The organism is Microbulbifer sp. ABF4_143, from assembly GCF_056160225.1.
Window position 1 is genome coordinate 56961 of sequence record NZ_JBSWWT010000004.1, and the last position, 56821, is coordinate 113781.

Below are 56821 nucleotides of genomic sequence, written 5' to 3' on the forward strand. Positions count from 1 at the left end.
TGATCGACCATCCCAGCTGGCCCGGTTACGTCAAGATCGGTCGTGCCTGCGATCCCAAGCAGCGGCTTAACGGCTACCAGACGGGCTGCCCCCGCCGCGCCTACCGGCTCCGCGAGTCGGTCTTTTTCCACGACTGCTATTTCGCCGAACACGAACTCCACTCACGCCTCAACGATTACCGCGTGAGTGGCGAGTGGTTCCGTGTGCCTGTCGACGAAGCCATCCGACAACTGCACTTACTACGGGAGATTATCTGATGATCGAGAAAGTCATCTCGTGGCTTACAGGCGCGCCGGTCGAGCAGATCGGTGACTACTTCAAAGAGAAGCAGCGTCTGAAACACGAACTGAAACTAGAAAAACTGCGCGGTAAGCAGGCCATCGCCCGCGCCAAGGCCGAGGCCGAGGCCGCAAAGATTCAGCAAACCGCCAACTGGGAGCTGGCAAGCATCCAAAACTCGGGCTTCAAGGACGAGTGGGTGCTGGGCCTGATCAGCTACCCGCTGGTTGCCTGCTTCATTCCCCTCCTGCAGGACGGAGTGTTGCAGGGGTTCAAGGTGTTGGGCCAAACGCCCATCTGGTATGTCGGCATCGTGGTCACCATCTTCCTCGCCGTGTACGGCATCCGTTGGAAGCACGCATCTGACATCAAGTTGCCGGAGAGCAAATGAAGCACACCGAGTACCAAGTTATTCAAACCGTGAAGCTGGCCGACAAGACTACCGCTGAGCACGTCCTCGACCGCGGCTATCAGGACTACGGGCGCAGTGCGATGGAGTTCCGCGTCCGTAAGCTGCGGGAGATGGGTATCGATGCGAAGCTGGTCGCGGTCACCACCGAGGAACTGGAGGTGAGCTGATGAATAAAGCTAATTGGAGGCTCCGTCTCTGGGTTCTCTTCCTGATGATCACTGGCCCCGTCAGTATCCCGATCGCCTTCCTCTGGTATGAGCGGAAGGAACTTTGCGGCGTCTTCACGCAGGTCTACCGGGACGGGCGCGCTGTCGTTCTAAGAGGGGAGTTCCGGTGAGTAAAGACCCAACCATCCTGGTCGACGCCGACATCGTTGCCTATCAGGTGGCGACGCGAAACCAGGAAGACTTCGACTGGGGCGACACCGGGAAGTCCCGGGTCGTCGACCCCGAGCGTGCCCGGAAGGACACCGATGAGGTGATCGCCGGGTTCTGCGAATCGCTGAACACCAACAAGGTGATCATCTGCCTGTCCGACCCTGATGTGAATTTCCGCAAGCAACTGGAGCCGACCTACAAGGCGAACCGCAGGAACGTCGAGAAGCCGGAGCTGCTGATGTGGGTGAAAGAGTACCTCGCCCGCGAATACCGCAGTTTCATCCGGCCCCGTCTCGAGGCCGACGACGTTATGGGCATCCTATCCACCAGCGGTGACCGGTTTATCCAAGGCCCCCGCGTCATCGTGTCCGAGGACAAGGATATGAAGACCGTGCCCGGATACCTGTTCAATCCGCGCAAGGACAAGGAGCCGCAGTTCATCGAGAAGCTGGACGCCTTTCGTTTCCTGATGACCCAGACCCTAACCGGCGATCCGGTCGACGGATACATCGGCTGCCGGGGCATCGGCCCCAAGTCGCCCTACGTCCAGGCCCTGCAGGATGCCCAGGCCCACGAGCTTTGGGACATCGTGGTCGACGGCTACGAGTCCAAGGGCCGCACGGAAGAGGACGCCCTACTTCAGGCCCGGCTCGCCCACATCCTCTGGGCCAGCTCGTACAACTTCAAGACTAAGAAGATCAGGCTCTGGAAGCCCTCCTGGCTGGTTAAGCACTGACCGGCCAGGAATAACCGGCACCCCTCGGTAGCACCTCTCGTACTTTGAGGGTTTTTTTGTTTACCGGAGACCCCATGAAGTCCCTACCGAACACCGTCACGGCTCTGGTTGAAGAACTGGACCAACTCTATCCGCCCCGCTGCATCGGCCCCGGCGAGCCGCTTGAATTGGCTCATCGGTATGCCGGCCGCCGCGAACTGATAGACGAGCTGAAAGACCGACTTCGGGCGACCGAAAAGCGAGCTTTGCGGGACGCCCTAACCCAGTAAGGAATCCCTATGTGCAAGGCCCCCAAGGTCAAGGCGCCGAAGCCGAACGGCTCGAAGAAGGAGAGGCCAGAATGGCTGCGGAACCCGTACCTAGACGGCGCCATCGGCCAGTCCTCTACCGTCAACCAGCTGCGTGCGGGCCGCTCGAGCCTGCGCATCGACCTGAACACTGGGCTGGGTATTCGCAATCCAGCCTCTCCCACCCCACCAACACCCTCCCCGCGTAACCCCACGCCGCGCCCTGTCCGGCCTATCAGCGCGCCCTACAGGGCTCCGGCTGTCCGCTCACCTCTGGACCTGCGGAGGGTGCAACTCTACTAGGAGGTCTGAATGGCGACCGCCAAAGAGCGTTGGGAAAAACTCAACGGCAAGCGTGACGCCATCCTCAAGCGCGCCCGCGACGCCGCTGATCTAACCATCCCAGCCCTCATGCCCCGCGAAGGGCACAATGAAAACTCTGAACTCCCCCAACCCTACCAGTCGCTGGGCGCGCGCGGCTTGAACAACCTCGCCTCCAAACTAGCCTTGGCCTTGATGCCCGCCGGCAACCCTTTCTTCCGCCTGCAGATCGGCGACGATGTGGCCGAGCTGGTTGAGGGCAAACAGGAGATTCAAGAGCAACTGCGCAAGATAGAGAATCGCGCCATGCGCCGCGTCGAGAACAGCAACCTGCGGGTTGTCCTGCACGCTACGTTGAAACAGCTTGCAGGGTGCGGAAATGCGCTGCTCTTTATGCCCGATTCCGGCGGTGCCCGGATGTTCCGGCTCCCCCAGTACTGCGTCGTGCGCGACGCAATGGGACATTGGCGTGAGATTGTTGTACAGGAGAAAGTCCACCCCACAACCCTGGAGGAAGATGTGGTCGAGGCCGTCGGCCTGACGGTCGACCCGACTGATGACCGAGATGTTGAGGTCTACACTCACGTCCTCCGCGAAGATGACAAGGTTGTGTGGCATCAAGAGATCAACGAGCGGAAGGTTCCCGGCTCCGAAGGCCGCACCAAATATCAGAACTCCCCCTATATTCCGCTGCGCTGGGCGGCCGTCGAGAACGAAGACTACGGGCGCGGCCATGTGGAAGAGTACATGGGCGATCTACGCTCGCTCGAAGGTCTCTCCAAGAGCATCGTCCAGTTCTCTGCGGCCGCCGCCAAGGTGATATTCCTCGAGCGCCCCAACAGTACCACCGACATCGAGGCCCTGAACGAGGCCGAATCAGGTGAGTTCGTGGAGGGGAACCCCGAGGACATCCACGCGCTTCAGATCGAGAAGTTCCCCGACTTCCAAGTGGCGAAAACCACAGTCGACGATCTGACACTGCGCCTGTCCCACGCCTTCCTATTGACTACCGGCACCATCCGCAACGCCGAACGGGTGACCGCAGAAGAGGTCCGCCTGCAAGCGCAGGAGCTGGAAGACGTGCTGGGAGGTGTCTACACCGTCCTCTCACAGGAACTGCAGCTGCCGATCGTGCGCCGCCTGATGGTACAGATGCGCAAGGCCGGGGAGCTGCCAGAGCTGCCGGAAGGTGCCCTGGAACCAGTGATCGTCACAGGGTTCGACGCGCTCGGCCGGGGCCATGAACTGAACAAGTACCGCCAATACTTCGCGGACGGTCGAGACCTGTTCGGCGAGGCGTTCATGGCCCAGTTCGACATTAACAAGGCTGCACAGCTGATGGCCACCCACCACAACGTGGACATCTCTGAGATAAAGAAATCCGAAGAGCAGCTTGAGCAAGACGCGATGCAGCAGCGTGCCGACATGATGATCGAGAAGGCCGCCGGCCCGGTGGCAGGCCAGATAGCCAGCGCAGCTGCACAACATTCCACCCCCTGAGTAATAGAGGAGAATCACCATGGCTGATGCCAAACCCAGCGGTCCGAACTACGCAGTACCGGTCGGCGCTGCTCGCCCTGAGCCCAACCACATCGAGTACGAGTTTCCGGTGAGGCTTGCGAACGGCGATGTCGTACTACGGCGCTACATGGCCAACGGCAACGTGCAGCAGACTCCGGTATTTGCCAAAGACTTCGAGAAAGACGCCCTCACAGAGGAACAAGTCGCGAAGAAAGTGGCCGCCTTGCAGAAGGGAGCTAAGTGATGGTCGACAGCGTCAATGTCGGCGGCCAGCCGAACCCTGACAGCGCCGCTAAGCAGGCGGAGCACGACGCCGCGATGGCCGCCAAGGCCGAGTCGGGCGTATCTTCCCTCAGTTCGGTAAACAAGCAGACCGGCGAGAACATTCACCTCAGCTCCCAGTCCGCCCCGCGTGAAAGCGATGACAAACCGAAGCGCCCGGATGACATCCCCGAAAAGTTCTGGGATGCGGAGAAGGGCGAGGTGAACGTCGCCGCCCTCCTGAAAGCTCAGCAAGATGCCGAGGCCGCCCTCCGCAAGGCCCAGCAGGAAAAACAGAAAGGAGGTCAGCAGGACTCCGAGGCAGCGGCCGAACCGCAGGAGCGCCAGGAGTCGGCCATTGAGCACGCAAACAAGGAGTTCGCGGAGAGGGGCGAGCTGAGCGACGAGACCTACGAGGCGCTCGAAAAGTCCGGCCTGCCCCGCGATGTGGTCGACTCCTACATCGCCGGTCAAAAGGCCATCGTTGCGCAGCTGCAGAACGCTGCCTACAGCGTGTTCGAGGGCGGACAGACGGACTACCAGAAAGCCGTCGAGTGGGCTGCGAATAACCTGACTGAGGAGGAGATCGCCGCTCTCGATGTGCAACTCACCTCCACCAACCCCGCCATCGTCGCCCAAGGCGCTAAAGCCCTGGCTGCCAGATACAAAGCCGAGGCAGACATTGAGCCGGCCCGCCACATTGCTGGCGACGCCTCGTCCTCGAATACCGGCAGCTACTTCAAGTCTTCCTACGAGATGACCAAAGCGATGGCCGACCCGCGCTACGCCAAAGACGAGGCGTACCGCCGGGAGGTTCAGCAGAAGATTGACCGCGCCGTTAAGGCGGGCGTAAACCTGTTCGGCTGATTTCCCCCAAGCTCACGCTCTCTCCTCCGTGAGTAAGTCCTCCTCGGTGCAATGCCGAGGGGGCGCCCCAATTTGGCTGCGTCGGCCTGATCACCCAGCGCGGCCCTACCGCCTCACCCTCGAAAGCGACGACTCGTCTGCGGACGACAATCTGAGCGAAGAGAAGAAGAAGGCAACCTCCCCTGATCCCCTACCTTCAACCAAAGGAGTTAGATGCAATGTCTGACGCAGTAGTCTCCCGTCTCGGTCAGGCCAACCTGTCCGGTGACGACAAGGCGCTCTTCCTGAAGGTGTTCTCAGGCGAAGTCCTCACCGCATTCGAGACCAACACCGTCCTGAAGGAGCGCACCCGCCAGCGGGTAATCAGCTCTGGCAAGAGTGCCCAGTTCCCCGCAACCTTCCGCGCAAGCTCCGGCTACCACACTCCCGGCCAGGAGATCGTAGGTAAGCAGATCGCGCACAATGAAGTGACCATCACCATCGACGATCTGCTGATCTCTGATGTATTCATCGCGTCCATCGACGAAGCGATGAACCACTACGATGTTCGCGCTCCTTATAGCCGCGAGATCGGCTTGGCTCTCGCCCGCGACTACGACAAGAACATCGCCCGCAACCTGATCCGCGCAGCTCGCGGCGGCGCGCTGTTCTCTGGCGACCAAGGCGGAAGCACCCTGGACGACGCCGACAGCAACACTTCCGCCACCTCCCTGGCTGGCTCCATCTGGGCCGGCAAGCAGGCGATGGAAGAGAAGGACGTGCCGGTCGACATGACCAAAGTGTACGCCGCCGTTAAGCCCGCTCAGTGGTACCTGCTGGCCCAGGAGCCGACCCTGATCCTGAACCGTGACGTGGACGGTGACGGCTCTTACAGCAAAGGCACCTTCTCCATGATCGGTGGCGTGGAAGTGGTCAAGTCCAACAACCTGCCGTGGGGCGTCGATGACTCCGCGAACACCGACATCCCGTCCGCCTACCGCGTGAACATGAACACCACCACCTGTGTTGTGTTCACCGAAGACGCTGCCGCTACCGTGCAACTGCTGGGCTTGGGCATGGAGTCCGAGTACGACATCCGTCGTCAGGGCACTCTGATGGTGGCCAAGTACGCCGTCGGCCACGGCCCGCTGCGCAACAAGTGCGCCTACGAGATTCGTACTGGCGCTCCTGCCTAATCGAATCTCTAAGCCGTCTATGCCCGGGGCTGGAAAATATCCGGCCTCGGGTTTTTCGTTATGCCGGCATAGCTCAGAAGGTAGAGCGCCTCTCTTGTGAAGAGGATGTCGCGGGTTCGATTCCTGCTGCCGGCTCCATGTCTCAACCTCCGAGGTCCTGATGACTACGCCAACTGCAGTCATGACCAAGCTCGATGCCGTCAACCAACTGCTGGCGAGCATCGGTCAATCCCCCGTCAATACCCTCACCGGCCCGATACCCAAGGACGCCTCCAAGGCGATCATAGCGCTCGATACAGTACTGCGAGAAGTGCTGACCAAAGGGTGGAGCTTCAACACCGACGAAGAGTACCCCCTAACGCCTGACGTCAATGGTCACATCCTGATCCCTGCGAATGCGCTATGGGTTGACCCCGAGCATCAATCGGACGACTTCGTGATGCGCTGGGACAACGGCGTTGCGAAATTCTACGACCGCAAAACGCGCTCCTTTGTTATCGACCAGACCGTCCAGTGCCGAATCATCTGGGCGTTCGAGTTCGAGGAAATCCCCCAGGCCGCTCGCCACTACATCACCATGCGCGCTGGTCGTATCTTCCAGTCTCAGATCGTCGGTTCCGACCTGCTCTTCAGATTCACCGAGCTGCACGAACGCGAAGCCTATGCCGCATTCAAGCGTTTGGAGAAGCGCAGCAAGCGCTACAACCTGATCGCCAACGACCCCGCCGCACACCGCCGCTACAACCCCCCGAGGTGATAACCGATGAGCCTAGTGTCCCGCCACATACCGGCGCTGTTTAACGGCGTGAGCCAGCAGCCCGCCACCCTGCGTCAGCCGGCCCAGGGCGAGGCGCAGGTGAACTGCTACGCAACCGTAGCCGAGGGCCTGAAGAAGCGTCCTCCGTTTGAACATGTCGCTCTGGTTACAAGTGAAGACCTGAGCACCGCCTTCGTGCATACCATCAACAGGGATGTTTCCGAGCGGTATGTGGTGGTCGTCACTGACGGCGATCTCAAAGTCTACGATGCGTCGACCGGCGAGGAGAAGCCGGTGAACTTTCCCGAGGGAAAGAGTTATCTGAACGTCGCCGGCAATGCCAACGCCTCTTTCTCGCTCGTTTCCATCGCCGATTACACCTTTGTGGTCAACAAAGAGGTCGTAGTTGCCACCAAGCCCACCCCAACCTCCACACCGCCCTCCTACAACAACTGGTACACGCCATCGATCTGGGGGCCGCGCATCCCCACACGCTATTACAGCCCCGACGGCGGCCGCGTCCTGCGCGGCACCGTGAACACCTTCAGCGATCTGCCGAAAGCCGACGACCCCGACCCGCCCAGCAACGGCGACCTCTACAAGGTGGTCGGGTACGACGAGAACAACTTCGGTGGCTATTATGTTGTGCGCAAGGGCGGCGTCTGGGAGGAGACCTACGGCCCCGGCGCGAACACATCGCTCGACGAAACCACAATGCCGTGGGCGCTTGTCCGTCAAGCCGATGGCTCCTTCGACTTCACTCCCTTCGCTTGGCAGCCGCGCCGTTTCGGCGACGACGAGACTAACCCGCCGCCCACCTTCGTGGGTCGGACCATCAATGACGTGTTCTACTGGAAGAACCGCCTGGGTTTCCTCACCGACGAGAATGTCGTGTTCTCCGGTGCCGGCGACTACGGCAACTTCTGGCGCAACACTGTCACCACCCTGCTCGACAGCGACGTGGTCGACGTGGCTGTGTCCACCACCAAGGTGTCCCTGCTCGAGTTCGCCGTGCCGTTCAACAACGGCTTGATGCTGTTCGCGGACCAGACCCAGTTCAGCCTTAATGTTACCGACCTGCTGACACCGACCTCCGTCTCCATCGACGAGGCGACAAGCTACGAGATGGACCGTGGCGTGCGGCCGGTGGGCATCGGCAGCGATGTGTACTTCGTCACCCGCTCCGGCCCTTACTCCAAGGTGCGCGAGTACTTCGTCTCCGAAGACTCGCTCACTACGGACGCCGCCGACATAACCGCACACGTTCCTCGGTATCTGCCGCGCAACATCTTCAAGCTCGCCGGCAATGGTAATGAGGACGTGCTGTTCGCCGTCAGCTCTGAGCCGGGCCACCAGAACCGCATCTACGTCTACAAGTTCTACTGGTCTGGCGACCAGAAACTGCAATCGGCATGGAGCTACTGGGAGCTGGACGCCAACGATACGGTCCTCTCGCTGGATGCAATCGAGAACAACCTCTACGCCCTGATCAAGCGGCCCGAGGGAACCTATCTCGAGCGCTGCAATCTGGACGACGGCGCCGTGGCGGCCGGTCTGGACTTCAACATCCTGCTGGACCGCCGCTACGAGGTGCAAGCGGGGGATATGAGCTATAACCCCGCCCTGGACGAAACCACCATCACCGTCCCGTGGAACACCTCGAACGCGGACCGCAGCAACATCCGCATCGTGTACGCCGCCGGCTCTGGAAACAGAGGCCGTCTGCAGCCGCCCAGCTCGTATAGCTACGCGGGCAACTTCCAGATTGTCATCCCGGGCGACGTGCGGAACTACCAGCCGGTCGTCGGTGTGAGCTACGAGTCGAGCTACCAGTTCTCCGAACAGTTCATCCTCGACAGCCGCGATCAGGCGATCACCACCGGCCGCCTGCAGCTACGCACCTTCACGCTGTACTACCAGGATGCCGGCTTCTTCCAGGTCGAGGTTAAACCCTACGGCGAGGCGTTCTCCGGCGCACTGGAGTCCGTGGTGCCCGCGGCTCTTGACCAGTTCACCGGTCGCACGCTCGGCGACGATGCGCTTGAGATCGGCGAGGCGAGCTTCCACACCGGGGCATACACCTTCTACGTCGACGGTAACAGCCACGACGTGGTCATCAAGCTGATCAACCCGTCACATCTGCAGGCGAAATTCAGCAGCTGTGAGTGGGAAGGTCTCTGGTTCAATCGATCACGGAGCATTGGATGAGTAAGTTCATGATTGTGCCGGCCACTGAGGTCGAGGCGCGCTACCTGGCTCCCCGGCTCCGAGCAGTTGATCGGCGAGAGGTTCTGGCAGCCAGCGGGCAGGAACCCCTGGCTGCCCTGCTCGAATCTCTCGAGGCGAGCGACCGCGACATGCGCTGGGCCGCGCTCCTCGATGGAGAGCCGACCGTGCTGTTCGGTGTCGCTCCCATTACCGAGAACATCGGGGGCATCTGGATGCTCGCCAGCAATGGCGTCTACCGGTGCCGAAAAGACTTCATGCGGAAGTGCTACCAGTACGTCGCACTGATGCACACGCGGTACGAATACCTGACCAATTTCATCGACGAGCGCAACGTGGTCACGCGACGCTGGCTCGATCGTCTTGGGTTTATCCGGGGCGAAGTTTTCGAGCGGTTCGGAGTGGGCCAGCAGCCGTTCGTCCAGTACACCTCCAAGAGGAAGTAAATCATGTGTGAGCCGACTACTGCCATGATGGCGATCGCCGCAGTGTCGGCAGGTGTGAATGCCTATTCGACACACCAGTCGGCGAAGGCGCAGGCCGAAGCAATGGAAATTCAGGCCGAGAACGAGCGCAGAGAAGTTAAAGAAGCAGCCGAAGAAGAGCTGGGCCAGCGCATCCGCGCCGCCCGTGAACAGCGCGCCCGCGCCCGGGTGGCTGCTGGGGAATCCGGCTCGATGGGTCAATCATTCGCAGCAATGCTTAATCAATCGCTGCAAGACCAGGATGGTGATGCCGCGCTGGCTGCAAAGAATGTCGCGCTCCAGCGGAGGGCAATCGATGACCGGCTTACCATTGGCAAATCCCAAATTCGAGACATCAGTGCCCTTGAGGCCGGCCTGCAGATCGCATCTGCGGGCGTACAGGGTTACAACACCGGGCTCTCCATAAGGGACGCCCGCGCAGGTCAAACCCGGTAATAGGAGAACCACATGGCACGTCCGGGTCAGCGACGCAAGACGAAGCGAGTGCAGGGCGAGGAGCGCTTCCGCCCCGTAAACCTGCAGCCCAGCCGTCGCTACTTTATAGCGGGCGGCTATGACAAGAATGTCCGAGCCGCCCGCGCCCTAGAGCGGGCCTTCCAGGTCGGCTCGGAGTTCGCTACAGATGAGATGTTCCGGCGCAATGCTGAGGGCCGCCGGCAAGCACTGCTGGAGCGCGGTTCAGGCGCAACCGAACGCGACGCCGCCAATGAGCAGGCCGGATACAACCGCGCATGGGACGAGTTGGACGCCGAGTTCGACTTCAACCTCGCGGTCAAGGAGTTGCCGGAGCAGTTGCGCGGCTTCGACTGGGAGAACCAGTCTGAGACTGATGTACAGCAGTTCGTGAGCGACTACATGGCTCGACAGTTCTCCGGCCTGGAGAACATGAAGGGCTCGGCGTATGCGGAATACCTGGCTCCCCGTCTGTTGAAACTTGAGACCGAGATCATCGCCCAGCACCGCGATATGCAGATCGCCAAGGTGCAGGAGGAACAGCGAACCAAGATATACGCAAACGCCGAAGCGCAGCTCGAAGCTGACGGTAAGCTCGACTATCAGAAACTCTTCGAGCGCACTGGTACTTTCTTCGACGGCGCCGCCAAGAAGGAAGTGTTTTGGGAAACCGTTTACGACTTGGCGATTAAGGCCGGTAACCCTGACTTGATCACCGATATGCCAGTTCAGATCAACGGCATCCCTACCGGCATCAAAGACCCGAAGCTGCAGGACGCCCATCGTCAGGCGATCGACGCAGCCACCCGCGCCGGACTTGCGAAGCAGGCAGCCGCCGAGAAGGAGCTGGAAGCCCGCAACGAGCAGCTGGTCTTCGACCTACAATCGCGGATCGCCGAAAAGGCGATGAAAGGCGAGAGCACTTTATCCGAGATCAACCAGCTCCGCGCGCTGGTCGGTCAGCCGGGCGGACCCTCGTGGTCCGACGTGCAGACCGCCACCACGTTCGGTCAGGGTCAGGCGGACGAGTTCGACTCCCGGTCGATGGACCTGAACAACGTGTCCCAGCTGTGGGCCGACATCTACGCCGGCAAGGCTTCGCTCTCCGACATCTTCCAGGCCCGCAACATTGGCCTGCTCGGTACCGGCCCGCAAGCCGTTGACACGATGGAAGAAATGATGTCCACCGTGAACATGGTGCGGCAGTCGGGCGACCGCGCCAGCGCCCCGTCGGTGAGCGCATTCCGCAATGAGATCACAGCCCGCTACAACCCGCAGACTCAGGGGATGTTCGCCCCGCTCGACCAGACCGTGCTGCACATCCGTAACTCCGCACTCGCCAAGTACAACCAGCTGGTACTGGTGGACGGCATAGACCCCGCCGAGGCGGCACAACAGGTGAAGGAGCAGTTCGACCCGTTGATCGATGCCAACGTCGATACCGCGAAATCACAGTCCGCCTTCGAGCGCGACGTGGGCGTGGTTTCAGCAGCGCAGATCAAGGCCGCCGCTGCGGGGCGGCTTGATGCCCGCCGCGTGTTCGCCGGCCAAACCCAGCCCGCCATTGAGGGCCGCCTGTTCGATCTGCTGGAATCCGGCGAGATCACTGACCAGGAGGCGGAACAGATCGTGGTTCAACTTTTCAATTGAGGCTGACGTATGGAACAGGAGCTTGAACAGCAGCTCTCCCCAGTAGATAAGCTGCGAATGCGCGTGCGGAGCCGGGACGAGGCTGTCGCAGACTTCCGGGCGCGACGCAAGCAGCTGGCCGCTGTGAAAGAAGCAGCTGCCGAGTCTCCCACCTTTTTGGGGGAAGCCGGGAAGGCGGTATGGGGTGCCGGTGTGGACCTAGTCGCTGAAGGCGGGCTGTTCGTCGCCGATGTAGTCCGCTCCTTGCCCATCGTTAAGAACGCAGTCGCTCTGTACACTGCGGAGAGCAACGACACCACATATTTTGAAGGCTTCGAGCTGGTCAACCAAGGCTGGGCTGAATACAAAGACGCCTACCGCGAACGCAAACGCGAGATCGCCCCGGAAAACGAGACGTTCGCTGGCAGCGCCGCTCGCGGTATCCTGCAGTTCATGGTGCCGTACCTGGGGATGTCCAAGAAGTTTGGCGCCGCCCAGACTTTCGCCCAAGCTACCGGGCGCGGCTTCGTGATCGACGCCGCCATGTTCGACCCAACCGAGGGCAACCTCTCCAAGCTCATCAAAGAGCTGAGCCCCGAAACCCAGAACGTGGTGCTGGACTTCCTCGCCACCGACCCTGATGACGACGACGCACTGAACCGTCTGCGCAATGGGTTGGAAGGCGCGTTCCTGGGCACCGCGCTCGAAGCCATCTTCAAGATGGCTCGCTTCGTCAAAGGCAAGAAACAGATCGAAGAGGCGCACGCGGCGGCTGACGCAACCTCCACGCCGATCACCGGCCTGTTCAGTGCCCGCGAGTCTGAGCTTGCACTGGCCGATGGTCCGGCTCCGGGCGCGCCCCGCGCCGAGGCTGTTTCTGCGGCCGATGAGGCGTCTCCAAGTTCGCCCCCAGCTGGCCCACAGCCCGAGGCTGGAACGTCCAATGCTGACGAGCTGCTACAGCCGCAGCGCGCCCTCGAAGACGACCTCCGCAACTCCCTGAAGATGACCGACGCGCAGCGCCAGCAGTTCAACAAAATGCTGCTGGAAGGTGACGACGACGGCGCCCGGGAGTTCCTGCAGAAGGACTTCAACCTGGAGACCGTCAACTGGGACAACATCGAGTCCGCCGACGACATCAAGAAACTGATCAACGTCACTTCCGAGGTGATTGCCGATCACATTGATAACGTGAAAGGCGGCGTGCAGTCCCATGTGCAAACCAAGCGCCTCGCCAATCTGGTTGGTGTTTCCGGTGAACAGGTGCATGAGCTGTTCAAGGACGTGCGCGGGGATAAAGGCATCGCGGCCCGCTTTCATGCCGCACAACGCACACTGCTCGCGTCCGTCAAGGAAGTGTTCCGGCTGCGCGATGTGGCAAGAGCAAACCCCGGCGACCTGAAAGCCAAGGCTGACTTCTTCCGGCAGGTGGAGCTGCACGCTGCCCTGCAGGCCGAGATCAAAGGCGCCCAGACAGAGGTCGCCAGGGCGTTGAACGGCATGGCCATCATTAAGAACGAGGCCGCCGAAGGCTTCAAAGAGTTCGACCAGTTGATGCGCTCGCTCGGCGGCAAAGGCCGCAGCGCCAAAGAGTTCGAGAAATTCATGGACGACCTGCTGGACGGCAGGTCTCTGGAAGACCTGAACGCGAAGATACGCGAGTACTCCCGCAGTGAGCGGATCAAAAACATGTTCGTAGAGTACGTCATCAACGCGATGCTGTCCTCGCCGAAGACTCACGTTATCAACTTCGTTTCCAACTCTCTGAACACCTTTCTGTACTCTGCCGACCGGCTGGCCGGCGGAGCGGTGCGTCGGCTCACCGCGGGTGATCAGGCCGCGTGGCGTGAAGCCAAGATCGACCTACTGCGCAAGGTCAGCTCACTGGACGAGGCGTTTAAGCTGGCCCGTCAGGCGTGGAAGGAAGGAGCGCCGATAACCGATAAGCGTCAGCGGTTGGAGTTCCAGACCCGCAAGGCGATCGCGATGGACGGTGACACTTGGCTGGCCAAGACTGTGAACGAACTCGGCGAAGTCGTCCGCATCCCTGGCCGCCTGCTAATCACTGGTGATGAGTTCTTCAAAACCATCAACCGTAATGCAGAGATGTCCGTGCTGGCCTACCGAGAGGCCGATCGCCTGGCTACAGAGCAGGGGATGAAGTATGGCACCGACGAGTACGAGCGCTTCGTCGATAAGACGATGAAGGCGCTGCTGGACACGGAGAACATGACGCCCCTCGCGCGGCAGGTCCGAACCGGGGCGATCGAGAAGGCACGAATGGTTTCCTTCCAAGAGTCTCCGCTCACCCCGGGCGGTACCAAGATGGAAGCCCTTATCAACCACAATGCGTTCGTGAAGCTGCTGATCGCGCCCTTCTTCCGCACACCGATGAACATCCTGCGACAGGGCATTATCGACCGCACGCCGCTGGGCTTGATCATCAAGGACCACCGCGAAGCTGTACTGCGCGGTAACCCCCGGCAGCAGGCGGAGGCAATCGCACGGATGACTTCCGGTGTGGCCGCCATCGCTGCCTTCCTGCCGTTCGTCGGTACGGATGTCGACTCGCCCATTCAGGTGATCGGCAAGGTGCCCTACGATAGCTCCGAGAAGGCGACCGGTGTGCTGGACTACAGCATCCGCATCGGTGACAAGTGGTACCAGTTCAACCGCCTGGACCCGCTCGGTATGTGGCTGGGCATGGTGGCCGATGCGAAGATGCACGCGGAGCACTCGGACGACGATGAGAAAACCTTTGCGCTCATGCAGGGCGCACTAGCAGGCTTCCTCAACAACGTGGTCAACAAGACCTGGGCGAAGTCTCTGTCCGATCTCTTCGAGCTGTTCACCGGCATGGCTGAGAACAAGCCCAGCTCGGTAGAGCGTGCGTGGGAGCGCTGGGCTGCACAGCAGACCGGTAAGCTGATCCCGCAGCTGGTGAAATCCACTGGTAAGGCTGTCTTCGACGGCGACGAGCAGGTGGCTCGCGAAGCGTGGACCTTCGCGGACGCGCTGAATGCGCAGCTGCCCATCTTCAACAAGGGTGTACCGGTGCGCCACGACGCGTTGGGCCGTCCGGTGACTTGGGAAAACTCCAAGTGGGCAATCGTGAACCCCTTCGCGATTTCCCCGGGTGCCGATTCGCCGCTGGAGAAGGAGCTGGCCCGCCTGGACTTCACTGTCCGGCCCATGCCGAAGACGCTCGGCGGCGGTCTCATTGAGTTGACTGCAGAGGAATACTCACAGATCACGGGCTTGGTTGGCAGCATCAAGCTGTCCCGCCACGGCAACCTTGCCGAGACCCTCGACGCGATCGTGCAGTCCGAGGATTACGCCGAGTGGACGGATGAGCGCCGAGTCTTCGTGATGAAGAAGTACATCGAAGCCGCACGTCGCGCCGCAAGGCTCACCTTCCTGGCCGACCCGGCCAACCGCAAACGGTTCAAAGACGCCCGTCTAGACGAACTGTCCGCCCTCTTCGACTCCGACTAACGCCAGCAAGGCCCCACGCCTCTCCTCGAAGCGCACCCCGGGGCCTCCCTCCCCATCCCGCATTCCTACCGGAGTATCCATGAACACTCTCGTCACTTACGAGGGCGACGGGATACAGAAGACTTTCACCTTTCCTTTCCCGTATCTCTCGCCCAGTCATGTCAAAGTGTTCGTCAACGGGGCACTCCAACTCCCGGCGATGAACTACACGTTGTCGGGCAACACCATTACATTCGACGATGCCCCCGGCCCGGGAGCCGCGATTGAGATTAAGCGGCAAACTTCACCGAACGACCTGCTCGTCGACTTCGAGAACGGCTCCACCCTACGGGCCGAAGACCTCGACCTCGCCTACCTGCATAACTTCTACCTCTCCCAGGAATACCGCGATCAGTTCAATAAGCTAATCAACGACGCGCTCATAGCGATAGCCGCCGGAGCCGGCTACACCGAAACCGAACCGGACGAAGTAATCGCGGTGATCGTGAATGAGATGTTGAGCAGCGCCGCCGCTGCCGCCCTTCAGCAACGCGTCAACGACATCGATGCCAATGCGGAAGCGATCGTCACGCTCGGCGAGAGCCTGCAGGCGCAGGTGAACACTCTGGCCCAGGGCACGGCCGCGATCGTGTTCGTACAGCCCGACGAGCCGGCGCCGGGCGTTGGTAATGTGCCCGACCCCATTCCTGACGGCGCGCGCTGGTATGACTCCGACGACAACAACAAGCCTTACATCTACGACGAAGATTCTCAGTCATGGGTGAGCATCGAAGACCCGCGCATAGGTCAAGCGGTTGCTGCCATCGACCTCTTGCAGACCAATGTCGCGGATAACTATGCTGCGATACTGGCGGAGCAGGCCGCTCGTTCCGACGCGGATTCGGCACTGGCCTCCACCCTCGACCTGCTCGGTGCGCAGAATGCAAGCCAGACGGCGTTCATCCTGAACAGCGATACAGTCAAGCTAGATTCCGATGCCGGTGATACCCTGGCGAATCGCTTCTCGCAACTGAACACCACTGACAGCAGCCTGCAAGCTCAGATAACTGCCGAAGAAACCGCTCGTATCGACGGTGACAACGTGCTGTCTTCCAGCATCTCGCTGGTAAGTGCCAAGGCGGACGATAACGAGGCGGCGATCTTGGCAGAGCAAACCACCCGCGCCAATGCCGACAGCGCTCTCGCGTCCGACATCTCGGCACTTCAAGTCCGTGCCGACGACAACGAGGCAGCAATCGTTGCCGAACAGACAGCTCGTGCGAATGCCGACAGCTCTCTCGCGTCCGACATCTCGTCTGTGAACGCTTCCGTTGGCAGCCTGACCTCCACGGTCAACACCCAGGCCACCGCGATCGCCAACCTGGAAAGCGGACAGGCCAACCTGTATGCGAAGTACGGAGTCACCCTGAACGTCAACGGTTACGTCACCGGCTACTCCCAGCACAATGACGGCGAATCCGGCGCTTTCGTCATCCTGGCCGACAAGTTCGCGGTGGTTGACCCGTCTGGCGATCCGGGCGAAACCGAGTATGTCCCCTTCGAGATTGTAAACGGCAAGATCAACCTGCGCGGTGACGTGCAGATTGACGGTGCCCTGGTCGTGAACGGCACGCTCAACGGCGCGAAGATCGTCAGCGGAGGCATAGGCTCCCTGCAGCTTGCGAATAGCGCAGTGACTACCGACAAGCTCGCCGCCAACGCCGTTACCGCATCCAAGATCGCCGCCAACGCAATCACTGCAGCGCACCTGGCGATCGACAGTGACACGGGCGTCACCCGCACCGTGTTCGACCCGGAAAGCAGCACGCCTCTGACAATTACCGACTCGGTAACAGGCGATTCCGTCTTTGAGATCAAACTCGAAGGCGGCAAGCCGAAAGCCACCGTAAACGGTACCGCCGGGGAGGGTTTCGTCAGTAACGCATACGCGATTTCTGATGCGGTCAAGAAGGCGATCAACCCGTACTATTCCGGCGCAGACGGCTCGGCCAGCGCGACGAGTGGCAGTTTGAGTTCCGGGGGCACGAAGAACTTCTCGATCGCGACCAATCTGTCCGGCAAGGTGAGCATATCCTTTGCCCTCAGCGCCTTCAATCACTACGCTGGCCCCACCAACCAAAACTACACGGCGCCTGACTGGACCGTGGAAATTCGGCGCGATTCGGCCTCCGGCCCGGTGCTGTTTAGTAAGCGCTACCAGGGCACTGCGTCGAACTACTACGACTGGGAGGTCAGCGGCGAGTGGTGGTGCAGCTACAACCTCAGCATCAATGACGGCTTCGTCGACGAGGCAGCGCCACTCAACGGCTCCGAGGTGTACTACCTCAAGGTCATCCGCCATTCCGGTACGCCGACGTCCCTAACCCTAACCACGTTCAAAGGTGAGTCCCCCGGGTTCATCGAGAACATGCTAATTACGGGAGGCAACGGCTACTGGAAGGACAAGGACACCGGACTGATCATCCAGTGGGGCAGCGCGCTCGCCCCTTCCAACGGCTACAGCGGGTATTTCTCGTTCCCGGTCGCTTTCCCTAACGCCGCCTGGCAGATCGTCGGCAGCCAACAGGTGGCCCACCCGGCGGATAACGACGGCGACGACGTTGGTGCGGATATTGTCAGTAAGTCCCAGTATCGCGTTTGGAGTAACGACAACAGCGCGACTGTGAGTTGGATTGCTATCGGCTACTGAGGAGTCCCATGCAACACTTCTACTCACCTTCAACAGGCGGCTTCTACAACAAGGAAGTCCACGGCGACAACCTCCCCGCAGATGCCGTCGAAATCACTGAGGAGGAATACCAGCACCTTCTCGCAGGCCAGGCCCGCAACTTAGTGATCGTCCCCCAAGGGTCCGGGGCGAAGCCTACCTTGGCCCCGCCGCCCGCCCCCACGCTGGGCGAAGCCAAAGCCCAGAAGCTGAAGGAGATTAACCGCAAAGCCCAGGCAGCATTAGATGCAGTCCTGGCCGCGTATCCAGACGGCGAGGTCGCTTCGTGGCCGAAGCAGGAAGAGGAAGCACGCAAGTGGCTCGCCGACAACTCAACACCGACACCAATGCTCTCCGCCATCGCCGCCCGGCGCGGCCTGACCCTGGAGGACTTGGCGTCGCGCGTCATCGCGAAGGCTGACGCATTCGCGACTTTCGGTGGTGGCATCTTAGGCAAGCGCCAAGCGCTCGAAGATGCGCTCGACCGCACCACAACCGCCGAGGAGGCTCTCGCCCTCCCGGTGACCTTCTAACCCCAACGAGGAGAGTCCTATGTCTGAAGCAGAGCTGAAGCAGCAACTCACTGCCCTGGCGCTGCAACGTGCAGCGCTGAAAGACCAACTGGAGCAGGTCGACAAGAACCTGCAGCAGGTCAGCTTCGCCTTGAAGGTGCTGGAAGCTGACGCCAAGGCCCGCGAGGAGGCCGCCAAAGCTGAAAGTCAGACTGAAAGCGCCGCTGAATAACGGGAGGCATCATGTCCTTCACTAACGCACAGCTCGCCCAGAAGATCGCGAAACTGGTCGAGTACTGGCAGGGCTTCAATCAAGAGTACTCCGACTGGCTCGGCGGCTCGGCAAGTGGAGGACCGAACTCTGACGGATCATATCCGCTGACGAACTGGCAGGGCCTGACGTATCTCGTTAAGTCCCCTGCCCGCCTTCAGGAGGATGTGGATAACATCGTTGCCGGCGCTCAAGGCTTCTCCCAGCAGGCCGCCGACAGCGCCACCACCGCAACTGAGCAGGCCGGCATTGCAACAACCCAAGCGGGCCTCTCAGAAGCTGCCCGCATTGCCGCCGAAACCGCCCGCACTGCCGCCCAGCAAGCAGAAAGCAGCGCGATTGACGCAAAGGTAACCGCCGTTGCCCAGGCGAACGTGGCGACCGCCAACGCGCAGCAGACCGCTGCCGATGTGGTGACCGTCACCGACGCCCGCGATGAGACACTGCAGGCTCGCAATGAGGCAGTGCAAGCTGCACTCGACGCTGCACAGTTCAACCCTGCACTCTTCGGCGCCCTGGCTGAGGCCGAAACGGTGACCGGGGTGTGGGACTTCAGCAACGGGCTCCAGGTCGGTGGCGCTGCGATCACAGCCGCCCTGGTGGCTCAGTGGGACGCGGCATATAGCTGGGGCAACCATGCCGACGCGGGCTACGCCTCGGCATCAGACTTGTCCGGCTACCTGCCGCTTTCGGGTGGCGCGCTGAGCGGCGACCTAACCGTGAAGAAGATTCTCTTCGAGGGCGGCGACCACCAGATCAATAACAACGACGGTAAGGGCAACTTCAACATCCGTATCGGCCACGGACCCGCCGAGACCTACAGCAAGTCCGGCCAGGGTGCCGTCCACATGGAGTTCCATCACGACTCCGGTTCTGAGGGCAATCCCGGCCTCACCATCCATATCAGCGAGGATGCCTCCGCGAAGAACGCTGGCGACCCGATCGTGTGGGCGAAGGCTCTTTCCATGCGCGCCGACGGCACCTTTACTTGGGCCGGCAACGCCATCTACCACGCCGGCAACTTCACCGACAACAGTGCCAACTGGGACACCGCGTACAGCTGGGGCAACCACGCTGACGCGGGCTACCTCACCAGTTACACCGAGACCGACCCGACCGTGGCCGCGCACATCAAGGCGATCACTGCGGGCCAGATCAATAACTGGGATGCCGCCTACAGCTGGGGCAACCATGCTGAGGCGGGCTATGCCCCTGCTTCGCATACGCATAGCTACCTGCCGCTCTCCGGGGGGACCATTACCGGCCCCCTCTCTCTGGACGGTGTAGTGACCCTCCCGGCGAACCGGTACAACGGCTATGACGGCACCTATGCGATGGACTGTCAAAACAGCGACATCGTCGGGCTGAACGCCCTTTACTTCAACGACGCATCCAACTCCGTCAACGAAGGCATCGCGTTCCCGCGAGATTCCGGGACTGGTATCAATGCGTATTCCTACTTGCGGGCCTATCAAGACAAGCTGCGGTTCAGCCCAGACGGCTCGGCAGATTACGAGGTGTACCACACCGGCCATGCCAACTTCAGTGTCACGGCGTTTGATCTTAAGTTCGGCATGGAAGACCAAACCACTCGTGGCGACTCGGGCGCTTCCCGTGCGATGGTGAAACAGAATGGGCTGCTGGAAATCAACTACGCCCGAGACTTTGGGATGACGAAAATCAACTCGCTCAACTATATGCAGGTTGATACCCAGAACGGCTACGTCCGCATCGGACCCAACAACACCAGCTACTGTCACTTCTACACCGATCGCGCTAAGTTCTACTTCGACAAGGAAGTGCGTGTGGATGGGGACATCAGGTGTGGTCCAAGCTACAACCAGTTCGTATTGCGCCACGCCAGCAGTTCCTACTCCTCCGGCAACATCACTTTCTCCACTTCCGCCCCTTCAGGCGGCTCCAACGGAGACATCTGGTTCCAGTACTGAGGAAACTCTATGGCTCTCCAAATCCGCGCTGGCGGTGCGTGGCGTTCCCCAACGCCGCACATCCGCACAGGGGGGTCTTGGAGGGCCGTGAAGTCTGTCTGGATTAAAGTCGGCGGCTCCTGGCGAGAAGTGTGGACGGCTTCTACCGTTTCTGCGCCAAGCGGTGCCGTCTCGGCGGTAAGAGCGAGCGGTATTGCACAGGCCGGGTTCACCCTGTACTCCAACGGCACGACGGGGACCATTCAGAGCGGCAGCGGTGTCGACACCGTTAGCAATGACGAGTGGTATCAGCCAACTACTACAGGCATTGGTTCTCAATACCAAGTTCGCGTTACCAAAACTTCAGGTAGCACGCCGACAGGCTCCCTCGGCAGTTGGCTTTCCCTCAGCTCAAACCGCTCTTGGAGCATCTCCAGCGGCGGCGCCGTTAGGAGTTGCAATCTCACCGTTGAAATTCGGCAGGGTACTGGCCCGGTAATAGCCACCGGCTCTGTGTTCTTGGAAGCCGAAGCTGGCTTTCTCTAATACGAAAGAGGATTTATGGCTACTTACTCAGAACTTCACGGCCTCTCTACAGACGCCACTCTCCTAGACCGCATCGCCGTTGCTGTGGCTGTCGCAGCCCAGGCAATCAACGACGAACCTGCGGAGACCCCGTACCACGATCGCCGCAAGCGATGGGCTGCACAGGCCCTGCGCGAGCCGGACTCCACGGCCCGCCAAATGATCTGGGCGCTGCTTGCTCAGAACAAAGACGCCACTGTGGAAACTATTCAGGGCGCGACTGACGGCGCCATTCAGGCTGCCGTCAATAACACCATCGAACTCTTCATTGAACAGTAAGGAGACCCTTATGGACTACTTTATCGCGGGCGCATTGCTCGCCGGCTTTGCTGTCTTCCTGTACCGCAAAATCAAGAGCAAAGACGAGACTCCCGGAACTTGTGGTGCCGGCGGCGCCCGGAGTCGCGTCGCTCAGCGTCAGAAGTAAGGAGTAACCGATGTTGTCGCCCCTGTTTGACAAGGTGGCAGCGACGGTACTGGCCGCCTCTCTCATCGGGGGCGGCACGGCCGTCCTCAAGTCCTGGCACACCAACGGTGTGCAGGATGCGAAGATCGCCATCCTTGAGCAGCGCCAGGACAAGACCGAGCTGCTAATTGACACCCTGAACGAAACCAACCGCCGCATCGACGTGCTGAACGAACGTCTCGACTGGGTGGTAAAAGAAAGCGAGCGTGAGGAGTAGCCATGAGCCGAGCCACCGACGAGCTTCTCGACCAGTTACACGGCATGCAAGCGCAGGCCCTGCTCGATGAGCTTCGCCGCTACAAGAATGAGAACGAGCCTATCCCACCCGCGCTCTTTGCGCAGATCAACAAGTTCTTGAAAGACAACGGAGTGGACCGCGCAGTGACTCCCGGCGACCCGACTGATCTACTCACCGAGGAGCTGCCCGAGTTCGATAACGTGGTTCACGGCCAATTCTGATGAGGTACACATGGCCCGCCGCAAGCCCCTCCCCAAGAGCTTCCAGCTCCTGAACCACACCATAACTATCAAGGACCAGCCGGGCCTCATTGAGGAGCATGGGGCCTACGGTCTGTGGTCTGAAAAAGACCTGACCATCTGGATCGATAGCAGCACCCCGCCGTCGTTCGTGAAGCACACCCTCTGGCACGAAGTCATGCACGCCGTGCTCGACCTCACCGGGCACTCTAAGTTGAGCCGGGACGAACGCTTTGTGGACGCGATGGGCGGCGCCCTGTCCCAGGTAGTTTCGACAATTAAATAACCGCTCCGACTTCCCTCCTGCGCGCCCCTCTCGGCGCCGCTTTTCTTTTCCCACTCAACCCTACAGGCCCGCCCGAGAAACGCTGCCAGCGTGCGAATGGTGCAGCCTGGCAACCATCCCGAGGAGTCATCCATGCCCAAGTCTAAGTGCCCGGCCTGGGTACAGACTGAAGCCCACAAGAAAATGCACGATGACTTCCGCGTTTTCCTGTGGTGGCTATGGAAGCAGCTTGGCCTGCCGGAGCCGACACAGGCCCAGTACGAGATCGCGGAATTTCTACAGCACGGCCCCAAGCGCCGCATCGTGATGGCCTTCCGGGGCATCGGCAAGTCGTGGATCACCGCAGCGTTCGTGATCTGGTGCCTGATGCGCAACCCGGACGAGAAGATCATGGTGGTCTCGGCGTCCGAGTATAAGGCGATCGAGTTCGCCACCTTCACCAAGCAGCTGATCTCCACGATCGACCTGCTGAGCTGGCTGGAACCTGGCCAAAAGGACGGGCAGCGCGACTCCGTGCTGGCCTTCGATGTCGGCCCAGCCAAACCCGCCCAGGCCCCCTCCGTGCGGGCAGTCGGTGTCGGCGGCCAGATGACCGGCGGCCGCGCCACCATCGTGGTCTTCGACGATATTGAAATCCCCAACAACTCCGACACCGAAGGTAAACGCGAGAAGCTGGACCTGCGCGCCCGCGAGATGGGCGGTGCGATCCTGGTGCCCGGGGGCCACTCCATCGGCCTGGGCACGCCCCAGTCCATCCAGACCATCTACAACGGCTTCGAGGAGCGCGGCTATGTCATCCGGGTCTGGCCCGCGAGATACCCTGACAAGGCAGCCGTCGAGCGGTACAGGGGCCGGCTCGCGCCGCAGGTGATCGCCCGTCTCGCAGCTGACAGTTCCCTGGTCGGCAAGCCGGTAGACCCCGCACGGTTCACCGAGGAAGACCTGCAGGAGCGTGAAGCCGAATATGGCCGCTCCGGCTTCGCCCTGCAGTTCATGCTCGACACCACCCTGTCGGACGGCAACAAATTCCCCTTGAAGCTCCGCGACCTTATCGTCATGGACGTGGACCGAGAGGTAGCCCCCACCAAAGTGGTCTGGGCGTCCGGCCCCAAGCAGCTGATCGAGGGGCTACCCAACGTAGGCATGGACGGCGATCGCTACTTTGCCCCCATGCACGTCTCTGAGGAGTTCACCGAGTACGAGGGCAGCGTGATGTTTATCGACCCCGCCGGTCGGGGCATGGACGAGACAGCCTTCGTCGTCTTGAAGTCCCTCCACGGCCTTCTGTTCGTGCGCCGCTGGGGCGGCCTTATGGGAGGCTACGACGAGGCTACCCTTCGGACCCTGGCCACCATCGCCCGGGAGGAGCAGGTCAACGCGATCCATGTCGAGAGCAACTACGGCGACGGAATGTTCAATGCCCTGTTCTCCCCCATCCTGAACGCCACCTACCCGTGTACCCTTGAGGAGTACAAGGTCACCGGCCAGAAGGAGGCGAGGATCATTGACAAGCTGGAACCGGTGATGAACCAGCACCGCCTGATCTTCGACAAGCGGATCGTGGAGAACCAGCTGAACGACATCCCCACCGAGGACGTGGGCGATGCCGCTCGGCACTACAACGGCTTCTTCCAGATGGCCTACATCACCCGGGAGCGCGGCAGCCTCCGGCATGACGACCGGCTCGATGTCTTGGCCGAGGCCGTAGGCCACTTCACCCAGAGCGTGGCCAGGGACGTGGAAAAGGCCGAGACGCGGCACAAGGAACGCCTGCTGGAGCGCGAGCTGATGAAGCACCAGAAGGCATGCAGGGCACTGTCAGGTCGCCCCCAGAGGCGTCGGTGGTATTAACCGGCACCCCTCGGGGGAGCGAAGCTCCCCCTTATAGTTATCTATAGGTAGAACTGGCAGTGGAACTGACAGTGACCTTGGAGGTAGGCCCCACGAGGGCTGCCAGTGGGGGCTAGGGGCGGCAAGGGTGAGGGGGGACACATCCCCTCCTGAGATGCCAAGATATAGGCTCAGCTATGGGCTGGACTGCGTGCTCATTTCTGGGTAATCTACGCGCCCTCTCCTACCCTGCCCGGGTGGCGAAATTGGTAGACGCAGTGGATTCAAAATCCACCGGTGGCAACACCTTGCCGGTTCGAGTCCGGCCCCGGGTACCATCTCCCCCAACCCCCTTCTTGAATTGGCTCTCAGATTGACGATCTAGGCCCGGACAATCCGTTGCCCTAATCCACAGCTCTGGGTAATATCGGGGCCGTCATAGGAAGACGCAGCAAGAGGAGGAACCTGCCGTGCCCCGCCGCCCCTTATCATCAAAAAAATTCCACGAAATGGACCGCGTAGACCGCGCTATCGCCGATTTCGCGTCCATTGAAAAACCCACCAAGGCGGACCTGAATAGAGTGCGTATGATTGCTCGGCTCGAGAAGAGTCTCGACAAATACCGCTCCCGAGCCGCCACCATGACAGACAAAGAGCTTCTCGAGGAAAAGCACAATTCCAGACGCTTGGCTAGGCATATGACGGCGGCCGGAGACCCGCGACCTCACGAACTCTGCGATGCCCATGCAATCATATCTGGCTCACATAGAGACGCCGCCCCGTTACGAGCAGTCCTTGCTTGGTTCAGACGCAGAATTGACGACCCAATCAACGGTTGTTGGCTTCCCAGACACACCAAGGCTTTGGGGTTAATGCCAGATTGGCTTCGGAAAGCAGTGCCCCACAGCCGGATACATAGAGGGGCATATTACGAGTGGCTGTATGAGATAATCTCCTTGAACAGAATTACCGAAGATCATCAACTGGTGCAGGAACTCAGGTTTGTCGAGCACCGCCTGCAATCTGGCACCTTGCCTTCTCACATCATGGAATGAGCGCGCCAAGTAGAATGACTATTCACCAGATACTCAGAGACAACGACTACTTTATCTTCTCGATCCCGCATCTTGAGGTAATGGAAAAGCTTGGTCGCGAGTACCCAATTCATATAAAGAGGAATCCAGTACCTTATTCCAGGGTCTGGAAAGAACCGCTTTTTCTGGACTTTGGGCCGGAAGACAATCCCACACATCAGACTGTCCCGGACCTATCCATCTGCACGGGATACATATTTTTCAGCGAGAGGGCTCACAAGACGCTCGGCGCCGCCTTGGAGCAAGACGGCGAGTTCCTGCCAGTGGCCTATGAGGGCGGGACGGGGTATCTCTTTAACCCTCTGATAGTGGCGGAAGAGTACGATGCCCGGGACGAAAAAATCACCACATTTAACGAGTTTAACGAAGTCCAAAGCATAGGGTTCATAGAAGAGAATCTGCCGGCAGGCACCAAGGTATTCCGGTCAACTTCCGATGACTATTTGCGGATTTACTGTACCGACCAGTTTAAGCAGGCCGTCGAAGATGCCAAACTAACCGGAGTTCACTTCCAGCCTGACCTCGCGAACGCCTTTGGGGGCACCCCGTCTACCACCCACTAAGAGTGCCCATACCTCACAATGGAAGTGACGCCCCGGCAACATGACGATACACAGGATATTTAACGACCACAGCTACTGCCACTTTGAAATACCGGCCGCAGAAGTTCTGGATAAGATCGGACAGGAATATCCATTCCATATCGATCGCTCCCCTGTGCCCTACTCTGACGTCTGGAAAGAGCCACTGCGCATAGACTTCGAGCAACACGGGAGGGAAACGAAGCACGAGGTCGTCCCCGACTTGGCAATGCGCAACGGCCGCTTGTTTTTCAATGAGAAGGCATACGATCTGCTGGGCGCAGACCTTCAGCAGGACGGGGAGTTTCTGCCCGTAACCTACGACGGCGGCACGGGATATATATTCAACCCGCTCACCATCGCGGAAAAGTTCTGGGCTGTGAATGACGAAGCCACGGCCCACAACGAGTTCGGTGAGGTGCTCAGCCTGGAACTCATCGAAGAGAAGCTGCCAACCCACACTAGGGTCTTCCGCTGCGAAGCGACCGCATATGCCAGCGCCTTCTGTACCGAGCAGTTTAAGCAGGCAGTCGAAGATGCCGGACTCATTGGTGTCTTATTCCATCCCGATCTCGCGGGTGTGGACAGTATGACCGCCCCGCGGCAACGATGAGATAAAATTACCTAACAACGAGAGGAGAGATCGCCTGTGAACAAAGTTCTATTTACTACAGACAACCTTCCAGAAGGGCTCGTCGTTAAAGAAGTCTTCGGCATGATCCAAAGGACGGGGACGGTAGAAATTTCTGACAAAGGGATAATAAGGGGGCTCTTAGAGAGAAGAAGGAATGAATATCAAGAGATTCTTGATTCATTCATGGATACCGCCCCAAGCGAAGCCAATGCAATTCTAGGCGTCCAAGTCTCCACCGCGACGCAGCATTTTGCCAATGCAACCTATTTGTATGTTACCTATATCGGGACGCCGGCCATCGTAGAAGGCAACATCGCGTAACATTCAAATCACTTCGCGCCCCGTTTCCGCGTGGAAGAAGGGCCAAAAGTTCTACTGCAAAAATCCGAGGCACCGAGTTCACGCACACCGTCCCCGCAGTCCCCCGTAGGGGGGTGTCCAGGGGCGCGGCGCGGGCCGGGTGCCTCCCCTCCCTTGGCGCCCACGTCACACATAACGGCACACTATGCCCGCCAGACCGCGCCGTTACTAAGGCTCCGTCGGATTGAGTATCCAAAAGCTCGCTATCCGTGAGCCTGCCGGCGTGCTGCTGGGGGCGCTGCTGGGGCCTGCCGGTGCCCTGCCCGCTGCAGCCGCTCGCCTGTCCGCCTATCTGTTTTTTTGTTCCTGCCCTGCCGTGCCCTAGCAGTTGCCTAGCAGTTCCCTAGCCGCCACCCTACCCGCTACCTACCCGCTACCTACCCGCTACCCTGCCCGCTACCTTGCCGTGCCCTGCCTGCTGCCCTGCTGGACTGCCTGTCCTGCCCTCTGCTGGCCTTTCTGTCTGCTACCCTGCCGCTACCTATCCGCCGGCCTGCCGGCCGTTATAGGCGCTGCCGGGGGCCTTTCCGGGGGCCTGCTGGCGCCCTGCCCGATACCCTGCCGACCCCGGACAAATTACCTGCCCGGAGGCAATCAGTGCCCTATCGGGATAATTTTTGTAAATTTTTTGATTTCTAAGTTATTGATTTATCTAGACTTTTCAAGAAAGTGGCGGATTTTTTCACTTTTACCTTAAAAAATACTTGCCAAACCGGGACGAATTTATTTTACTAGACCACGTCCACAGCGACACCGGCCCTAAGCGCCAACTGCTCTTTAACAATCTGGACTACCTGCCCGGCTCACAACCGGGTTGCCCTACCGGCCTAGTCACCCGGTAAGGGCATAAGGTCTACCAGAAGGCACTGGTACTGATGAGGTCTGAAGCCGACCGAAACCTTACCCAAATAGTTGACTTACCGGGAGTTTTGCCATGATGGGAATACTTGCCCTTTGCATCGTAGGCGGCTGGATTCTGAGCCGTCCGGTAGTTCGAGTTCTGGGAGTTTGAACTGTGACCGCCTACCTAATTTTTTCCGCCTTACTGCTGGCGCTGCTGACTGCAGGCTACCTGATTGAAACCAACTAGCGGAGAGATGCCAATGGCCCAAATAACCTTTTACGAATTGAGCGCTTACAACTCCGGCTTACTGCTGGACTTCACTGTCGATCTGGACAACTGCACCGATCACAGCGACTACAGACAAGCAATCAAAGAGCAACTCGACGAACTCAAAGAGACCTACGGGGAAGAATACCCGGACTTCACCTTCGAGGAGTGGATCGTTGCTGAAGTTGACGAAGTGCCTGAGAAATATATCTGCACATTCGACCTGGACCCGGAATACTGGGATTACATCGAGGCAGTCAACGAGCACGGCGAGGACGTGGTAGAGGCAGCGCTTGAGTGTGGTGTACCACTGGACAGTATCGAAGACGCCTACTGCGGTTATTACGATGGGGACGGCACAAGTGACGACCGAGCACTCGGTAACTACGCCTACGAACTGGCGAAGGACACAGGCGAGCTTAACGAAAACTCATGGCTCTCCAATTTCATCGACTGGGACGCTGCTGGCCGCGCGCTTAGCTATGACGGCTACTGCCAGTACAACGGTCACGTCTTCCATAGCGTTTAGTAGTAAGGGCATTGGCACACTATGAGACTGCAATTACTTATCAACTCATCCGGCGCTGCGATCACCGAGACCCCGCGCGAGGAACTGGCGCGCCTCCTGCGGGAGGCCGCAAAGAAAATTGAACAGGGCGAGGGTTCGGGCGTGCTGCGAGACTATAACGGCAACCGCGTCGGCTCCTTCCAAATAACCAAGAACTGAGTCTGGCGTTATTACGCCCATATTACTGACCACTCGGGACTTTCCCGGGTGGTTCACAGTGTCCATTCCCGCGAGTGGGCACCGTGAACCATCCACCGAAAAGGAGCAAGCGATATGAGACTTAAAGAGGCTGACGCACTGCTTAGCGAAATAGGTTTTTACGGCGACCGCGCAGTGTTCATCTATCAAACCCGCGAGGCGGCTGAAACAGTAGCTAATCACCCTTCGAGGGTCCGCGCCTATGGCGGCCAGGGCGCGCTGTCCAAGACGCCCAGCGGCCTTTGGAAGGTCACATTCAGAAACCCGTTAGCGGTCCAACATCCAGGCTCGCGGGAGGTGTAAGCATGAGCGCCGCCGAGCAACTGCAACCGCTACCACTGACCGCCGGGGAGCGCCAGCGGCTGATCGACCAACGCCGCCAGCACTTCGGCGGCTGGGATTTCGCGCCCGACCAAGGCCGCTGTCTGTACTGCGGGGCCGATCTCATCAACGACTATCGCGACGAGTGGCCGACCGCTCAAATCACCGGCTGCCACCACTGCCACCAATCCTACTGTGAATGAGGAACTGACCATGAGCCTAGAACGTGAATTCCAAGCTCAGTGGCAAACCGCTCCGAAGCGGCTGACCCGAGTTCTGACCGGCGCCGCCCGCTCACCGAGCGAACGCAACCTGTGCTACGCCCACGGCTACCTCACCGCATTGTATGAGGCGGGCCAGATCAGCAACCGCCAAGAGGCGTACTGGCGAGCCGCCCTGGGCAGCCTGGAGTCCGAACCCGCTGGATTCATTGCTGACACCATGCTGCAGGCGGGCCGGACGCCGCGCTGAGGATAGGCGCTCGCGGGTCGCCTTGATATTGACCACTTGAAATTTAAGGAGGAATCCCCATGGGCTTCGACCTGAATGAACTGCTCGACAATATCTACAACCCGAGATATTGGGCATAGAATTTAGATGACCAACTGAGAGTATTGACAAGTCGCAATTTAAAATAAGAATAAAAGTTACTGTTATATGGCTGTCACTTTTCACACATTCCCAGCCATGAAAAGACAGCCAGCAGACCCAACTTCGGGAGGGGCTCTATAGGGGAACCCTCCCCCCAGCCGGTCGCCGCCAAGCGGCTACACCGGGCGGGTGACTACGCTCCAGCACCGCCGCGATACGGCGCGGCGGCAGGGGGCCGCCCCCTTTTGGCGGCAACACTAACAAGAGAGTGAACCCATGGACATATATTTTGAGTTCAGAAAGGGGGTACCGCTCTTTTACTTTGAGCGGTATCAGGAGCATAATGCACATAGCGGGACGTTTGACACAGTGGTACTAGGCGTCCCGTACCTGCACCTAGAACTATCATTGGAGAGAAAGAATGAACTCCACCCAACGCAAGCGGTTAGACCGAATAATGCGACTGATGGAGACCATAGGCAGCGAGACCGGTCACGGGGACATCAGCCTTCATCAAATTAAGGTGCTGCTTTATGTAGCCCAAAAGGACGCCTATGACGACCCCGCCGACAGTCGCGAGATCGCCAAGGCCCTGGGCCTGTCCACCTCTGGCGTCAGCCGGGCGGTGGCCAGCCTGGGAGAGTTCGGCAGGGACGGCCGGAGCGGCCTGGGACTCCTTGAGAGCCATGTTGATCCCAATGACCGCCGACGGAAGCTCGTGATGCTGAGCAGGAAGGGGCTGAAGGTTATGGAGGCCATCACGGAGGCTGCGGCCTGACCATCGAGGTCCAAACTCGCGGTAAAACGCAAAGCAGGATACTACAGAATAATCAGGAGAGGCTTTGGGTCGGTATTCACCCGTTCACACCCAAACGCCTAGCGCGCTCGCAAATCGCCGAGCGCAGATACTGAGAGCTGAACAGAAGGCCCGACTGCGAGTTTGGCCCTGTCGCCCTTAACAGCACCTACCATCCCCTACCTATCACTATCAGAGCCGCCGCTAGGGGGCTCGTCACTCCACATCCACATCTAGGTAATCTAGGAGGAAACCGGGAGATGAAACTCACCAAACGAAATGGCATCTATGTGCTGGACTACAAAGACGGCCTTGGCCGGCGCAAGCGCAAGAGTCTCGGCACCCGGGACCGCGACGAAGCCGAGCGCCGCGCCCAAGCGCTGCTGACGGGTACCGACCCACGCTCCGACGAGTGGACTCTGGCAAAGGCACTGGAAGACTGCTACTCGCGCATCTGGCAGTACCAGAAAAGCTGGAAGTCCAAGGTCTCGGTCGTGAAGCTGGTGTCCGAGGCGATCGGCCACTACCTGCTGAAAGACCTAACCTACGAGCTGCTGGCGGACTACGTCGAGGTTATGCGCAAGCAAGACCTGAAACCCGCCACTATCAACCGCCGGCTGGCCTGCATATCTAAGGCGCTCAACGAGGCTTGCAAGCGCGGCAAGATGCAAGCCGTCCCACCCATCCCTCTGCAGCCAGAGAACAACAAGCGCACCCGCTGGCTGACCGAGGACGAGGAGGTGCGCCTACTGGCCCGCTGCGATGTCCTGGTCGAGCGCGACGCCCGCCTGATGCGCGCCCTGCTGATATTCCTGATCGACACTGGGGCGCGACTGGGCGAGGCCCTGAAAATCCACCCTGAACACGTCAACGAGCGCAGCGTGCTATTCCTCGACACCAAGTCCCGGGTCGAGAAACCGAAGCACCGCCGGGTACCCCTCACCGCCCGCGCATACGAGGCCGCCAAGACCCTTTCGATGGCGAACCGGCTGGGGTCCATGCTCAACACGTCCCAGATCGACCACCGCTGGCGGCGAGTGGTCGCAGCGGCCGGCCTCAAGGGCGTCACCCTGCACACCATGCGCCACACCTGCGCCAGCCGGCTGGTCCAGCGCGGAGCAAAGCTGCATGAGGTTCGGGAGTGGCTGGGGCACAGCACTGTCAACGTGACCGAGCGCTACGCGCACCTTGCTGACAGCAGTCTGGAGCACCTGACCGGCCTGCTGGATGTCACAGATAGTGTCGGAGTGTCAACTACTTGGCACAGTGGCACGAATGTGGCACACTTTCCGGTGCGTAAGCATAATTAACTCAATAACTTACGGGCAATGTGACATGGTTGCGACGGATTCAAAATCCCCCGCTAGCGATAGCGTGCCGGTTCGAGTCCGGCCTCTGGTACCAAACAAAAAAGCCTAGGCTTTTTGGTTAGTCCGGCCTCTGCTACCAGTCTAAAAAGCCCGCATCTGCGGGCTTTTGTTTCGAAATACCCGCCCTAATAAGCGCGACCAATGCCGCACCGCCGCCCCTAAAAAATATCGCAATCGCGCCTGCTCCGAGCGGCCAAAACTCTATTGCGAATCAGCGCTCTACCGATGACTGCACTGCCGCCTGGACGGCACCGCGCAGAGTCAGGATCGACAGCCCCAGCGCCACCAGCGCACAAACCGTAATCGTCGCCACCAGCGGCAGCGGCGTGCCGTCGAATACCAGGCTTACGATCACTATCGCCACGGCGCCGAGCAGCATCTGCAGCGCGCCGCCCAGCGCGGCGGCGGTGCCGGCGATGGGGCCGTGTTCTTCCAGGGACAGCACCATCGCCGTCGGGATGACCAGCCCGAGGCAGGCGTTGGTCACTATCAGCATCCCCACCAGCAGGGCGAAGTCGTCAAAACCCGCGGCGAAGAGCGCGCACATCAGCGACGCGCTGGTAGCGAAGCCGGCCACGGCCCACTTAACCACCGCCACCGAGCCGAAACGCTCGCCGAGATTGGCGGCGAACTGGCTGGAGGTGAAGAAGCCCAGCGCGTTCAGCGCGAAGGCGAGGCTGAACTGGGTCGGCGTCAGACCGTAGTGACCGGTATAGAGGAAGGACGCCGTGGACAGGAAGGCGAAGAAGCTCGACATGCCCAGGCCGCCGATCAGGGTCAGGCCCATATAGCCGGGATCCCGCAGCAGGGTAGCGAAGGCACCGCGCATGGCGCCGAACTCGAACGGCACCCGGTCCGCCGGCTTGAGCGTCTCCGGCAGTCCGAACCAGGTCAGCATCAGGCTGGCGACGGTCGCCAGGGCCACGGCGATAAACACCGAGGGCCAGCCGAAGGGCTCTATCAGTGCGCTGCCCGCAAGCGGCGCCAGCATCGGCGAGATGGAGATCACCAGCATCACCGTGGTCATCAGGCGGGTGGCCTCGGTGCCGGTGTAGCGGTCGCGGATCACCGCCCGCGGTATCGACATCACCGACGCGGCGCCAACGCCCTGTGCGAAGCGCAGCGCGATCAGCCACTCGATACTGGGCGCGAGGGCGCAGCCGATGGACGCCAGCGCGAAGAGCACCAGGCCGAAATAGAGCGGCGGCTTGCGCCCGAACATATCCGAGGCGGGGCCGTAGAACAACTGGCAGACGCCGAAGGCGATGAAGAAAGACATCAACGTGTACTGGGCGGCCTCCACCGGTGCGCCGAGACTCTCGGCGATCGACGGCAGCGCCGGCAGGTACATATCGATTGCGAAAGGGCCCACGCAACTGAGCAGCCCGAGAATCAGCGCCATCCGGACCAGATCCGACTTCATCACTTCCTATGCCTCTCGAACCGCCCGCCCCATGGATAGGCGCTCAGGAATAAACGCTCCATTCTAGCAGGGTCGATGGCGCGACCAAATGCCGCATCGCCGCCCTTCCGCAAGCGCCCGTTTTTATAGCGCCCCCGTTCCCAAAAATTGAACCATTTCCAGTATTGGTCTCCGCGCACAAGGTAGAATTTTGCGCCTAAACAAAGACGCAAAACGCGAGCTCTGGAAAGCGGACATTGGAGCGACAGTGCCCCGCCGCTGGCATCTGACCGCCTTCCAGAGATCGGTAGACCAAACAGTCAGTTATTAACATCCAGATTTGGAGGCAGGGAAGCCCGGCCATAGGCCGGACGTTGCTCGATCACGGACCGCAGTAGCAGCCGCTGGATTCGCCGCCGCCACCGGCGACGGTGTTGCAGAGAAAGGTGATCGCGATGCTTCACAGGCAAGCTCCCGTTTTCCCGGCCGCCTTCGGCCGCAACAGAACTCCGGCCGGGGGACGGCTGTGAAGCTCCCCAAGCGCCGCGGATTCGGCGCCATCCTGAAATTTCCACTGGGGCGGTTCGCAGTCCGGTTCGACGGCCGCGCGCCCGAAACCGTCCTCGCCGGCGCGGGACACCAGGCGATGGCGGTGACTCCCGAGCGGGCGCGCCGCCCCCAGCCCCCTGGCCTACCTCACGGCAAGGACCTGCGCCAGCGCGAGCGCCCCACTCTCAGGCGGCCCCCGCAGCAGCTGGCACCCTATATCGCCACCACCCCCTGCTGGGTGATCACGCTGGAAGCCCAGGGTCAGCGGGCGCAGACGCTGCTTTCCACACTGAAAAAGCAGCGCCTGCCGGCGCGCGCGGTGGAAGGTGTCGACGGGCGCTCCGGCATGCCGGCGCTGGAGGCCGGGGAGAGGGTCGCCAACGGCACCACCCGCTGGCGCCACCTGTGCGAAATGAAAAGCTCCGAGATCGGCTGCTACCTGGCGCACCTGCGCGCGATACGGCGCGCCTACGAGTCCGGGCTGGAGCGGGTTTGCATTCTCGAGGACGACGTGCGCCTGGAAGCGGATTTCGGCCGCGTACTGGCCGAGCTGGAACAGCTGCCGGCGGACGTGGAAATGGTTCGCCTTATGGGACTCAAGGTGCGCAAGCGCAAGGAAGTGAAGCCGCTGGCGGGCGGTGCCTACCAGTTGGTAAGGCCGGAACGCGGCTGGTGCGGCGCCCAGGGCTACCTGATCAACCGCGCCGGCATGAAGAAGGTGCTCGACCACGGCAGCCGTATCTTCGAACCCATCGACAAGCTGTTCGACCACTTCTGGCAATTCGATCTGCGGCTCTACGGGGTGGAGCCGCACCTGCTGTGGGAGACTGAACACGTCTCGAGTATCGAGAAATCCAATGTGGCCAATGACCGGGTCGCAACCTGGCTCTACTGGCTGCATCCGCTGGGAAAACTGTGGCGCAGCCTGGGGCGCCACTACTACCTCCGGCGCCACGCGCGGGAGTTCTACCCGGCGCAAAAACCACAAAAGCGCATCGGGCGCACCGCCAGGATGAAACTCTAGGGAACCTCTGAATAAGTCCGTGATGTCTCTGACTTTCAGAGCGGTTCACAATCAAGGCGCGGCTTCGCAGGAATGTCTAGACCTTTCAAGAAGTCGCAACGCAGAGTGTGAATCGCTCTGAAAGCCCCGCAGAGACATTGCGGAATTATTCAGAGGTTCCCTAGTGGTCCAAGCGGCCGCGCTGCAATACCCGGGCCGGGTGCGGCCGTCACTCCCGCCAGTATCTCTGCATCTTCAGGAACATAAAGGAGGCGGTCCAGGTGATCATCACCAGGCCGGTCAGCGCCTCCAGGCCTGCGGTAAAGCGCAGGTGACCCATGGGCTCTATATCGCCGAAACCGAGGGACGTATAAGTGGTGAAGGAGAAGTAGGCGCAGTCGATCAGGCTGCCGTCGAAGTTCCCCTCCAGGGTGCCGAAATAGGGGGAGTTCGCCATAAAGAAATAGCCGTGCGCGAACAGCCAGATCTCGGCGATGTGCGCCAGCAGCGCGCCGAAGATACCGATCAGTATGGCCATATTGCGCCTGACCGACAGCTTCTTGCCGATTCGGAACAGGCCGTTCAGGGCCTCGTGGTGAATCACCACCGTCGCCGCCACGAGCAGGCTGTTGATAAGAAAGGCGATCAGCATTTCAGCGACGTCCCTGGAAAAACTCCCGCACGAGAGCACCGGCCTCCTCCGCCAGGACACCGCCTTCCACCGCTATCCTGTGGTTGAAGAAATTCTCCTCACTCAGACGCAGGCGGCTCTCGACGGCGCCGGCGCGGGGTTCGCTTGCACCGTATACCAGGCGGCCGACGCGCGCGTGCACCATGGCGCCAAAGCACATGGTGCACGGCTCAATGGTCACATACAGGGTAGACTGCGGCAGGCGGTAATTCCGCACCGCCTCCGCCGCCCGGCGCAGGGCGACAATCTCCGCGTGGGCGCTGGGATCGCAGTTGCCGATCGGGCGGTTGCTGCCCTCTCCGATGATTTTTCCATCCGCCACCACCACCGCGCCCACCGGCACCTCGCCGCGCTCCGCGGCCATCTCCGCCAGCTCCAGGGCGCGACGCATAAAACCATAGTCTCTCGGGGTTGCCATAAATGTCGTTTTGATTGAATTTGCGAGGGCGTTTCACGGGCTTTGCGGCCCCGCCAGTTATTTTCTGCTGATCAAGCGGCGCACCACAAAGTCCGCCTCCAGCTTCAGGCTGTCGCGCAGTTCCAGTTCGCGGCGCACCGCTCTGTTGCCCTTCCACGCGAAGGGTGTCATCGCGAGAAAATCCGCGATCGCCTCGCGCCCCTGCAATTTGAACGGAAAGCAGCAGCGCAGCTCCACCTGCGGCGCAAAGCCCTCCACCGCCTTCGGCGGCGCGTGCCGGCGCGGCTCGGCGTAGAGTGCCTCCTTCAGCGGCCACAGGTGCTCGGGGCCCGGCGACACATCCACCAGGGATCCGCCGGGATTCAGCGCCCGCAGCATTTCCGCGTCCGCCGCCGGCGCGAAGATCCGCAGCAGGTGGTCGACGCTGTCCTGCGCCAGCGGCAGCTCGGCACTGCTCGCGACCACGAACTGGGTGTCCGCCTGGCGTTTGGCCGCCATGCGCACGCCGTTTCTGGAAATATCCACTCCCGCCAGACTCTGCGCCGGCCAGCCGGCCGCCGCCAGCTGGCGCAGGTAATAGCCCTCGCCACAGCCGATATCCAGCAGCTGCCGCCCGGGCACATAGGGCAGCAGCGCCGCCAGCGTATCGACCAGTGGCCGGTAGTGACCCGCCTCGAGAAAACGCCGCCGCGCCCGCAACATTTCCGCCGAATCCCCCGGCTCTTTGCTGCGCTTGCGATTGGCCGGCAGCAGGTTGACATAACCCTCGCGGGCGCGGTCAAAACTGTGCCGGTTCGCGCAGCACCAGCTGCCGTCGCCGGGTGCGAGCGGCAGACTACAGACGGGGCATTGCCAGATCATTCCGCTTCCGTTGATTCCTTTGCTTTCTGTAACGAGGCCGGTTTTCTGCACAGGATCAGGTCTGCGGCCTTCTCCGCGATGGCGATCACCGGCGCGTTGGTGTTGCCGCTGATCAGGGTCGGCATTATGGAGGCGTCCACCACCCGCAGTCCATCGACGCCGCGCACTTTCAGCGCCGCGTCGACCACCGCCAATTCATCGTCGCCCATCTTGCAGGTACCCACCGGGTGGTAGATGGTCTCGGCGTGGCGGCGGATAAACTTCTTGATGGAAAGCTTGCTGCTGAGCGGCTTGTGCGGGCTCCACCAGCGCCTGTGATAGCGCTGCAGGTCCGGCTTAGAGAGGATATCGCGGGCCATCTCGAAGCCCTCCATCATCACCGCCATATCCTCGGCATCGCTGAGGTAATTGGGCTGAATCCGCGGCAGCGAGCGCGGGTCGCCGTCGGCCAGGGTGATTTCGCCGCGGCTCCGCGGGCGCAGTGCGCAGGCGTGCAGGGAGTAGCCGTAGCCGCCGGGCTTTTTCAGGCCGTGCTCGAACAGTGGTGCGGCGGTGAAGTGGAACTGGATATCCGGCTGGCCGCCAGCGCGGCTGGAGCAGGCGAATCCCCCCGCCTCGGCGACATTGTTGGTCAGCGGCCCGCGGTTCGCCAATAGGAATTCCGGCAGGCGCAGCGCACTCTGCAGCTTGGGCCACAGGGCGTTGGAAAAGGTCACCGGCTCTGAGGCCTCCACCACCTGGGTGATATCCAGGTGGTCCTGCAGGTTCTTGCCCACGCCCGGCAGGTGCATCTGCGGCACTATGCCGAGCCTTTTCAACTCCGGCTCCGGGCCTATACCGGACAGCATCAGCAGTTGCGGCGACTGAATGGCCCCGGCGCACAGCAGCACCTCCCTGTTCGCCAGAATGCGCTTGCCGTTGAGCAGCTCCACGCCGCTGACCCTGTCTCCGTTGAACAGCAGGCGCGCGGCCTGGCTGCGCGTGAACACGCTCAGATTCGGCCGCTTGATCACCGGGTGCAGATAGGCCGCGGCCGCGGAGCAGCGGCGCCCGTGCCTCTGGGTCACCTGATAAAAACCGACGCCGTTTTGCTGGCTGCCGTTGAAATCGTTGTTGAAGCGGTGGCCGGCGGACTGGGCGGCGCGCACGAAGGCGCGCCCGGCCTCAGTCTTCCACTGGATATCCGACACGGCCAGCGGACCGAAACCGCTGTGGTGTGCGTCGCTGCCGCGCGTGTTGCCCTCGGCCAGCAGGAAGTAAGGCAACAGATCCCGCCAGCCCCAACCGGGATTGCCCGCCGCCTCCCAGGCGTCGTAGTCGGCGCCCTGGCCGCGAATGTAGATCATCGCGTTGATGGAACTGCTGCCGCCCAGGGTACGCCCGCGCGGCCAGAACAGGCGTCGCCCGTCCAGGTGCCGCTGCGGCTCGGTGTAGTGGTGCAGGTTGTAGCGCTTGCCCGGCACCAGGTAGCCGATACCCGCCGGCATCGAGATCAGCAGGCTGCGGTCGGGGGGGCCGGCCTCCAGCAGGCAGACGCGGTGCTGTTCCTCGGCGCTGAGACGGTTGGCCAGCACGCAGCCGGCGGAACCGGCACCGACGATCACATAGTCGAACACCATTTGGCGGGGCATAGCGATTGCTCTTTTTTGTCGTTGATTTCCGTCAGACGGTACACTCGGCGGCGGCATCAGCACAGGCCGCGCGGGGCAAACCTATGAGCGATTCCGAATTCAGCGATAAAAAAATCCTGCAGAGCTGGCACACCAATGCTTCCCCCTGGATTCGCGCATAGACAGCGCCAGCATCGCCAGCCGCAAACTGGTTACGGATAATGCAATTGTAGCTGCCGCACTGGCGCTCAACCCAGGCTCGGCGCTGGATGTGGGCTGCGGCGAGGGCGGGCTCGCGCTGTATCGCCGCTCTGGCTTCGAGCTGGTGCGATTGCAGGAGCCGCTGCATCCGCAGAGTGGTGGGTCGGCTTCGCCGATTGTGTGTGGCGGGGTGGTGTCTTGACCGGGGACGGTGAGAGTCTGAGAGATCGATCGCGGCCATGGGCCGCTCCTATTAACTCGGCAATCAAATATTTCGGTCCAGCCGCTCCCGCGGCGCTTCGGCCCTGAAATATTTGATTGTCGCCCTTGAAATGCCGGCGAAGATGCGCGGATCTTCTTGGATTTCAAGGGCTCGCGCCGGCCTACGGCCGGCGGCGGCACATCCCTGTGCCGCATAAATCTGCGCAAATTTCATTTGCCGGGTTAATACTATTGCGCCCGTAGGAGCGGCCCATGGCCGCGATCGGATTCAGCGCTGTGCCGTCGAGGACTGTGCCGCGTCCACTTCCACCGCGCGGCCGGCGCGGCGGCCGTCGGCGCTGCGGGCGCGCACGGCCTGCACGGATTCCGCCGCAGTCTCCGCCGTCACCGGCTGCCAGCGCTCGCCATCAAAGTACTCAAGCCGCAGCCCCGGGTACGGCATGGCGGTCAGCAGGCGGCCGCCCTCCACCACCGCGCCGGGTACCGGCACCCGGTAGCCCACGCCGCTCAAATCCAGTTTCAGCAGCTCCTTGTTGCCCAGGGCGGCGGCAAATTCGCGCCAGTCGCGCCGCAGCGCGTCCTTGTCCACCGCGCCACTGTCGGCGGAGAAGCGCTGCCCGGCCTGCGGCGGCAGCTCCCACGCCGCCCTGTGCCAGGCGCGCTCCGCCAGCGCCAGCAGGCGCGGGAAGACCATGTATTCCACCATCGCATCGGTGCGCACCACCTCGCTCCACAGCTGCCCCTGGATACCGCGAACACTGCGCGCGAAGGCCGCATCCGGGGCCGTCGCGGACCAGGGTTTGCCGTCGCGGTCGGTGGAGATTTCCGCCAGCTGCGCGGTGTTCAGCGGCGCGTAGCTGAAGGTCTTTTTGGTATCGATATAGCGCGAGGCCCAGTAATAGCCGCTCTCCTTCGGGTCCACTTCGTAGGGCATATCGAAGTAGAGGAAGTCCGAGTGGGACTGCACCACATCGAAACCGGCGTCGGCCAGATGCACGCTCTCGTCGCCGCCGCCCCAGAAGAGCGGCGCCCAGGCGTTGGCGTAATTCTGCTCCGTCGCCAGTTCGGTACCCGCGTCCTGGATATGCTTTACGCCGTCGTTCCAGGCCGCCATGGTGGGAATACCGGCGTCCGCCACCAGGCGGCTGACCCGCTTGGCGTAGAGTTCGCCCAACTCGTCGACCGAGGCCACCTCGCCGGCGGCCAGCAGCTTCCGGCAGGCCGGCGAGTTGCTCCAGGGTTTGTGTCGCGCATCCGCCGGCGCATCGCCCTTGTCCGGATCCTTGCCCGGGGCATCCTCGAACGCATCGCCGGCGAGAATATTGACCGCCTCGTCGCCACCGAAGTGCCAGCTGGCCAGCGGCCGCCCGGCGGCGCTGTGCATCGCCTGCACTTCGCGGATCAGTTTGCCGACGAAACGGTAAGTGGAGTCGATACAGGGGTTGATATAGCTGTCGTCGTAGAACTGTACCGACAGGTAGCGGGTGTCGTCCTGCGGGTCGATCAGGCGGTACTCGGCGGCCCGCTGCGGCGCCTCGTCTTTCAGCCTGTGGTAGCGCGCCTCCATCGCCACCACCGCGGCGCGGGCGTGGGCCGGCATGTCGAATTCCGGCACCACCTCGATATGCCGCGCGGCCGCGTAGCGCACTATCTCGATATAGTCGTCGACGCTGAAATAGCCGCTGCCGTTGTTGTCGCTGTAGGGCCCCGAGCCCAGCTGCGGCAGCAGGCAGCGGCGCTCGCTCAAGTCGAAGCAGCGCCGGCCACCCACCTCGGTCAGCTCCGGCAGACCGGGAATCTCCAGGCGCCAGCCCTCGTCGTCGGACAGGTGGAAGTGGAAGCGGTTGAGCTTGTAGGCGGCCATCTGCTCCAGCAGCTTCAGCACCACCTGCTTGCTGTGGAAGTTGCGCCCCACATCCAGAAAGAAGCCCCGGTGCTGAAAGCGCGGCGCATCCTCGATCTGCACCCGCGCCAGGGTGCGGCGCTCCACGTCCACCAGCGCCAGCAGGGACTGCAGGCCGTAGAAGGCGCCCGCCTGGTCGTAGCCCAAAATCTGTGCGCCGCGTTCACCGATCTGCAGCCGATAGGCGCCGGGCGTCGCGTCGGCGAAGGCAGCGCCGTCGATATCCACGCGCACCGGGTAGGCGCCGGGACCGGACGGCGTCAGCTGCAGCTGCGCCAGGCGCTGCTGGAAGGCGTGCAGGCTCTCGCTCGAGAGCGGACCCGCGTCCACCGCGATGCCGTGCTCGAGCGCGAACGGCGCACCGGCCTCCCGGACCGAAAGCGGCTTGGGAATAATGCGCGCGTGCCAGCCACTGCCCGGCTGCGGCGCCTCGGCGCTGAACCTGGCGAAGCGGCTGGCGGCGGTCGCCAGCACATTGGCGTCGTCGGCGGTGCGCTTCCAGTTGTGCGGGTGGTTGCTGTTGATCGGCTTGACCAGCCCCCCGATGTCATCGCTGTCGGTGGACTCGATCACATGGGCTTCGCCGCTGCCGTCGACGACAAACAGGCGCGGCATAAAGTCCGACTCGAACTGCATCCAGTTCTCGGCGAGAAACTCCAGCTCGACGGTCTCGCCGGCCGCGATACCGGCAAAGCGCTCGTTGGGAATCAGGCGATGCAGGTCGCCCTTGACGTGCTCCAGCGCGAAGTCGTCGCGATTGCGCAGCTCGAGGGCGCGGCGCACGCTGTGGAAATAGAGGGTCCAGTCGCGCTCCGCGGCGCCTATGGCGGGCCCCTTATTGTTCAGCGAGATACGGTAGGTGGAACAGATGGCGCCGCTGCCGCCGGCGCGCTTGCACTCGGCGCGCAGCCGCGCATCCACCCCCTGGAAGTTGGTCAGCACCTCCTGGGTCACCGAGAAGTGCCGCGCTATCCGCTCTGCGGCCGCGGGCTGATCTATCTCCGCATGGGACTGGCCGCCGCGGGGGCGGTCACAGGCGGCTAGGAGCAGCCCGCCGAGGGCGAGGGTCAGGAAAAGTGGCGCGCGGGTCATTGTCTGGCTCTTATTCTCGGGTAATAGACGCCACCATAGCCAAAAAGACAACGCTGTCAATAGCGCTTCGAAACGGCTGTGTCCGGGCGCCCCTTTTAAGGTCGATCAAATAGGCGACCTAGATCAAGTTTTCATTAAACGGGAAACGGTATTGTAAAAGCGACAATAAAAAACTTTGGCGCCCGGCTTGTCACGCCTCCGGAGCGGTGGACGAAAATAAATGAGCCCAGCGCCGATGCGGCCTGCAGCACAGTGACCGTTTTTTTGGGGTGGTCCGCAGATTTGGGTTGCATTTGGCGCCGGGGTTATGAGATACAATAGTTCATTAAGGGTGAACCATAATAAATTTGACGGCCAGTGAGCGGCCGTTTGGCTAAGAAGTAGGCACCCCGGGGTAAATCCAATGGAACTCTGCAGTTTTCGATTCCGTCCCAGCAAGCACCTGCCGGCCGTGCTAGGTCTGCTGTTATTTCCCGCCACCAACTCCTGCCTTGCCGACGACCTGTTTATTCCCGATTCCAGCAGCGCCCTGAACCTCCAGGCGGACAACGCGTTTTTTATCGACAGCGCCTTCGGCATGGACAACGCCGCCCTCTATGAAGCGGCGGAGAACCTGCGCAACAACTCGATGGGCACGGTGCAGCGGCGCCTGAACTACCAGTGGCTGCAGATGCACACCAACCCGGAGAAGTTTCAGCCGACCACCGGCGGCAAGGCCCTCAATGAAATACTGAAAATGGGCTGGCAGACCTACCGCGAGCAGAACAAGCGCAATCTCAACAGTGGCCTGCTGCGCTACACCACTGGCCACGGCAGGATCGGCAAGGCGGTGGACTACGACCTGCGCCTGTCCGACGACAAGTTCAAGTTCTCGTTCGAGTACGAGTTCTAAGCCCGAGCAGCGGTTTGTTAGAATCTCCGCCACTTTTATTGGCGGAGATTGCCGTGAGCACCCCGAACACCCCCACCAGTTTTTCCCAACTGCCCCGCGCCGGCGTCGGCCGGCGCCTCGCGGCGCTGGGCTACGACACGCTGGTCGTCGCCGGGCTTTTGATGGTCTACGGGCTCCTGGTCGTGCCGCTGGCCTCGAAGCTGGGCGGGCTGGACTGCCAGCCGGAGCGACGCTGCGTCGGCACGCCGCTGTACCAGCTGCTGTTCCCGCTGGGTATGGCGGCGGTCACCGCGGCCTATTTCATCTGGTCCTGGCGCGCCGCCGGGCAGACCATCGGTATGCGCGCCTGGCGCCTGCTGCTGGCCAGCCCCGGCGGCATTCAGCTGAGCTGGCGCCAGTGCGCCCTGCGCGCGCTGGTGGCGCCGCTATCCCTCGCCTGCCTCGGCCTGGGTTACTTCTACGGCTGGACCCGCGCGGACCGCGCCAGCTGGCACGATCTGCTTTCCGGCTCAGAGGTGCGGGTGCTGCCGAAGAAAAAACGATAGCGGGGCGCTTGCCGGCCGCCCGGGCAGTCGCGTCAGCGGGCCCTTTTGAGCAGCAGCCACCCCACTGCAAAACACAGCAGTATCGGCAGCATGACGGCGATAAACGGCGGGAAGCCGAATACCACGGAGGAAGGGCCCAGCATGTCCTGCAGGGTCTGGAATACGATGCCGACGATCACGCCGGTGAAGACGCGCAGGCCGGTGGTGACCTCCCGCAGCGGACCGAAGATAAATGAGATGGCCACCATCACCAGGCTGGCGATGGTCAGCGGCTGCAACAGCTTCTTCCAAAACTGCAGCCAGTAGCGGCCGGAGTCCTCGCCCTTGCGGTCGAGGAAACTGCCGTAGGACCAGAGATTGCGCGGCGACAGGTCCGACGGCTGAGGCACCACCAGCGCAAACAGATCCGGGGAGATCTCCGTCTGCCACGCAGCGCGCGGCGTCACTTCACTGAAAGACTTCTCGGCGGTAAAGGTGGTGGCGCGGTTGTTCTCCAGAATCCACTGCTTGCCGTCGAAGCGGCCGCGCTCGGAAAACTCCACCCGCTCGAGCTCCCTGCCATCACCAAAACGGTAGCGGGTAACGCCGTACAGCCGGCCGTCGGGCATGGCGGCATTGAAATGGACAAACTCGCCGCCGTCTTTGATCCACAGCCCCTGCTCCAGGCCACTGGCCTCCAGCTCGCCCAACGCCTTGGCCTTGTGGCTCTCCGCCGCCTGGTTGGTCTGCGGGATCACGAACTCCGCCAGTGCCAGCCCCAACACGATCAGCAGCATGACCGGTTTCATCACCGCCCAGGCGATGCGGCCGATGGAGACACCGGCGGCGCGCATAACCGTCAGCTCACTGGTGCCGGCCAGGGTGCCCAGCCCCACCATGCAGCCGACCAGGGCGGAGAAGCCGAGCTGCTCGTAGAGCCGGTCCGGCAGCGTCCAGGCCACATACTGGATGACCTGGGCGAACTGGTAATCCCCCTCGCGCTCTTCGAGCTGGTCGATGATCGCAAAAATCACATCCAGCCCGAGCAGAATCAGCAGTACCGCCCCGACCGCCAGCGCCACGGTGCGCCCTATATAGGTATCCAGCTTACGCATTCTTCACCTCTTCCGCGCCGCCGGATCGAGCGGCGGCGCGCTTCGGGCGGCGCCGCCAGTTGCGCCCGCCGAGCAGGAAGAGCCCGAGGAGCAGGAAGGGCGGATGCACCAGCCAGATGGCCGCCGGATTGGCAATCTTTCCATCCTCGATGGCGCCGCGCACGCGCAGCAGAATAATCAGATAGGCGAGATACAGCAGCACCGCCGGGATCATCTTGGCGTAGCGCCCCTGGCGCGGATTGGTGCGCGACAGCGGCACCGCCAGCACCGCCACCACCATCACCAGTACCGGCAGGCTGAAGCGCCAGTGCAGGAAGGCGCGCTCCTGGGGCTTGTCGCTGCGCCACAGGTCGAGCGTGGAGGTGGCTTCCATACGGTCGCCCCAGCGGCTGTGGGCCTCGGGTATCTCCAGCTGCACCTCGTAGCTGGAAAACTCCATCAAGCGGTAATCCCGCTGCCCGGGCACCCCCTCGTAACGATAGCCGTCGCGCAACACCAGGTAGCGCAGGCCGGTATCCGGGTCTATCTGCTGCACCCCCTCCCGCGCCAGGATCACAATCTGCTGCTCCGCCTCGGTCTCGGCGCGGGAGGAACCCAGTTCGGCCAGGAACACGTCGCGCATCGTCGACTTGTCCTCGCTGAGGGAATCGGCGTAATAGACCGCCCTGTCGCCCTCGGTGGCGACAAACTTCTTCGGCACCAGGTGATCGAACTCGTTGCGCGACTTGTCCGCAGTCAGCAGGCCGGACGAGCGCTCCATACCGGTGGGGGAGAAATACAGGCTCATGGCCGCCACCACCAGCGCCACCATAAAGGCCGGCGCCAGGGTATAGGTCAGCAGGCGCCGCTCGCTGAAGCCGCAGGCGTGCAGCACCGTCATCTCGCTCTCTATATACAGGCGGCCGTAGGCGAGCAGAATCCCGACGAACAGGCCCAGCGGCAGCACCAGTTCGAGAAAACCGGGCAGGCGGTAGCCCATCAGGGCAAACAGGATATTGGCGGACAGATCGCCGGCCGCCGCCTCTGCCAGGTATTTCACGAAACGGCCGCTCATCACCATCAGCAGCAAAACTGCGCTGACCGCCAGCGTGGCAAAAAGCAGCTCGCGGCAGAGGTAGCGGAAAATAATCACAGGGCGAATGAATTCCTTGGCGGCGGCGGTGTGTGAATTCTGACCTGAGGTCACGAACTCAGGTCTATCAAAAACGAGCAAGTTTCCCACCGCCTACAGCAATCCGACAGCCGGCGGGTTAAACTTGTGCGGCGCATTATCGCCAAATTTATTCGCAATGTCTCGGCTCAGAGCCATTGAACCCGGTATCAGTAAAGGAAAAGGAAATATGCAGTTCTCTGCCAAGGTCTCCGATATCAGCAAGCAGCGCAGCGCCTGCGCAATCATTTCAGCCGATGCCAAGAACCGCCTCAGTGACAGCGGCACCGCTCTGGACAAGGCCAGCGGCGGGCTGATCGGCAAGGTGTTGAAGCGCGGCGATCTCGGCACCAAACTCGCCAGCACCCTGCTGCTGCCCATGGCTGACGGGCCCGCCGAGCGCGTGCTGCTCGTGCGCGGCGGAGAGGGCGCGCTGAGCCAGGCGGACTTCCGCAAACTGGCCAAGGCCAGTGCCGAAGCGATCAAGGGCTTCAAGGACGCCACCAGCTACCTGACCGAACTGGAAGTCGCCGATGCCGACAGCGCCTGGCAGGCCCAGCAACTGGCGCTGGCCACCGGTCTCGCCGCCTACAAATTCACCCGCTGCCTGAGTAAAGCCAAGCAAAACCCACTGGCGAAGTTCACCGTGCACGCGCCGGAGCGCAAGCAGCTGAAGGCCGTGCAGCGCGGCACCGAGGTAGGCGCGGCCCAGGCCGCCGGCAGCAATGTGGCGCGGGAGCTCGGCAACCTGCCCGGCAACATCTGCACCCCCAGCTACCTGGCATCCGAAGCCCGCGCACTGGCGAAGAAACACGCAAAGCTCACCACCACCGTCATCGACGCGAAGAAAATGCAGTCCCTCGGCATGGGCGCCTTCCTCAGCGTGGCCAAGGGCAGCGATGAGCCCCCGGCCCTGATCGCGATGCAGTACAAGGGCGGCAAAGCCTCCGACAAGCCGGTGGTCCTGGTGGGCAAGGGCATCACCTTCGACACCGGCGGTATCAGCCTCAAGCCCGGCCAGGCCATGGACGAGATGAAATTCGACATGTGCGGCGCCGCCAGCGTCTTCGGCGTGATGCACGTGCTGCTGCAACTGCAGCCGGCGATCAATGTGATCGGCCTGGTCGCCGCCGCCGAGAATATGCCCAGCGGCCGCGCCAGCAAGCCCGGCGATATAGTCACCTCCATGTCCGGCAAGACCATCGAGATACTCAACACCGACGCCGAGGGCCGCCTGGTGCTGTGCGACGCGCTGACCTACGCCGCCAAGTACAAGCCGAGCGTCGTGATCGACGTCGCCACCCTGACCGGCGCCTGTGTGATCGCGCTGGGCAACCACGCCACCGGCCTCTATGCCAACGACGACAAGCTGGCCCGGGAGCTGCTCGCCGCCGGCGAGCGCACCGGCGACCGCGCCTGGCAGATGCCGCTGTGGGACGAGTACCAGTCCGCACTGGATTCCAACTTCGCCGATATGCAGAATATCGGCGGCCGCGAGGCCGGCTCGGTGACCGCCGCCTGCTTCCTGGCCCGCTTCGCCGAGGACTACAACTGGGCCCACCTGGATATCGCCGGCAGTGCCTGGAACTCCGGCGCCGCCAAGGGTGCCACCGGGCGGCCGGTACCGCTGCTGGTGGAGTATCTGCTCGGTAAATAAGAACTACCGATACTCGCGACCAACCCGGTGGCGGCCCCACAACCGGAGCCGCCACCGGGCTGGCAACAGGCTTCCCGGAACCCTCAGCCCCACTCAGCCATTGAATATGACCCGCATAGATTTCTACGTCCTCCCCTCCGAGCAGAGCCACGCAGCCGATATCTTCGCCTGCCGCCTGGCGGAAAAGGCCTACCGCGCCGGCCTGCGCGTGCTGCTGGCGGTGGACGACCGCGAGCGGGCCGAGCAGCTGGACCGGCTGCTGTGGACCTTCCGCGAGGACAGCTTCCTGCCGCACGCCCCGCAGGCCGCCGGTCAGGACGCGGCAGTGGAGATCAACTGCGGCGAGGAACCGGGCCGGCACCACGGCCTGCTGATCAACCTGTGCAGCCAGGTACCCAGCTGGTTCAGCCGCTTCGAGCGGCTGGCGGAAATCGTCATACAGAGTCCCGAAGCCCTGGCCCGCTCCCGCGCGCGCTTCAGCCACTTCCGCGATCGCGGATATCCGTTACAATCCCACAAGATTCCCTAATTGCTGGTAAGCAGCCACTCACTAAAGCCATGTCCGGTCGAAAGAACAAACACAAGCAGCGCGGACGTCAGCATGGACAGCCCAGCGAACTGCTCGACGAGCTGAACTCCCTGCGCGACCTCCTCGGCAGCGAAGACATCGGCGAGATACCCCTGCTCGACCAGGTCGCCGCGCCCGGCAACCCCCGGCCCGCCGCGCCGCCGAAGGCCCAGCCACAGCCGCAGGAACCCCTGGACGAAAGCGACCTGCCGATCCTCTTCTCACCGGTGGACGAGGCGATGCCCGCAGACGTCAGGGCCGAACTGGACGAATCCGACCTCGAGCTGCTGCGCCCCCTGCAGGCACTGCCGTCGGCGCCGCGAGAGTCCAAGCCGGAGCCGCGGCCGGAGCAGCAGCGGGAACTGTTCGAACCGCCGCCCGCGGCCCAGGGCAAGGAAAACCCCTTCCTGCCCGCCCATATACGCGCGCGCCTGACCGGCGGCCGGGTCCCCAAGTCCGAAGACCGCCCGGCGCAGAGCGAGGCCCCGGCGGCTCCGCAGGAGGCCCGCGAGGTAGAAACGGCGCCCGCCCCCCCGGAAACCGCCCCGGCTGCGGAGGCTGCGGAAACCGCCGGGAATCCCGCTATGCCTGCGGACGCGGAGCGAGAGGAGCGCGCGCGCCTGCGCCAGCAGCTGATCGACCGCCTGGTGGCCAAACAGCTGCCGGAGCTGGAACGGCAGCTGCGCGCGCGTATCGAGGCGATGGTCGACGAACTCGAAATCTCGGGCTGAGCGCCACTCCGCCCCGCCCGCCTTTTGCCGCCCAGACCCGGGCGGTATAATTCCCGCCTTTTTGGCGCAGCCACACGGATGGCCGCACTATTCTTGTGCCCACGAGGCGCGCCCGCAGTCAGTCAACACAAGGTTTCCCACCCGCATGGACAAGACATACCAGCCCAACGCCATAGAACAGCAGTGGTACAAGACCTGGGAGGAGAGCGGCTACTTCAAGCCCTCCGGTGACACCGAAGCCAAGCCCTACTGCATCATGATCCCGCCGCCGAACGTCACCGGCAGCCTGCATATGGGCCACGGTTTCCAGGAGTCCATCATGGACGCACTGATCCGCTACCACCGCATGCAGGGGGACAACACCCTGTGGCAGGTGGGCACCGACCACGCCGGCATCGCGACCCAGATGGTGGTGGAGCGGCTGCTCGCGGCGGAGGGCAAGAGCCGCCACGAGCTGGGCCGCGACAAGTTCATCGAGAAAGTGTGGGAGTGGAAGGAGCAGTCCGGCGGCACCATCACCCGCCAGCTCAGGCGCCTCGGCGCCAGCCCCGACTGGTCCCGCGAGCGCTTCACGATGGACGACGGCTTCTACAAGGCGGTGCAGGAAGTCTTTATCCGCCTGTACGAAGACGGGCTCATCTACCGCGGCAAGCGCCTGGTGAACTGGGACCCGAAGCTGCACACCGCCATCTCCGACCTGGAAGTGCTGAACGAGGAGGAGCAGGGCCACCTGTGGCACTTCCGCTACCCGCTGGCGGACGGTTCCGGCCACCTGGTCGTCGCCACCACGCGCCCGGAAACGATGCTCGGCGACACCGCCGTGGCGGTGCACCCGGAGGACGAGCGCTACAGGCACCTGATCGGCAAGACCGTTAAGCTGCCGCTGGCCGAGCGCGAAATACCGATTATCGGCGACGACTATGTCGACCGCGAATTCGGCACCGGCTGCGTCAAGATCACCCCGGCCCACGACTTCAACGACTACGAAATGGGCCAGCGGCACAACCTCGAGATGATCAATATCCTCGACGCGGACGCCAACCTGAACGAAAACGTGCCGGCCAAATACCGCGGCATGGAGCGCTTCGCCGCCCGCTCGCAGGTGGTCGACGACCTGGACGCGCTGGGCCTGCTGGAAAAGGTCGAGCCGCACACACTGAAAGTCCCCCGCGGCGACAGGTCCGGCGTCGTGATCGAGCCCTGGCTGACGGATCAATGGTATGTGAAGACCCAGCCGCTGGCGGAGGAGGCCATCAAAGCGGTGGAGGACGGCCGCGTCAACTTCGTGCCCAAGAACTACGAGAACATGTACTTCTCCTGGATGCGCGACATCCAGGACTGGTGCATCTCGCGCCAGCTGTGGTGGGGCCACCGCATCCCGGCCTGGTACGACGACCAGGGCAATGTCTATGTCGGCCGCTCGGAAGACGAAGTGCGCGAGAAACACAGTCTCGGCGCCGACGTCGCGCTGCGCCAGGACGAGGACGTGCTCGACACCTGGTTCTCCTCCGGCCTGTGGACCTTCGGCACCCTCGGCTGGCCCGAGGAGACCGAGGAACTGAAGACCTTCCACCCGACCTCGGTGCTGGTCACCGGTTTCGATATCATCTTCTTCTGGGTCGCGCGCATGATGATGCTGACCCTGTATTTCAGGAAGGAGGTGCCCTTCCACACCGTCTATGTGCACGGCCTGGTGCGCGACAAACACGGGCGGAAGATGTCCAAGTCCAAGGGCAATGTGATTGACCCGATCGACCTGATCGACGGTATCGACCTGGAGAGCCTGGTGCAGAAACGCACCACCGGCCTGATGCTGCCGCACCTGAAGGAAAAAATCGAAGAGGAGACCCGCAAAGACTACCCAGACGGCTTTGCCGCCTTCGGCACAGACGCGCTGCGCTACACCTACTACTCGCTGGCCTCCACCGGCCGCGATATCAAGTTTGACGTGGGCCGCATCGAGGGCTTCCGCAACTTCTGCAACAAGATCTGGAACGCGTCCCGCTATGTGCTGCAGAACTGCGAGGGCCACGACTGCGGCCAGGATGGCAGCAGCGATTTCGAACTGAGTCTGGCCGACCGCTGGATTATCTCCCAGCTGCAGAAAACCGAGAAAGCCGTGCGCGAAGCGATGGACAGCTACCGCTTCGACCTGGCCTCCCAGGCCCTGTACGACTTTATCTGGGCCGAGTACTGCAGCTGGTATCTGGAGCTGTCCAAGCCGGTGCTGTGGGACGAGTCGGCCTCGGACGCGCTGAAGAAAGGCACCCGCCGCACCCTGATCCGTGTGCTGGAGACGGTGCTGCGCCTGGCGCACCCGCTGATGCCGTTTATCACCGAGGAAATCTGGCAGAAGGTGAAGGACCTGGCCGGCGCCGCCGGCGACACCATCATGCTGCAGCCTTACCCGGAGCCCAGCGAGCACAAGATCGACAGCGAGGCCGAGGCGGCCATCGCCTGGCTGAAGCAGGTGATCGAGGGCGTGCGCAATATCCGCGGCGAGATGAATATCTCCCCGGCGAAGAAGATTCCACTGATACTGCGCAATGGCTCCGCACGCGACAAGGAACTGCTGGAACAGGCCCGCGGCCTGCTGATCAAGCTCGCCAGCCTCGAATCCATCACCTGGCTCGCGGCCGGCGAATCCGCACCCGCCTCCGCCACCGCGCTGGTGGGCGATATGGAACTGCTGGTACCCATGGCGGGGCTGATCGACGTGGCCGCGGAGAGCGCGCGCCTGAAGAAGGAAATCGACAAGCTGGCGAAGGAGCTGGCCCGCGTGGAGGGCAAGCTCAAGAACCCGAAGTTTGTCGACAAGGCACCGGAGGCGGTGGTGGCCAAGGAGCGGGACAAACTCGCAGAAATGCAGAAGGCGCAGCACAGACTGCAGCAACAGCTGGAGGAAATCAGCAAGCTGTAGTGGCGCGCTTGTTTTCCTGAAACTCAATAAAAAAGGGGCCTCGCGCCCCTTTTTTATTTTTCCGCCGCCCGCCACCGGGATCTTTGACGTCCAATATCACAGAATCCACGCGTATAAAAACGATAGCACTAAGAAGCAATCGTTCCTTACCCTCACTGGCACTGACACCGACAAAGATTTATAAAACAGACAGTGTTTCGCTACACAGCGCGCGGGCAACGACTTCTGCGCCGCAGCCGAACAACGATAACGCGAAAATCGCCGTCAATCACACACCCGCGCGCGGGAACAGGCCTGCAGTCCCTTTCGATTTTTGAGGTTTCCATAACGCCGTTGTATCAGTGATGAACCCGGGCCAGAGCCCGCATGCAGATCGGGGAGAGAGACGTTGAATTACCCAACCAGATTCGACCCGGCCGCCCATTTCGAACAATTGTGGCCACTGCTCGTTTACTGCCTCGCCGTTTTTGCATTGATCGCCTTGATGCTCGGCCTGTCCCACTTCCTCGGCCAGCGACGCCGCGACGCCGCCACCGATGAACCCTACGAATCCGGCATCGTCTCCCAGGGCAGCGCGCGCCTGCGCCTTTCGGTCACCTATTACCTGGTCGCGATACTGTTCATCGTCTTCGATCTGGAAGCCATCTACCTGTTCGGCTGGGCCATCGCCTTTCGCGAAACCGGATTGCTGGGCTTTATCGAAGCGGCCATTTTCATTGTGATACTGCTCGCCGGCCTCATCTACCTGTGGCGCCTGGGCGCGCTGGACTGGGGCGGTAAACAGAAGAGCCTGATCGAAGCCACGGAAGATCAGCAACGATAGCGATTGAAGCGAAAACCAGGGAAGCACTATGCGCTGGCAGCTAACCAAAACGGACGACCTGATTGCAGCGAGCGGTAGGCGCACAGAGGAAGATATTTTTTCCGAGGAAGTCAAAAGAAACATCCTGCTCACCAAGCTGGAGGATCTGGTGGCCTGGGGCCGGGCCAACTCCCTCTGGCCCTTCAATTTCGGCCTCTCCTGCTGCTATGTGGAAATGGCCACCGCCTTCACCAGCCGCCACGACATCTCCCGCTTCGGCTCCGAAGTGATCCGCGCCACGCCGCGGCAGGCGGACCTGATCGTCATCTCCGGTACCGTCTTTATAAAAATGGCCCCGGTACTGCAGCGTCTCTACGAACAGATGATGGAACCGCGCTGGGTCATCTCCATGGGCTCCTGCGCCAACTCCGGCGGCATGTACGACATCTACAGCGTGGTGCAGGGCGTGGACCGCTTCCTGCCGGTGGACGTCTATGTGCCAGGCTGCCCACCGCGCCCGGAGGCGCTGATGCAGGGGCTGACACTGTTGCAGAAGTCCGTCGCCGGCGAGCGGCGCGGATTCAGCTGGCTGGTGGAAGATCACGGCCCGCGCAGGGTGCCCAAGCCCAGCCTGCGCGATCAGAACCGCGCAGAGCGCATGCGTGCGGACACGCTGCGCGCGCCGGATTCCGTCTAACAGGTTGTAGAAAAAACCACCCTTGGTTTTTTCTGCCCGGGTTTGCGGCACATGTCCGCAAACCCGGCACAACAAATCACGCACTTAAGTGCTTGATTTGCGACCCGGCCATCCATGGCCGGGCTATCAGCGGCGAGCGGTCCACGGGAAAAACAACAAGCGGAAAAATCTATGGCAGGCGTAATCGCAAAAAGCGTTTACAGGCCGACGCCCTACCGGGCGGAGGCGGAAGCCTTTGTCGGCGATCTTCGCGAGGAGTACACACAGGAAAACTACTGGCTGCAGCCGGACTGCCCGGATATGCCCACCCTGTGGACGGATGCACAATCGCTGCTGCCGCTGCTGCGCTTCCTTAAATCGGGGATCTCGCACCCCTTCGCGATGCTCTACGACCTGACGGCCATCGACGAGCGCCTGCGCATGCACCGCGGCAGGGGCCAACACAGACAACCCGAGAGCGATTTCACCCTCGTCTACCAGCTGCTGTCGGTGGAGCGGGACCTGTTCGTGCGCATCAAGGTGGCACTGCCGGAAGCGCGCCTGTGCGCCCCTTCGGCCACGCCCATCTGGGCCAACGCCAACTGGTATGAGCGCGAAGTGTGGGATCTGTTCGGCATAGAGTTCGCCGGCCATCCGAACCTGCGCCGCATCATGATGCCGCCCACTTGGCAGGGGCACCCGCTGCGCAAGGACCACCACGCCCGCGCCACCGAAGTGGATCCCTTCACCCTGACGCCGGAAAAACAGCGGGCGGAACAGGAGGCGCTGCTGTTCAAGCCCGAGGAGTGGGGTATGGCCCGCGCCAGCGACAGCGCCGAATTCATGTTTCTGAACCTGGGCCCCAACCACCCCAGCGTGCACGGTGTCTTCCGCATCGCCTTGCAGCTGGACGGGGAGGAGATCGTCGACGCGGTGCCGGATATCGGCTACCACCACCGCGGCGCCGAGAAGATGGCGGAGCGCCAGGCCTGGCACACCTATGTGCCCTACACCGACCGCATCGACTACCTGGGCGGGGTCATGAACAACCTGCCCTATGTGCTGGCGTTGGAGCAGCTGGCCGGTATCCAGGTGCCGGAGCGGGCGCAGACGATCCGCGTGATGCTGTGCGAGCTGTTCCGCATCGCCAGCCACCTGGTGTTCTACGGCACCTTCGCCCAGGACGTGGGGCAGATGTCGCCGGTCTTCTATATGTTCGTCGACCGGGAGAAGCTGTTCGGCATCGTCGAGGCCATCACCGGCGGGCGCATGCACCCGGCCTGGTTCCGTATCGGCGGCGTGGCCCAGGACCTGCCCCGGGGCTGGGACAAAATGCTGCGCGAATTCCTCGACTATATGCCCGCGCGCCTGCGCGAGTACGAGGGCATGGTGGTCAAAAACAAACTGCTGCAGAAGCGCACCCGCGGCATCGGCGTCTACAACACCGCCGAGGCACTGGAGTGGGGCGTGACAGGTCCCGGCCTGCGCGCCACCGGCCTGGAGTGGGATCTGCGCAAGCGCCGCCCCTACAGCGGTTACGAGCAGTTTGAGTTCGACGTGCCCACCTTCGACGGCGGCGACTGCTTCGACCGCTGCCGCGTGCGCGTGGAGGAGATCTGGCAGAGCCTGCGCATCATCCGCCAGTGTCTCGACAATATGCCGGCGGGCCCCTACAAGTCCGATCACCCGCTGACGACCCCGCCGCGCAAGGGGCGCACCATGCAGGACATAGAGACGCTGATCCAGCACTTCGTCAACAACAGCTGGGGGCCGGTGATGCCCGCCGGCGAGGTCTGCGTCCCGGTCGAGGCCACCAAGGGCCTGAACAGCTACCAGATTGTCAGCGATGGCGGCACCAGCGCCTACCGCACCAGAATCCGCACGCCGTCCTTTCCACACCTGCAGATGATTCCGCTGATGTCCCGCGGCCTGCTGGTGGCGGACCTGATCGCGATTATCGCCAGCATAGATTTCGTTATGGCGGATGTGGACCGATAGGGCTAATTGTTAGGGATAGCTTATGTCGAGCATTTTCGAACCGGAAGTCATAGAAGTAATGGAGCACAGCAACGCGGGGAAAGACGCAGCCAAAACCAGATTGAGCGACGCCGAAAAAGCCGAAATAGACCGCGAGTTCTCCCACTACGAGGACAAGGCCTCCGTGGGCCTGGAGGCGTTGCGCATAGTGCAGAAGCACCGCGGCTGGGTCTCCGACGAGAGCCTGCAGGCGGTTTCCGCCTACCTGGACATTCCGGTGGCGCAGCTGGAGAGCGTGGCCACCTACTTCCAGCTGATTTTCCGCCAGCCGGTCGGCCGGGAAGTGATTCTGCTGTGCAAGAGCGCCAGCTGCTGGATCATGGGCTGCAACCGCCTGCAGGAAAAACTGCAGAAGACACTGCAAATAAAGCCGGGGGAAACCACCGAGGACGGCCTCTTCACGCTGCTTGAGACCCCCTGTCTGGGCGACTGCGACCGGGCACCGGTGATGATGATCGGCGAGGAAATGCACCGCAACCTCACCGAGTCCGATATCGACGAAATCCTTGAGAGCAGGGCCAGAATCAATCGCGCTGAAGGATCTCGCCACAACGACGCTGAAGGCTCTCGCCATAACGACGCTGAAGGCTCTCGCCATGCTGACAAGTCCGCTGACTAACCCGCTTACGAAAAATATCGGGCCGCAGAACGTCGCCGCAGATATCGACCGCTACCTGGAAAACGGCGGCTACCGCGGCTGGCGCAAGACGCTCGGCATGGCGCCGGAGGACATCGTCAAGCTGGTTCAGAACGGCGGTCTGCGCGGGCGCGGCGGCGCCGGCTTCAATACCGGCCTGAAGTGGAGCTTCGTGCCCCGCGGCGAAGGCAGCCCCGCGGTCAGATACCTGGTGTGCAACGCCGACGAGATGGAGCCGGGCACCTTCAAGGACCGCCTGCTGATGGAGCGCGACCCGCACCTGCTGATCGAGGGCATGGCCATCGCCGCCTACGCGATAGAGGCGCGCACCGCCTATATCTTTATTCGCGGCGAATACCACCTGGCCGCGGCGCGCCTGCAGCAGGCCATCGCCGAAGCCAGGGAACAAAGGCTGCTCGGCTCAAACATACAGGGCGGCGACTACAGCCTGGAGATCCACCTGCACCGCAGCGCCGGCAACTATATCTGCGGCGAGGAGACGGCGCTGATCAACGCCCTCGAGGGACGCCGCGCAATCCCCCGGGCCAAGCCACCCTTCCCCCAGGTCAGCGGCCTCTGGGGCAAACCCACCGTGGTCAACAACGTGGAGACCTTCTGCAATATTCCGCACCTGATCGATCTCGGCGTCGACTGGTACAAGGGCCTGGGCCGCGGCGAGGACGCCGGCAGCAAGCTGTTCGGCGTCAGCGGCAAGGTGAAAAACCCCGGCACCTGGGAACTGCCGATGGGCACGCCGGTGCGCGAAATCATCGAAAAACACGCCGGCGGTATGCGGGACGGCCTGAAGCTGAAGGGCTTCCTGCCCGGCGGCGGCTCCACGGATTTTCTCGGCCCCGAACACCTGGATCTGCCGATGGACTACGACGTCATCGGCAAGGCCGGCAGCCGCATGGGCACCGGCACCATCATAGTCCTGGACGACCACACCTGCCCGGTGGGGCTGGTGCTGAACCTCTCGCAATTCTTTGCGCGTGAATCCTGCGGCTGGTGCACCCCCTGCCGCGACGGCCTGCCCTGGGTGGTGGAAATCCTGCAGCGCATAGAGCGCGGCCAGGGGCTGCCGGAGGATCTGGATCTGCTGCGCGAACAGACCGCGCGCATGGCCCCCGGCAATACCTTCTGCGCCCTGGCCCCCGGCGCGGCGGAGCCGATACAGAGTGCGCTGAAATTAT

Annotated in this window: 56 protein-coding genes and 2 tRNA genes (2 of these 58 only partly in view); 50 read left to right on the forward strand and 8 right to left on the reverse strand. The window is 61.9% G+C overall.

The window, feature by feature from the left end; all coding sequences use genetic code 11:
* The 38 genes from ACXAF3_RS04335 to ACXAF3_RS04520 all read left to right on the forward strand — a co-directional run.
* A protein-coding gene (locus tag ACXAF3_RS04335) for a GIY-YIG nuclease family protein (protein ID WP_475111062.1) crosses the window boundary here: on the forward strand, positions 1-257 show its 3' portion. 85 nt of this gene lie to the left of the window's left edge; the window shows 257 of its 342 coding nt (coding positions 86-342); its start codon lies beyond the left edge, outside the window; the stop codon is at positions 255-257.
* Complete coding sequence (locus tag ACXAF3_RS04340; RefSeq protein ID WP_475111063.1) at positions 257-670, forward strand: hypothetical protein; 414 nt, start codon at positions 257-259, stop codon at positions 668-670. The genes ACXAF3_RS04335 and ACXAF3_RS04340 overlap by 1 nt, the downstream gene beginning before the upstream one ends.
* Positions 667-858, forward strand: a complete 192-nt coding sequence (locus ACXAF3_RS04345; protein WP_475111064.1) for a hypothetical protein — start codon at positions 667-669, stop codon at positions 856-858. Before ACXAF3_RS04340 ends, ACXAF3_RS04345 begins: the two co-directional genes overlap by 4 nt.
* Before the next feature lie 166 nt (positions 859-1024).
* The gene (locus ACXAF3_RS04350) at positions 1025-1804 is read left to right on the forward strand and encodes a hypothetical protein (protein WP_475111065.1); all 780 of its coding nucleotides are present in this window, start codon (positions 1025-1027) and stop codon (positions 1802-1804) included.
* 74 nt (positions 1805-1878) lie between these two features.
* Positions 1879-2073, forward strand: coding sequence for a hypothetical protein (locus tag ACXAF3_RS04355; RefSeq protein WP_475111066.1), 195 nt, complete (start codon positions 1879-1881; stop codon positions 2071-2073).
* A 330-nt stretch (positions 2074-2403) separates the two neighbouring features.
* Positions 2404-3912: a portal protein gene (locus ACXAF3_RS04360; protein ID WP_475111067.1), complete on the forward strand. Its 1509-nt coding sequence runs from the start codon at positions 2404-2406 to the stop codon at positions 3910-3912.
* Between the two features lie 19 nt (positions 3913-3931).
* Positions 3932-4177, forward strand: coding sequence for a hypothetical protein (locus ACXAF3_RS04365; RefSeq protein WP_475111068.1), 246 nt, complete (start codon positions 3932-3934; stop codon positions 4175-4177).
* Positions 4177-5061 (forward strand): capsid assembly protein, encoded by an 885-nt coding sequence (locus ACXAF3_RS04370; RefSeq protein ID WP_475111069.1) that lies wholly within the window; start codon positions 4177-4179, stop codon positions 5059-5061. The genes ACXAF3_RS04365 and ACXAF3_RS04370 overlap by 1 nt, the downstream gene beginning before the upstream one ends.
* 218 nt (positions 5062-5279) lie before the next feature.
* Positions 5280-6236 (forward strand): major capsid protein, encoded by a 957-nt coding sequence (locus tag ACXAF3_RS04375; protein ID WP_475111070.1) that lies wholly within the window; start codon positions 5280-5282, stop codon positions 6234-6236.
* Between the two features lie 62 nt (positions 6237-6298).
* Positions 6299-6374, forward strand: a tRNA-Thr gene (locus tag ACXAF3_RS04380).
* A gap of 43 nt (positions 6375-6417) precedes the next feature.
* Complete coding sequence (locus tag ACXAF3_RS04385) at positions 6418-6993, forward strand: hypothetical protein (protein ID WP_475111071.1); 576 nt, start codon at positions 6418-6420, stop codon at positions 6991-6993.
* A gap of 6 nt (positions 6994-6999) precedes the next feature.
* Positions 7000-9201 (forward strand): phage nozzle protein, encoded by a 2202-nt coding sequence (locus ACXAF3_RS04390; protein ID WP_475111072.1) that lies wholly within the window; start codon positions 7000-7002, stop codon positions 9199-9201.
* The gene (locus tag ACXAF3_RS04395; protein ID WP_475111073.1) at positions 9198-9665 is read left to right on the forward strand and encodes a hypothetical protein; all 468 of its coding nucleotides are present in this window, start codon (positions 9198-9200) and stop codon (positions 9663-9665) included. Before ACXAF3_RS04390 ends, ACXAF3_RS04395 begins: the two co-directional genes overlap by 4 nt.
* 3 nt (positions 9666-9668) lie before the next feature.
* Positions 9669-10139, forward strand: coding sequence for a virion core protein, T7 gp14 family (locus tag ACXAF3_RS04400; protein ID WP_475111074.1), 471 nt, complete (start codon positions 9669-9671; stop codon positions 10137-10139).
* Between the two features lie 12 nt (positions 10140-10151).
* Entirely contained in the window at positions 10152-11807 is a 1656-nt protein-coding gene (locus tag ACXAF3_RS04405; protein WP_475111075.1) for a hypothetical protein, read from the forward strand.
* Between the two features lie 9 nt (positions 11808-11816).
* Positions 11817-15281: a hypothetical protein gene (locus tag ACXAF3_RS04410; protein ID WP_475111076.1), complete on the forward strand. Its 3465-nt coding sequence runs from the start codon at positions 11817-11819 to the stop codon at positions 15279-15281.
* A gap of 79 nt (positions 15282-15360) precedes the next feature.
* The gene (locus ACXAF3_RS04415) at positions 15361-17970 is read left to right on the forward strand and encodes a phage tail fiber domain-containing protein (protein ID WP_475111077.1); all 2610 of its coding nucleotides are present in this window, start codon (positions 15361-15363) and stop codon (positions 17968-17970) included.
* A gap of 8 nt (positions 17971-17978) precedes the next feature.
* Entirely contained in the window at positions 17979-18521 is a 543-nt protein-coding gene (locus ACXAF3_RS04420) for a hypothetical protein (RefSeq protein ID WP_475111078.1), read from the forward strand.
* 19 nt (positions 18522-18540) lie between these two features.
* The gene (locus ACXAF3_RS04425) at positions 18541-18732 is read left to right on the forward strand and encodes a hypothetical protein (RefSeq protein WP_475111079.1); all 192 of its coding nucleotides are present in this window, start codon (positions 18541-18543) and stop codon (positions 18730-18732) included.
* Between the two features lie 11 nt (positions 18733-18743).
* Complete coding sequence (locus ACXAF3_RS04430; protein ID WP_475111080.1) at positions 18744-20720, forward strand: hypothetical protein; 1977 nt, start codon at positions 18744-18746, stop codon at positions 20718-20720.
* 540 nt (positions 20721-21260) lie between these two features.
* Positions 21261-21563 (forward strand): hypothetical protein, encoded by a 303-nt coding sequence (locus tag ACXAF3_RS04435; RefSeq protein WP_475111081.1) that lies wholly within the window; start codon positions 21261-21263, stop codon positions 21561-21563.
* Positions 21564-21573: 10 nt separating this feature from the next.
* Positions 21574-21711: a hypothetical protein gene (locus ACXAF3_RS04440; RefSeq protein WP_475111082.1), complete on the forward strand. Its 138-nt coding sequence runs from the start codon at positions 21574-21576 to the stop codon at positions 21709-21711.
* Between the two features lie 10 nt (positions 21712-21721).
* Positions 21722-21967 (forward strand): hypothetical protein, encoded by a 246-nt coding sequence (locus ACXAF3_RS04445; protein ID WP_475111083.1) that lies wholly within the window; start codon positions 21722-21724, stop codon positions 21965-21967.
* 2 nt (positions 21968-21969) lie between these two features.
* Positions 21970-22209, forward strand: coding sequence for a hypothetical protein (locus tag ACXAF3_RS04450; protein WP_475111084.1), 240 nt, complete (start codon positions 21970-21972; stop codon positions 22207-22209).
* A gap of 10 nt (positions 22210-22219) precedes the next feature.
* The gene (locus ACXAF3_RS04455; protein ID WP_475111085.1) at positions 22220-22513 is read left to right on the forward strand and encodes a hypothetical protein; all 294 of its coding nucleotides are present in this window, start codon (positions 22220-22222) and stop codon (positions 22511-22513) included.
* Between the two features lie 132 nt (positions 22514-22645).
* The gene (gene terL / locus ACXAF3_RS04460; RefSeq protein WP_475111086.1) at positions 22646-24364 is read left to right on the forward strand and encodes a phage terminase large subunit; all 1719 of its coding nucleotides are present in this window, start codon (positions 22646-22648) and stop codon (positions 24362-24364) included.
* Positions 24365-24594: 230 nt separating this feature from the next.
* Positions 24595-24681: transfer RNA gene (locus ACXAF3_RS04465), tRNA-Leu, on the forward strand.
* A 360-nt stretch (positions 24682-25041) separates the two neighbouring features.
* Positions 25042-25398 (forward strand): AHH domain-containing protein, encoded by a 357-nt coding sequence (locus ACXAF3_RS04470; protein WP_475111200.1) that lies wholly within the window; start codon positions 25042-25044, stop codon positions 25396-25398.
* Positions 25399-25412: 14 nt separating this feature from the next.
* Positions 25413-26000: an imm11 family protein gene (locus tag ACXAF3_RS04475; RefSeq protein ID WP_475111087.1), complete on the forward strand. Its 588-nt coding sequence runs from the start codon at positions 25413-25415 to the stop codon at positions 25998-26000.
* Positions 26001-26040: 40 nt separating this feature from the next.
* Positions 26041-26631 (forward strand): hypothetical protein, encoded by a 591-nt coding sequence (locus tag ACXAF3_RS04480; protein ID WP_475111088.1) that lies wholly within the window; start codon positions 26041-26043, stop codon positions 26629-26631.
* 36 nt (positions 26632-26667) lie between these two features.
* Entirely contained in the window at positions 26668-26973 is a 306-nt protein-coding gene (locus tag ACXAF3_RS04485) for a hypothetical protein (RefSeq protein WP_475111089.1), read from the forward strand.
* A gap of 1142 nt (positions 26974-28115) precedes the next feature.
* Complete coding sequence (locus ACXAF3_RS04490) at positions 28116-28652, forward strand: antirestriction protein ArdA (RefSeq protein ID WP_475111090.1); 537 nt, start codon at positions 28116-28118, stop codon at positions 28650-28652.
* Between the two features lie 21 nt (positions 28653-28673).
* Entirely contained in the window at positions 28674-28850 is a 177-nt protein-coding gene (locus ACXAF3_RS04495) for a hypothetical protein (protein WP_475111091.1), read from the forward strand.
* Between the two features lie 114 nt (positions 28851-28964).
* Positions 28965-29192 carry a hypothetical protein gene (locus tag ACXAF3_RS04500; protein WP_475111092.1) on the forward strand — a complete coding sequence of 76 codons (228 nt, stop codon included), beginning with the start codon at positions 28965-28967 and terminating at the stop codon, positions 29190-29192.
* Between the two features lie 2 nt (positions 29193-29194).
* Positions 29195-29413, forward strand: a complete 219-nt coding sequence (locus ACXAF3_RS04505) for a hypothetical protein (RefSeq protein WP_475111093.1) — start codon at positions 29195-29197, stop codon at positions 29411-29413.
* 10 nt (positions 29414-29423) lie between these two features.
* Positions 29424-29681 (forward strand): hypothetical protein, encoded by a 258-nt coding sequence (locus ACXAF3_RS04510; RefSeq protein WP_475111094.1) that lies wholly within the window; start codon positions 29424-29426, stop codon positions 29679-29681.
* Between the two features lie 541 nt (positions 29682-30222).
* Entirely contained in the window at positions 30223-30579 is a 357-nt protein-coding gene (locus ACXAF3_RS04515) for a MarR family winged helix-turn-helix transcriptional regulator (protein WP_475111095.1), read from the forward strand.
* A 278-nt stretch (positions 30580-30857) separates the two neighbouring features.
* Positions 30858-31907, forward strand: coding sequence for a tyrosine-type recombinase/integrase (locus ACXAF3_RS04520; RefSeq protein WP_475111096.1), 1050 nt, complete (start codon positions 30858-30860; stop codon positions 31905-31907).
* Between the two features lie 271 nt (positions 31908-32178).
* Here ACXAF3_RS04520 and ACXAF3_RS04525 read toward each other — a convergent pair whose 3' ends face one another.
* Complete coding sequence (locus ACXAF3_RS04525) at positions 32179-33390, reverse strand: multidrug effflux MFS transporter (RefSeq protein WP_475111097.1); 1212 nt, start codon at positions 33388-33390, stop codon at positions 32179-32181.
* 505 nt (positions 33391-33895) lie between these two features.
* Here ACXAF3_RS04525 and ACXAF3_RS04530 point away from each other — a divergent pair.
* Positions 33896-34942, forward strand: a complete 1047-nt coding sequence (locus ACXAF3_RS04530; protein ID WP_475111098.1) for a glycosyltransferase family 25 protein — start codon at positions 33896-33898, stop codon at positions 34940-34942.
* Positions 34943-35150: 208 nt separating this feature from the next.
* Here the strand turns inward: ACXAF3_RS04530 and ACXAF3_RS04535 are convergent, their stop codons facing one another.
* The 5 genes from ACXAF3_RS04535 to ACXAF3_RS04555 form a co-directional block, all read right to left on the reverse strand.
* Positions 35151-35573, reverse strand: a complete 423-nt coding sequence (locus tag ACXAF3_RS04535; RefSeq protein WP_475111099.1) for an ion channel — start codon at positions 35571-35573, stop codon at positions 35151-35153.
* A 1-nt stretch (position 35574) separates the two neighbouring features.
* Positions 35575-36030, reverse strand: coding sequence for a tRNA adenosine(34) deaminase TadA (tadA, locus tag ACXAF3_RS04540; protein WP_475111100.1), 456 nt, complete (start codon positions 36028-36030; stop codon positions 35575-35577).
* 57 nt (positions 36031-36087) lie between these two features.
* On the reverse strand, positions 36088-36891 hold the full coding sequence (locus tag ACXAF3_RS04545) for a putative RNA methyltransferase (protein WP_475111101.1): 804 nt from the start codon (positions 36889-36891) through the stop codon (positions 36088-36090).
* Positions 36888-38522 (reverse strand): GMC family oxidoreductase, encoded by a 1635-nt coding sequence (locus tag ACXAF3_RS04550; protein WP_475111102.1) that lies wholly within the window; start codon positions 38520-38522, stop codon positions 36888-36890. The genes ACXAF3_RS04545 and ACXAF3_RS04550 overlap by 4 nt, the downstream gene beginning before the upstream one ends.
* Before the next feature lie 670 nt (positions 38523-39192).
* Positions 39193-41919, reverse strand: coding sequence for a family 20 glycosylhydrolase (locus ACXAF3_RS04555; protein WP_475111103.1), 2727 nt, complete (start codon positions 41917-41919; stop codon positions 39193-39195).
* 403 nt (positions 41920-42322) lie between these two features.
* Between ACXAF3_RS04555 and ACXAF3_RS04560 the strand changes: the two genes are divergently transcribed.
* Entirely contained in the window at positions 42323-42811 is a 489-nt protein-coding gene (locus tag ACXAF3_RS04560; RefSeq protein ID WP_475111104.1) for a hypothetical protein, read from the forward strand.
* A gap of 53 nt (positions 42812-42864) precedes the next feature.
* Positions 42865-43356 carry an RDD family protein gene (locus ACXAF3_RS04565; protein ID WP_475111105.1) on the forward strand — a complete coding sequence of 164 codons (492 nt, stop codon included), beginning with the start codon at positions 42865-42867 and terminating at the stop codon, positions 43354-43356.
* Positions 43357-43388: 32 nt separating this feature from the next.
* Here the strand turns inward: ACXAF3_RS04565 and lptG are convergent, their stop codons facing one another.
* Together lptG and lptF are read right to left on the reverse strand one after the other, a co-directional pair.
* Positions 43389-44450, reverse strand: coding sequence for an LPS export ABC transporter permease LptG (gene lptG, locus ACXAF3_RS04570; RefSeq protein WP_475111106.1), 1062 nt, complete (start codon positions 44448-44450; stop codon positions 43389-43391).
* Positions 44443-45582: an LPS export ABC transporter permease LptF gene (lptF, locus tag ACXAF3_RS04575; protein ID WP_475111107.1), complete on the reverse strand. Its 1140-nt coding sequence runs from the start codon at positions 45580-45582 to the stop codon at positions 44443-44445. Before lptF ends, lptG begins: the two co-directional genes overlap by 8 nt.
* Before the next feature lie 208 nt (positions 45583-45790).
* Between lptF and ACXAF3_RS04580 the strand changes: the two genes are divergently transcribed.
* From ACXAF3_RS04580 to nuoF, 9 genes are all read left to right on the forward strand, one after another.
* Positions 45791-47257 (forward strand): leucyl aminopeptidase, encoded by a 1467-nt coding sequence (locus ACXAF3_RS04580; RefSeq protein WP_475111108.1) that lies wholly within the window; start codon positions 45791-45793, stop codon positions 47255-47257.
* Between the two features lie 106 nt (positions 47258-47363).
* Entirely contained in the window at positions 47364-47786 is a 423-nt protein-coding gene (locus ACXAF3_RS04585; protein ID WP_475111109.1) for a DNA polymerase III subunit chi, read from the forward strand.
* 29 nt (positions 47787-47815) lie between these two features.
* Positions 47816-48556 carry a hypothetical protein gene (locus ACXAF3_RS04590; protein ID WP_475111110.1) on the forward strand — a complete coding sequence of 247 codons (741 nt, stop codon included), beginning with the start codon at positions 47816-47818 and terminating at the stop codon, positions 48554-48556.
* A 145-nt stretch (positions 48557-48701) separates the two neighbouring features.
* Positions 48702-51476 carry a valine--tRNA ligase gene (locus ACXAF3_RS04595; protein WP_475111111.1) on the forward strand — a complete coding sequence of 925 codons (2775 nt, stop codon included), beginning with the start codon at positions 48702-48704 and terminating at the stop codon, positions 51474-51476.
* 388 nt (positions 51477-51864) lie between these two features.
* Positions 51865-52299, forward strand: coding sequence for an NADH-quinone oxidoreductase subunit A (ndhC, locus tag ACXAF3_RS04600; protein ID WP_475111112.1), 435 nt, complete (start codon positions 51865-51867; stop codon positions 52297-52299).
* Positions 52300-52327: 28 nt separating this feature from the next.
* Positions 52328-52975 carry a NuoB/complex I 20 kDa subunit family protein gene (locus tag ACXAF3_RS04605; RefSeq protein WP_475111113.1) on the forward strand — a complete coding sequence of 216 codons (648 nt, stop codon included), beginning with the start codon at positions 52328-52330 and terminating at the stop codon, positions 52973-52975.
* Between the two features lie 171 nt (positions 52976-53146).
* Positions 53147-54952 carry an NADH-quinone oxidoreductase subunit C/D gene (nuoC, locus tag ACXAF3_RS04610; protein ID WP_475111114.1) on the forward strand — a complete coding sequence of 602 codons (1806 nt, stop codon included), beginning with the start codon at positions 53147-53149 and terminating at the stop codon, positions 54950-54952.
* A gap of 22 nt (positions 54953-54974) precedes the next feature.
* Positions 54975-55610: an NADH-quinone oxidoreductase subunit NuoE gene (gene nuoE, locus ACXAF3_RS04615; RefSeq protein WP_475111115.1), complete on the forward strand. Its 636-nt coding sequence runs from the start codon at positions 54975-54977 to the stop codon at positions 55608-55610.
* Positions 55588-56821 carry the 5' portion of an NADH-quinone oxidoreductase subunit NuoF gene (gene nuoF, locus ACXAF3_RS04620; protein ID WP_475111116.1) on the forward strand. The gene runs 53 nt beyond the window's last position, so 1234 of the gene's 1287 nt are visible here — the first part of the coding sequence; the start codon lies at positions 55588-55590; its stop codon lies off the right edge, out of view. Before nuoE ends, nuoF begins: the two co-directional genes overlap by 23 nt.

Excerpts from the sequence above, each read along its gene's own strand:
- ACXAF3_RS04340 (WP_475111063.1), top strand. The coding sequence starts at position 257 with ATGATCGAGAAAGTCATCTCGTGGCTTACAGGCGCGCCGGTCGAGCAG.
- ACXAF3_RS04345 (WP_475111064.1), top strand. The coding sequence starts at position 667 with ATGAAGCACACCGAGTACCAAGTTATTCAAACCGTGAAGCTGGCCGAC.
- ACXAF3_RS04355 (WP_475111066.1), top strand. The coding sequence starts at position 1,879 with ATGAAGTCCCTACCGAACACCGTCACGGCTCTGGTTGAAGAACTGGAC.
- ACXAF3_RS04360 (WP_475111067.1), top strand. The coding sequence starts at position 2,404 with ATGGCGACCGCCAAAGAGCGTTGGGAAAAACTCAACGGCAAGCGTGAC.
- ACXAF3_RS04365 (WP_475111068.1), top strand. The coding sequence starts at position 3,932 with ATGGCTGATGCCAAACCCAGCGGTCCGAACTACGCAGTACCGGTCGGC.
- ACXAF3_RS04370 (WP_475111069.1), top strand. The coding sequence starts at position 4,177 with ATGGTCGACAGCGTCAATGTCGGCGGCCAGCCGAACCCTGACAGCGCC.
- ACXAF3_RS04375 (WP_475111070.1), top strand. The coding sequence starts at position 5,280 with ATGTCTGACGCAGTAGTCTCCCGTCTCGGTCAGGCCAACCTGTCCGGT.
- ACXAF3_RS04385 (WP_475111071.1), top strand. The coding sequence starts at position 6,418 with ATGACCAAGCTCGATGCCGTCAACCAACTGCTGGCGAGCATCGGTCAA.
- ACXAF3_RS04390 (WP_475111072.1), top strand. The coding sequence starts at position 7,000 with ATGAGCCTAGTGTCCCGCCACATACCGGCGCTGTTTAACGGCGTGAGC.
- ACXAF3_RS04395 (WP_475111073.1), top strand. The coding sequence starts at position 9,198 with ATGAGTAAGTTCATGATTGTGCCGGCCACTGAGGTCGAGGCGCGCTAC.
- ACXAF3_RS04400 (WP_475111074.1), top strand. The coding sequence starts at position 9,669 with ATGTGTGAGCCGACTACTGCCATGATGGCGATCGCCGCAGTGTCGGCA.
- ACXAF3_RS04405 (WP_475111075.1), top strand. The coding sequence starts at position 10,152 with ATGGCACGTCCGGGTCAGCGACGCAAGACGAAGCGAGTGCAGGGCGAG.
- ACXAF3_RS04410 (WP_475111076.1), top strand. The coding sequence starts at position 11,817 with ATGGAACAGGAGCTTGAACAGCAGCTCTCCCCAGTAGATAAGCTGCGA.
- ACXAF3_RS04415 (WP_475111077.1), top strand. The coding sequence starts at position 15,361 with ATGAACACTCTCGTCACTTACGAGGGCGACGGGATACAGAAGACTTTC.
- ACXAF3_RS04420 (WP_475111078.1), top strand. The coding sequence starts at position 17,979 with ATGCAACACTTCTACTCACCTTCAACAGGCGGCTTCTACAACAAGGAA.
- ACXAF3_RS04425 (WP_475111079.1), top strand. The coding sequence starts at position 18,541 with ATGTCTGAAGCAGAGCTGAAGCAGCAACTCACTGCCCTGGCGCTGCAA.
- ACXAF3_RS04430 (WP_475111080.1), top strand. The coding sequence starts at position 18,744 with ATGTCCTTCACTAACGCACAGCTCGCCCAGAAGATCGCGAAACTGGTC.
- ACXAF3_RS04435 (WP_475111081.1), top strand. The coding sequence starts at position 21,261 with ATGGCTACTTACTCAGAACTTCACGGCCTCTCTACAGACGCCACTCTC.
- ACXAF3_RS04440 (WP_475111082.1), top strand. The coding sequence starts at position 21,574 with ATGGACTACTTTATCGCGGGCGCATTGCTCGCCGGCTTTGCTGTCTTC.
- ACXAF3_RS04445 (WP_475111083.1), top strand. The coding sequence starts at position 21,722 with ATGTTGTCGCCCCTGTTTGACAAGGTGGCAGCGACGGTACTGGCCGCC.
- ACXAF3_RS04450 (WP_475111084.1), top strand. The coding sequence starts at position 21,970 with ATGAGCCGAGCCACCGACGAGCTTCTCGACCAGTTACACGGCATGCAA.
- ACXAF3_RS04455 (WP_475111085.1), top strand. The coding sequence starts at position 22,220 with ATGGCCCGCCGCAAGCCCCTCCCCAAGAGCTTCCAGCTCCTGAACCAC.
- terL (WP_475111086.1), top strand. The coding sequence starts at position 22,646 with ATGCCCAAGTCTAAGTGCCCGGCCTGGGTACAGACTGAAGCCCACAAG.
- ACXAF3_RS04470 (WP_475111200.1), top strand. The coding sequence starts at position 25,042 with ATGACGGCGGCCGGAGACCCGCGACCTCACGAACTCTGCGATGCCCAT.
- ACXAF3_RS04475 (WP_475111087.1), top strand. The coding sequence starts at position 25,413 with ATGACTATTCACCAGATACTCAGAGACAACGACTACTTTATCTTCTCG.
- ACXAF3_RS04480 (WP_475111088.1), top strand. The coding sequence starts at position 26,041 with ATGACGATACACAGGATATTTAACGACCACAGCTACTGCCACTTTGAA.
- ACXAF3_RS04490 (WP_475111090.1), top strand. The coding sequence starts at position 28,116 with ATGGCCCAAATAACCTTTTACGAATTGAGCGCTTACAACTCCGGCTTA.
- ACXAF3_RS04495 (WP_475111091.1), top strand. The coding sequence starts at position 28,674 with ATGAGACTGCAATTACTTATCAACTCATCCGGCGCTGCGATCACCGAG.
- ACXAF3_RS04500 (WP_475111092.1), top strand. The coding sequence starts at position 28,965 with ATGAGACTTAAAGAGGCTGACGCACTGCTTAGCGAAATAGGTTTTTAC.
- ACXAF3_RS04505 (WP_475111093.1), top strand. The coding sequence starts at position 29,195 with ATGAGCGCCGCCGAGCAACTGCAACCGCTACCACTGACCGCCGGGGAG.
- ACXAF3_RS04510 (WP_475111094.1), top strand. The coding sequence starts at position 29,424 with ATGAGCCTAGAACGTGAATTCCAAGCTCAGTGGCAAACCGCTCCGAAG.
- ACXAF3_RS04515 (WP_475111095.1), top strand. The coding sequence starts at position 30,223 with ATGAACTCCACCCAACGCAAGCGGTTAGACCGAATAATGCGACTGATG.
- ACXAF3_RS04520 (WP_475111096.1), top strand. The coding sequence starts at position 30,858 with ATGAAACTCACCAAACGAAATGGCATCTATGTGCTGGACTACAAAGAC.
- ACXAF3_RS04525 (WP_475111097.1), bottom strand. The coding sequence starts at position 33,390 with ATGAAGTCGGATCTGGTCCGGATGGCGCTGATTCTCGGGCTGCTCAGT.
- ACXAF3_RS04535 (WP_475111099.1), bottom strand. The coding sequence starts at position 35,573 with ATGCTGATCGCCTTTCTTATCAACAGCCTGCTCGTGGCGGCGACGGTG.
- tadA (WP_475111100.1), bottom strand. The coding sequence starts at position 36,030 with ATGGCAACCCCGAGAGACTATGGTTTTATGCGTCGCGCCCTGGAGCTG.
- ACXAF3_RS04545 (WP_475111101.1), bottom strand. The coding sequence starts at position 36,891 with ATGATCTGGCAATGCCCCGTCTGTAGTCTGCCGCTCGCACCCGGCGAC.
- ACXAF3_RS04550 (WP_475111102.1), bottom strand. The coding sequence starts at position 38,522 with ATGCCCCGCCAAATGGTGTTCGACTATGTGATCGTCGGTGCCGGTTCC.
- ACXAF3_RS04555 (WP_475111103.1), bottom strand. The coding sequence starts at position 41,919 with ATGACCCGCGCGCCACTTTTCCTGACCCTCGCCCTCGGCGGGCTGCTC.
- ACXAF3_RS04560 (WP_475111104.1), top strand. The coding sequence starts at position 42,323 with ATGGAACTCTGCAGTTTTCGATTCCGTCCCAGCAAGCACCTGCCGGCC.
- lptG (WP_475111106.1), bottom strand. The coding sequence starts at position 44,450 with ATGCGTAAGCTGGATACCTATATAGGGCGCACCGTGGCGCTGGCGGTC.
- ACXAF3_RS04580 (WP_475111108.1), top strand. The coding sequence starts at position 45,791 with ATGCAGTTCTCTGCCAAGGTCTCCGATATCAGCAAGCAGCGCAGCGCC.
- ACXAF3_RS04585 (WP_475111109.1), top strand. The coding sequence starts at position 47,364 with ATGACCCGCATAGATTTCTACGTCCTCCCCTCCGAGCAGAGCCACGCA.
- ACXAF3_RS04590 (WP_475111110.1), top strand. The coding sequence starts at position 47,816 with ATGTCCGGTCGAAAGAACAAACACAAGCAGCGCGGACGTCAGCATGGA.
- ACXAF3_RS04595 (WP_475111111.1), top strand. The coding sequence starts at position 48,702 with ATGGACAAGACATACCAGCCCAACGCCATAGAACAGCAGTGGTACAAG.
- ACXAF3_RS04605 (WP_475111113.1), top strand. The coding sequence starts at position 52,328 with ATGCGCTGGCAGCTAACCAAAACGGACGACCTGATTGCAGCGAGCGGT.
- nuoC (WP_475111114.1), top strand. The coding sequence starts at position 53,147 with ATGGCAGGCGTAATCGCAAAAAGCGTTTACAGGCCGACGCCCTACCGG.
- nuoE (WP_475111115.1), top strand. The coding sequence starts at position 54,975 with ATGTCGAGCATTTTCGAACCGGAAGTCATAGAAGTAATGGAGCACAGC.